The organism is Providencia sp. PROV255 (assembly GCF_028478065.1).
Lineage (GTDB): Bacteria > Pseudomonadota > Gammaproteobacteria > Enterobacterales > Enterobacteriaceae > Providencia > Providencia rettgeri.
In genome coordinates this window covers 1-57,671 of record NZ_JAMPMI010000010.1, presented here as the reverse complement: position 1 = coordinate 57,671, position 57,671 = coordinate 1, and the positions used below count along the sequence as shown (strand labels likewise).

The following is a 57,671-nucleotide window of genomic DNA, read 5'->3' as shown; positions in this document are numbered from 1 at the left end:
AAATTACCGATAGTCAGCACGCAACCATGATGGCACGCCCGGATATTCTGTATACCGCGAATTAGCTCCATAACAGGCTCAATACCGAGGAAATTGCAGGATTATACCTTGTACGACGCATAAGGTTAACCTTAGTTCGCAAAAGGTTTCATTAAACCCTATTTTTTTGATCTCTACACGATTTATTAACCACTATTTTTATGCAATTAGTGGGTTATTACGCTCCTCAAACAGAGCAATTAGATTCGAACATCAAAAACTTTGGGGTAACCAATGGATTATCAATACAACAAATTTGTTCCAAGGTCTCTAAAAATATTATATTTTTATGTTTTATACTTCAATGGTTATAACCTCGTGGTCAAAAAGAACAAAAAACAACCATAACATGCTTGGTTTTCATACTACCCACTGATTGATAAACTAAAAAATATTTTTCGCCTTAATTCTTTTTAAATTTCTGCCATCAATTACGCATTTTTTCACGCTAAGATCTGTATTCTTCTTATATTTGCTGATAGAATCTTGCACCATTCACAGCGCATGAGCATCGAAGTACACGATGTTTATTTGCACAAATCCATTGACAAATGAAGGGCGAAAGGGCATATTCCTCGACCTTTGAATTGTCCTCAATAGAATACATTTGGGAGTTGGACCTTGGCTAATATCAAATCAGCTAAGAAACGTGCCGTTCAGTCAGAGAAACGTCGCCAGCATAACGCTAGCCGTCGCTCTATGGTACGTACTTTTATCAAGAAAGTTTACCTTGCTATCGCTGCAGGCGATAAAGAAGCTGCTCAGAAAGCATTCAATGACATGCAACCTATTGTTGATCGCCATGCTACTAAAGGCCTGATCCACAAAAATAAAGCAGCACGTCATAAAGCTAACTTAGTTGCTCAAATCAAAGCAATGTAATTTTGCTTCTTGATTAGCTTAAAAAACCGGCTTATGCCGGTTTTTTATTTGTCGTTATTTTTTATCTAAGCTATCAAGCGGAACTGAAAATAAATCTGAAAAATCTTTATTACACACTCGCTGTACTGCTGGGTGCTGTATCATTCTCTCTGCAAAAATAACGTAATATTCTTCTTTTACGCTCTCTAAACGGCCTAACTCTACAATGTCTTCGCCACCTAGAAGATCAGGTGTATACTGCGATGGAGCTACAAAAATCGCGTTATAATGCATACCAAATGCTTTCATAAGCGCCGCATCATCAAACTCACCTAACACTTCAACTTGCAGATTTTTATTTCGTATCCAAGCTAAGATATGCCTACCTAACAAATATCGCCGCCCAGGAATTAATAAACGACGTTCCTCTAAACATTCAGGGAATGGCTTTTTAGGGATTGGCTGACGACAAAAGAAACTCATATTACACTCGCCCAATTTCACCGAAAATAAGCCTTCTTGCTGCGATGAGTCAACTGGGCAGTCAGACAAAATCATGTCCAATTTATGTTGGCTGAGCTGTTCTAATAGCAATTCATGTGTTGATTCAAAACAACGCAAATGAATTTGTTCATGCTCTACAACTGTAGTTTCTAATATTTTACTAACTAACTGTTTTGATAGGGTATCCGCAACCCCGACGTCAAACAGTAAATTAGATTCGCGGCTGTAATTAACGATATCTAGCATTTCTTGGCTAAGCATGAACATTTTATCTGCATAGCGAAAAATTAATTGCCCAAGCTCAGATGGCACCAAACCTCGCCCCTGCCTTTTGAATAATTTTCCACCTAATCGTTCTTCCAATGCTTTTATTTGCCCTGTAATTGTCTGAGGAGTCAGGTAAAGCGCTTCTGCTGCTCCGACGACAGAGCCTTCTTTACATACATGCCAGAAGTAGTAAAGATGGTTAAAATTAAGATGTGAAACCCGCATATCGATTCCTTTTGTACCGTCACTAGCTAGAAAAACCACTATTGACCATACACATTTACCCGCAGCTCATATTTCTCAGAGCCTTTAAAATGAATACCGTAGTGTATTTATAAACACACTACGGTATATCATAGATTATTAGTTCGGAAATTCTTACTAATAATTTGCAAAATTAAATATTGAGCTGGTACTAAGTTAGTCTTTTTGTTTCGGTAACACGACTCTTAACATAAAGTAACCTAAAAATGCAGCTAACGTAGAACCAAGCAAAATACCTAGACGTGAATAGGTACTATACACCTCATCAAGCCCATCAAATGCGAGGCCGGTTATAAAAATAGACATAGTAAAACCGATCCCACACAATACAGAAACGGCAAAAACCTGTTTTAAGTTAATCGACTCAGGCAACTTTGCAAACCCAAGTTTTACCGAAACCCAACTAAATAGAAAAATTCCGATAGGCTTACCAAAAATTAGCCCTGCAGCGACACCTAATGGCAGTGGGCTTAATAAACCTTCTAATGTTACACCTTGAAGCTGTACACCCGAATTAGCAAACGCAAAAATAGGTAGAATTAAGTAAACAACCCATGGGTGTAAGACGTGTTCCAATTCTTCTGAAGGCTTGGTCTGGTTAGTACCATGTAAAGGAATCAAGAAGCCAACAATGACCCCTGCTAGTGTGGCATGAACCCCAGATTTCAAAATACACACCCATAATATTAACCCAATAACTAAGTAAGCCGCTGTATTCTCTACTCTACGCCAATTCATCATACAGAGAATGGCGATGCACAATGCTGAAAGCCCCAATGCAACCAAAGAAACAGAACTTGTGTAGAAAAAAGCAATAATTACGATAACACCAAGGTCATCAATAATAGCCAATGCTAATAAGAATACCTTAAGTTCTGTTGGAACCCGCTTACCTAATAAAGCCATCACCCCCAAAGCAAACGCAATATCTGTCGCTGCAGGTATCGCCCAACCTTGCTGAGTAACTGCATCTCCCCCATTAAATAACAGGTAAATTAGTGCAGGGGCAATCATTCCCCCTAATGCTGCAATTGCTGGAAATATCGCTTTATCACGCCCGGCAAGAGATCCCTCTAATAATTCACGTTTTACTTCAAGGCCGACCACCAAAAAGAAAATCGCCATTAAGAAGTCATTAATCCATAATATCAGAGGTTTATCTAAACCAAACTCTGATATTTTAATTGATACAGGAATATCTAAAAATTGCTGATAAGCCCCTTGTAATGGCGAATTAGCCATCATTAAAGCGACTATGGCAGCAATAATCAGGAGTAAGCCCCCTGCTGCTTCTAACCTTAGAAATTTACGAATAATTGCTGTCATATAGTTAACCCCAATATATTTTTGAATGTTAATACTATGCTAATCATCAATTCGCAAAAAGTCGTTTATTCATCAGAAATAAATCGGAATTATCGAGTAATTTAAGTTAAGCATCACAGAGAATGATAAAGAAACGTTAATTTTACTATAGACAACTTTTATAAAAACAAATAACAAATTTTGTTAAAAATGGACTTTATAATTTCAATTTCTTATTACAGTATCCAACCTACATTTTTCAACCACCACAGAATAATTATATATCTTCTTTTCTCGATACCTTTCGTGAAGATTTTAAATGTGGGAAACTGCTTGCAAGATATTTGCAAAGCGCTTCGCAAATAAAATGCGATTAGATTGCCAATAAAAAACTCAAGATTACAATTTACTAATGACAACTCACGTACTATTTGCCGTGCTTTTTGCTGCTTTTTGCCATGCAAGCTGGAACGCCATTGTTAAATTTGGCAATGACCGCTTTTTCGGTCTAGTCATGATTTCTGTTTTTTCTGGCATCTTAACGCTACCAGCAATATCCTGGTTAGGCCTACCATCACCAGAAGCTATCCATTGGTTAGCTTTATCGGTATTATTTCATATTGGCTATACCTATTTTTTAAGCCAGGCTTATACACATGGTGATTTAAGCCAGATATACCCCATATCACGTGGGTCTGCGCCATTAATGACTGCACTACTCGGCGCTTTGCTATTTAGTGAGCTAATTCCATTAATGGGCCTTATTGGTGTTTTATTTATCATTAGTGGCGTAGTGCTCATTGCCTTTGCAGGAAAAAAATTCACCTTAAATATCAAAGGAAAAGCACTGGCTTTTGCCATATCAACTGCCTTTTTTACTGCCTGTTATACCTTATCTGATGGCTATGGTGCTAGAGCAAGTGAAGACCCTGTAGTGTATACACTTTGGTTATTTCTATTGAATGGGATTGTGTTAGCTGTATCTGGCTTTATCAAATATCGTGGTACCCTAATTGTTGGAATTCAACAATACTGGCGCTCTGGGTTACTAGGTGGGTTAATGCAACTGATTAGCTATGGTATTGCCATATGGGCGATGAGCCAAGCACCCATTGTCATGGTCGCTGCAATTAGAGAAACTAGTGTACTATTCGCTATGTTCCTATCTATTGCTTTTCTTAAAGAGAAATTCAACGTCATGCGAGTCGTTGCCTGTGTTGTTATTGTTTTTGGTGTTTTATTAGCAAAATTAAGTCATTAATAAAATTATTATTATTTAAATGTTCGGTTACCAAGCAATCAATTTTGTTTTATTAAAAATAGTATTATTTTTTTTATTTACCTATAGTTTTTATATTTTCTCACCAGATATGAGGCCAAAATGTCGCTTTTAAAATCTTTACTGGCTATTTCCATTATTAGTGCTTCTTTTTCTAGCTTTGCTGCTACACCCGCTGACATCATAATTGTAGATGGCACCATCTTAACTATGGATGCTCAAAAACAGGTTATTGACCATGGTACGGTTGTCATCAAAGGCAATAAAATTATTGCCGTTGGTGGCCCTGAGCTTACTCAACATTATCAAGCACCTAATGTACTGAATGTTGATGGTGATATTGTCATGCCAGGTCTAATTAACACGCATACACATGCATCTATGACCGTATTTCGTTCTTTAGCCGATGATGTACCAGACCGTTTACACCGTTATATTTTCCCATTAGAAAATAAAATGGTCTCCCGTGAAATGGTACGAGTTGGGGCAAACCTTGCTAATGTTGAAATGATTAAAGGGGGTGTCACAACATACGTTGATATGTATTATTTTGAAGATGAAGTGGCTAAAACCGTTGATAAAATTGGCTTAAGAGCTGTCCTTGGTGAATCTGTTATTCAATTTCCTGTCGCTGATGCAAAAAATGCAGATGAAGGCATCAATTATGCCGTAAACTTTATTAATCAATACAAAGATCACCCACGTATCACTCCTGCTTTTGCTCCCCATGCCCCTTATACCAACACAACAGAGCATTTACAAAAAATAGCAAAATTATCTCAAGAACTTGATGTTCCCGTGATGATCCATCTAGCGGAAACAGATCGTGAGCAAGAAGAAATCGCCAAACGCACTGGTGGCAAAAGCCCGGTACAATATATGGCAGACATAGGTGCACTGAACAATAAAGTAATAGCTGCCCATGCCATTATGGTTGATGAAAAAGATATAGATTTGCTCAAACAATATGATGTCGGTGTTGCACATAATATCAGTGCGAATACTAAGTCCGCTAAGGGTGTTGCCCCTGTGACAACCATGCTTGAAAAAGGGATCCGTGTTGGCTTGGGAACTGATGGACCAATGTCGAGTAATACGTTGACGACGTTAAATGAATTGAATTTAGTGGGTAAGATTCACAAACTAGCAAATAAAGATAGAGCAGCGATGCCACCAATCACTGTTGTTGATATGGCAACAATGGGCTCTGCTCGTGTATTACACATGGAAGATAAACTGGGCTCTCTCGAACCAGGGAAATTAGCTGATATTATTGTTATTGATACTAAATCACCTAATATGGTTCCTATGTATAGCCCATATGCTGCGCTGGTATATGGGGCTAATGGAGCCAATGTTCGTCATACCATAGTTGATGGCAACGTATTGATGAAAGACCGTAAAATACTGACTGCGGATGAAAATTCAATCATCAAAGAAGCTCAAGATTTTGCCAATAAAGTCCGAGAAACTGTGGTTGCTAGCGGTGAAGTTGTAAAATAAGATAAAAAAAATGGCTGACTTGGCAATATGCTCAGTCAGCCATTCTAACTTTACCAACTATTAACTAATTATTTATTAGTTAAATCATCAAAGAATTTCTTCACACCATCTAAAAAGCTTTTAGAGCGCGGGCTGTTCTTCTCACCGCTCTTTCCACCTAATGATTCACCAAATTCTTTGAGTAACTCTTTTTGTTTCTCATTGAGTTTAACAGGGGTTTCAACAACGATGTGGCACATTAAATCACCTTGCAGGCCACCACGTACCGATTTCACACCTTTTCCTTTCATACGGAAAATTTTACCGGTTTGAGTTTCTGCTGGGATTTTCAGTTTTACACGCCCATCAAGGGTTGGCACTTCAATTTCGCCACCCAGTGCTGCATCAGCAAAGTTAATCGGCACCTCACAGTGCAGGTTATTACCATCACGCTCAAAAATATTATGAGGCAATACATGAACCTGAACAAATAAGTCTCCTGCTGGTGCTCCGTTTTCTCCGGCTTCACCTTCCCCTGACAAACGAACACGGTCACCCGTATCTACGCCAGCTGGAATTTTAACTGACAGTGTTTTATATCTTTCAACACGGCCATGACCATGACATTTGTTGCATGGATCTTTGATAACTTTACCGCGACCATGGCAAGTTGGACAAGGCTGCTGTACAGAGAAAAAGCCTTGGCGCATATGGACTTGGCCCATACCGTGACAGGTTGAGCACGTATCCGCACTGGTTCCCGGTTTCGCACCATTACCATGACAAACGTCACAGGTTTCTAAGGTCGGAATACGGATTTCTTTGGTCACTCCACGGACAGCCTCTTCAAGAGTCAGTTCCATGTTGTACTGTAGGTCAGAACCACGGCTTGGGCGCTGCTGTCTGCGGCCACCTCCAAAAATATCACCGAAGACGTCACCAAAGATATCACTAAAGTCAGCGCCACCACCAAAGCCGCCGCCTCCGCCCATTCCGCCTTGCTCAAACGCTGCATGACCATATTGGTCATAAGCGGCGCGTTTTTGCTCGTCAGAAAGAACTTCGTAAGCTTCTTTAATTTCTTTAAATTTACCTTCTGATTCTTTATCCCCCTGATTACGGTCGGGGTGATGCTTCATCGCTAAGCGCTTATAAGCTCGCTTAATATCTTTATCTGAAGCATTTCTTTCGAGGCCTAGCACCTCATAAAAATCTCTTTTCGCCATTCTATTTACCCTTAACATGCGGAACGGGCGTAGAGTTCCCTCGACGCCCGTATCCGGTATCAGTAACCATTAACTAGCATTTGCTACAGCTACTGCGCCCGCTAAGGGCATTATTTTTTATCTTTGTCGTTAACTTCTTCGAATTCAGCATCAACAACGTCATCATCTTTCTTCGCTTCTGCGCCAGCAGCACCACCCGCTTGCGCTTGAGCTTGTTGCTGTGCGATTTCCAGAAGTTTTGCAGATGCAGTGACTAAAGCTTGGATTTTCGCTTCAATATCCGCTTTATCTTCACCTTTTGCTGCCGCTTCTAATTCAGAAGTTGCTTTTTCAATATTCGCTTTATCTTCAGCTGGTAATTTATCACCGGCTTCTTCAATTTGTTTACGAGTACCGTGAACTAATTGGTCAGCTTGGTTACGAACCTGAACTAACTCTTCAAATTTACGGTCAGCTTCAGCGTTTGCTTCTGCGTCACGTACCATTTTTTCGATTTCCTCGTCATTCAGACCTGAAGAAGCCTTAATGGTGATGTTTTGCTCACGTCCGCTATTTTTATCTTTCGCAGAAACATGCAAGATACCATCAGCATCGATATCAAAAGTCACTTCAATTTGTGGCATACCGCGTGGGGCAGGTTGAATACCATCTAAGTTAAACTGACCCAGTGATTTGTTGTCACTTGCACGTTTACGCTCACCTTGCAGAACATGGATAGTTACCGCTGCTTGGTTATCTTCCGCTGTTGAGAATACTTGGCTATGTTTCGTTGGGATAGTGGTGTTCTTCGAGATTAACGAAGTCATCACACCACCCATGGTTTCGATACCTAAAGACAGAGGAGTTACGTCAAGTAACAGAACGTCTTTAACATCACCCGCTAAAACACCACCTTGTACTGCCGCACCCATTGCAACTGCTTCGTCAGGGTTCACGTCTTTACGTGGTTCTTTACCAAAGAAATCAGCAACAACTTTTTGAACCATTGGCATACGTGTTTGGCCACCAACTAAAATAACGTCGTTGATTTCGCTCACGCTTAAGCCCGCGTCTTGCAGAGCAACTTTAACTGGCTCCATAGAACGCTTAACTAAATCTTCTACCAGTGACTCTAATTTCGCACGAGTCACTTTAATATTCATATGTTTAGGACCTGTTGCATCCGCTGTAATGTACGGCAGGTTAACGTCTGTTTGTTGTGCAGAAGACAGCTCAATTTTTGCTTTTTCTGCAGCTTCTTTCAGACGTTGCATCGCTAACGGGTCGTTACGTAGGTCAACACCTTGTTCTTTCTTAAACTCTTCAACTAAGTAGTTGATTAAACGAGTATCGAAGTCTTCACCACCTAAGTGAGTATCACCATTGGTTGCCAAAACTTCATAGGTTTTTTCGCCATCAACTTCATCAATTTCGATGATTGATAAGTCAAATGTACCACCACCTAAGTCATAAACCGCAATAGTACGGTTACCCACTTCTCTATCTAAACCATATGCTAATGCCGCAGCTGTTGGTTCGTTAATGATACGTTTTACTTCTAAACCAGCGATACGACCAGCATCTTTAGTCGCTTGACGCTGAGCATCGTTAAAGTAAGCAGGTACAGTAATAACTGCTTCTGTTACAGGCTCACCTAAATAGTCTTCAGCTGTTTTCTTCATTTTTTTCAGAACTTCAGCTGAAACTTGTGGCGGAGCCATTTTTTGGCCTTTCACATCTAACCAAGCATCGCCGTTATCAGCCGAAATGATTTTATATGGCATGATAGAAACGTCGCGCTGAACTTCTTCGTCTTGGAAACGACGACCAATCAAACGTTTGATTGCAAATAAAGTATTTTCTGGGTTAGTCACAGCCTGACGTTTTGCTGGCTGACCTACTAAAATTTCACCATCTTGAGTGTACGCAATGATGGAAGGAGTCGTTCTATCACCTTCGCTGTTCTCCAGAACACGAGCTGTAGTACCATCCATAATTGCAACGCATGAGTTAGTTGTACCCAAGTCGATACCAATGATTTTACCCATCTAAAACGCCTCCAAAGGAATTCTTTTCACTATGATTTCGATATCAATCTATATGAGGCTCAATATTTCATTTTCAAGGGAGTTTTCACTCTGAGCCTAAATTATTTTTCAATACGCAATAATTTGGATTGATATCAGTTGATGCTTTTAAGATGGGGTCACAAATTCATTCATCAAGGGGGAGAATCAAAAAAATTTGCATTTATTGCAAAAAAACCTGTCTTGTGATCATGGTTTAAACAATCAAAACTGCGTATGATGCGCCGCCGCTGTCACTTTGGCAAAACTTTCTGTTTTTTATCTATTTGAATTTTATATATTTTACCAGAGGTTATATGCAGTCTAGCTCTCTTGCAAATCCAGGCCCACTTGGTTTACTAGGCTTTGGTATGACAACCATCCTGCTAAACATTCATAACGCAGGTTTTTTCCCTCTTTCATCCGTTATTTTAAGTATGGGCATTTTTTATGGTGGTATTGCTCAATTTATTGCGGGCCTGATTGAATACAAAAAAGGCAATACATTCGGTGCAACCGCATTTACTTCTTACGGGATGTTTTGGATTGCATTAGTTGGTCTATTATTTTTACCTTCAATGGGATTAGCTGAAGCAACTTCACCTGAGTTTTTAGGTGTTTTCCTCGCTATTTGGGGAATTTTTACCTTTTTTATGTTCTTGGGAACATTCAAAGCTAATTTTGTTTTGCAATTTGTCTTTGGTAGCTTAACTGTATTATTCGCTTTATTAGCGATTGGTAATATTACGGGAAATGCGGCATTACTAAAATTTGCAGGTTTTGAAGGAATTATCTGTGGTGCTAGCGCATTTTATTTAGCGGTTGCGGAAATCTTAAATGAGCAATATGGCAAAACTGTATTACCGATTGGTCAACGTGGTTAAGTTTGACTAACGCATGTGATTTTATGCATTAAATATTATTAATCAGGTGAGTCAATGCTCACCTGATTATATTGAAATACTACTCAGAACGAATTGCTGATTTAGGTCTAAATGCCTTCACAACCGTAGGGTCTATTTCCACATATGGGCCATCAAGCAATTGAATACAATAAGGAACACTGGCGAAAATACCAGAAACGACTACATTCCCTTCTTTGTCCTTTAAGCCTTCCAGAGTTTCCGCAATTGCTTTAGGCTGCCCTGGTAAATTTAAAATCAGAGCCTGATTGCGTATTACTCCAACTTGGCGTGATAATATCGCAGTAGGCACGAACTTTAGGCTAATTTGGCGCATTTGTTCGCCAAACCCCGGCATCTCACGGTCTGCAATCGCGAGGGTTGCGTCAGGTGTAACATCGCGACGAGCGGGGCCTGTGCCCCCGGTAGTTAGGACTAAATGGCAAGCAAATTCATCCACCAGCTCACATAATGTTTGCTCTATCATGATTTGCTCATCAGGGATCAGGCGAGTTTCGATGCGAAAAGGTGTTGTCAGCGTTTTTGCTAACCACTCTTCTAGTGCAGGAATACCTTTGTCTTCATAAATACCGCTCGAAGCACGATCAGAAACAGAAACCAGACCTATGCGCAATTCATCCATACAAACCTCAAAGAAATTATTCAATCAAAAACTGTTCACTTAAGAATAAACAGGAGCGATATCATATCATGATGAACGACTGCATACAGTGTCGAGGTGTTTTTATCTTCAAATTGAGAACTAACTCAATGAAAAATGGATATAAAAAAACCCAACCAACCGGCTGGGTTTTAAAGAAAAAACGAAATAAATTACAGTAAATCTGCAATCATTTTTTCCAGTTTCTCTTGGTCTACTGCAAACTTACGAATACCATCAGACAGTTTATCAACCGCCATTGGATCTTGATTGTGCTGCCAGTAGAACTCTGCTTCCGTCAACTTAGCGCCTGGCTCTTGAGTTTTACCTGAATCTGTCAGTTTACGTACTAATTCACCTTGTGATTCTGACAGCTCTTTCAATAATCCTGGAGAGATAGTTAAGCGGTCACAACCGGCTAATTCAATGATTTCACCCACATTACGGAAGCTTGCGCCCATTACCACAGTTTTATAACCGTGAGCTTTGTAGTAGTTGTAGATTTCAGTAACAGAAACCACACCTGGATCTTCATGTGGCGCGAATTCTTTCTTATCTGTATTCGCTTTGTACCAGTCAAGAATACGACCCACAAATGGAGAGATCAGGTATACACCCGCTTCCGCACAAGCACGTGCTTGAGCAAAAGAGAATAATAAAGTCAGGTTACAGTTAATGCCTTCTTTTTCCAGTTTCTCTGCAGCACGGATACCCTGCCAAGTCGAAGCCAGTTTAATCAGAATACGGTCATTACTGATGCCTGCATCGTTGTACATTTTGATTAAGTGACGCGCTTTAGCAATACAAGCTTCTTCATCATAAGAAAGGCGCGCATCAACTTCAGTAGAAATACGACCCGGAACTAATTTCAGAATTTCCAGACCGATATTAACAGCCAGCTTGTCACAAGCATCAACAATTTGTTGCTCGCGATTATTGCTTTGCTTACGTGCCCATTCTACCGCTTCATCAATTAATTTACGGTACTCAGGAATTTGTGCAGCATTTAAGATCAGCGATGGATTTGTGGTCGCGTCTTGTGGCTTGTAAAGCTTCATTGCTTCGATGTCGCCAGTATCAGCAACAACAGTTGTCAGACTACGTAATGAGGTTAGTTTATCGGTCATTTCTTTAATCTCGTTGTTATACCCGTCATATTCCAAGTTGTAGCGGTGTTGGCTACCTACAATTCTTGCGACTCTTGTGGTGTAGGCTAACAAACTGCAACTTGAATTACTTTGCGTATTATAAAGGAATTGTGGCTATCGCCGCACCGTCTACAGATAATATCATGCATCCATATTGCTGCAAGCAAGTAAATCTAGTCAAAAGCAACTATTTGATTGGCAATCGATTTCGCTAGCCAATTAGAAACTGAATCCTTTTAGCAAGTTATATCGTGCTGTTATTGTAATAAAGAATAATATTGGTTTGGCTTATCGTATCAATTAGCCAATTAGGCAGAATTTTTGCTAAAGTAAGTAGTATCATTCTTTATTAAGGGTCAAGTCATGCTTATTACAATTTCACCTGCAAAAACATTAGACTACGAAAGCCCACTTGCAACACAGCAATTTACTCAGCCTGAGTTACTCTCTGAGTCTCAAAAATTAATTAATGTCTGTCGTAAGTTAACCCCCGCGGATATCGCCAGTTTAATGAAAATTAGTGACAAACTTGCAGGGCTCAATGCCGCTCGTTTTGCAGAATGGCATGCGGACTTTACCCCAGAAAATGCACGCCAAGCGATCCTCGCCTTCAAAGGTGATGTATATACGGGTATGCAAGCAGAAACGTTTTCTCAAAACGATTTTGAGTTTGCTCAATCCCATTTACGTATATTATCAGGCCTTTATGGTGTTTTAAGACCGCTAGATTTAATGCAGCCTTATCGCTTAGAAATGGGAATTCGTTTAAAAAATACCCGTGGAAAAGATTTATATGAGTTTTGGGGAGACATTATCACCAAGCAATTAAATCATGCATTAGCCGAGCAAAAAGACCCAATATTAGTCAATCTTGCCTCAGATGAATATTTCAAATCAGTGAATACAAAAAAACTGGATGGCCAAATTATCAAGCCTATTTTCTTGGATGAAAAAAATGGTAAATATAAAGTTATCAGTTTTTATGCAAAAAAAGCTCGAGGTTTAATGAGCCGTTTTATTATCCAAAATAAATTAACGAAAACAGACCAACTGGCTGATTTTAATTTAGAAGGCTATCAGTTCGATGAAAGCCAATCTAAAGGTAACGAGTTGATATTTACTCGCCCAGAGCAAGCTTAATGCACAAAACGTGGGGACTGGCGCACAGCAGATACCCACGTATTTCAAAATACTTCATTCTTTTTTCGGGCTCAATCACAATTTACTCATAAACCTTCTTGCTAAGCACGAATTAGCATTGATTCCTCAGCCTACTTTTTAGCTTTATGACAGTATAAATTGAGTTTTACCCACTATTTTGGAGGTGAAGTATGCCTTATGTCGCATCATCAAAACGCTATACTGAAATGGAATATCGTTTATGTGGCCGTAGCGGATTACGCTTACCACTGATTTCATTAGGGTTATGGCACAACTTTGGCGATAACAAACCCTTTGATAATTGCCAAGCCATGCTTCGCCACGCTTTTGACCTTGGGATCACCCATTTCGATCTTGCGAATAATTATGGGCCACCGCCAGGATCTGCCGAAAGTACATTTGGCAGGATCATGCAACAGGATTTTCTGCCTTATCGTGATGAAATGATCATTTCATCGAAAGCCGGTTTCACTATGTGGGATGGCCCTTATGGCGACTGGGGAAGTAAAAAATATTTGGTTGCAAGCCTAAATCAAAGTTTGAAACGCATGGGTTTAGATTATGTAGATATCTTTTATCATCATCGACCTGACCCCAATACTCCATTAGAAGAAACTATGGGAGCACTAGATCTCATTGTTCGCCAAGGAAAAGCTCTGTATGTGGGAATTTCTAATTACCCAACAAATTTAGCTAAAGAAGCCATTAATATTCTCAATGAATTAGGAACCCCTTGCCTGATTCACCAACCTAGATATTCCATGCTAGAACGCACTCCTGAAGAAGATTTACTTGATTTACTGGAAGAAGAAGGTGTCGGCTCTATCGCATACTCTCCGTTAGCAGGTGGAATTTTAACCGATCGCTATCTTAATGGTATTCCTGCGGATTCACGCGCTGCGGGTAATCCTTCTTTACCGCCAGAAAGACTCACATCCAACGTTTTATCAAAGGTTAAACAGCTGAACGAGCTGGCGGTAAAAAGAGGACAGAAGCTAAACCAAATGGCCTTAGCATGGTTACTGAGACATGATAGGATCACTTCAGTGCTCATCGGAGCAAGCCGTATCAGCCAAATTGATGATGCGATGGGGATCCTAAAAAATCGTAATTTTACGCAAGAAGAGCTCAAAGCTATCGAATTAATATTAGAAAGCTAATGAAATACACAAGTTGCAGGAAATCCTGCAACTTACTGAAATACAGCTTAATTAACGATATTCCCCATTTGCTTTAAACTGCACCACAGAATAAGGCTGAGTACGGCCATCTGGCTGCTCCATACCTAGGCTACCAATTGGCATGCCCGGAACAGAAATTCCCACCACATCTGCCGGTAAAGCATCAATCGCATCAAGGCTACTCACAGGAACATGCCCAACAATCACTTTGCCTTTGTATTTCGCTATGTGGCAGCTGCGTAAGTTATAAGGGACCTTCAATTCATCATTGAGTTGATTTAATTCATCATAACTAATTTCGTTCACTTCAACGTTATATCCCGCTTTTTTAACCCCTTCTCCCCACAATTCACAGCAACCGCAATTTGCATCTTTATACAATTGCACGCTCTGGCTTTGAGAAAATGCCGAAAATGACAGTAATAACATTCCACTCAACATTAATTTTTTCATTTTTAATTTACCTTCAAAATAGTCATGGTGAATATTCATCATTATTTATTATGACGTAACTGGCAGATTAATTTATAAGCTGCAGGAATAATAAATAGGGATAATAACGGTGCGGTGATCATGCCGCCAATCATCGGCGCCGCAATACGGCTCATCACTTCCGAACCAACGCCTGTTCCAAGTAATATGGGTAATAAGCCCGCTAAAATTACAGCAACCGTCATGGCTTTAGGACGAACTCGTAAAACAGCGCCTTCATATAATGCACGGTCTAAATCTTGATCTGATAAGCTGCTTATTCCTTGCTGTTTTTCTTTATCTTCGATTGCATGGCGTAAATAAATCAACATTACCACACCAAATTCAGCGGCTACACCTGCTAATGCAATAAATCCAGTTCCTGTCGCAACCGATAAATTAAAGTTCATCCAGTAAAGGAACCAAATAGCCCCAACCAAAGCAAAAGGTAAGCTTAATAAAATCAGCAAAGCTTCACTAAATCGTCTGAATGCTAAATAAAGCAAGACAAAAATAATCATGATGGTAGCGGGAACCATTAACATTAACTTTTGATTAGCCCTTTCAAGTAATTCGAATTGCCCCGTAAAGGAATAGCTAAGACCCGGCTTCATTTGGATGTTATCTTTTATTGCTGCATCAATATCTTTAATAACAGAGACCATATCGCGATCGCGCGCATCAATATAAATCCAACTAGTCGGTCTTGCATTCTCAGTTTTCAACATTGGAGCGCCCATATTCACGAATACATCCGCAACATCACTAAGCACAATTTGCTGTTTACTCGGCGTTAAAATTGGCAACAATTTCATCGCAGATACACTATTTCGGTAATCTTGAGGATATCTTATGCTAATTGGATAACGCTCAATCCCTTCAACCGTTTCCCCAACCATTTCCCCGCCAGTCGCCATTGAAATATAAACTTGTACGTCACTGATGCTCATACCAAAACGAGCTGCTTTTTCTCTATCAATTTTGACATCAATATAGCGCCCACCAACCAATCGCTCGGCTAAAACAGAAACAACTCCAGGCACCGATTTGGTGACTTTTTCAATTTCTTGGGCTAATGCATCAATTTCTTCGAGATCTCTGCCGGATACTTTGATACCTATAGGGCTTTTGACTCCCGTAGATAACATATCAATACGATTGCGAATAGGAGGAACCCATAAGTTCGCAACTCCAGGTAAACGCACCGTTTCATCAAGCTCATCAATAATTTTTTCGAGAGTCATACCTTCTCGCCACTGTGTTTGCGGCTTCAAACGTATCGTTGTTTCAATCATTTCCATCAGGGCTGAATCCGTAGCTGTTTCAGCTTTACCGACTTTTCCAAATACCGTATCCACCTCAGGAATAGTTTTGATTAACTTATCTGTATTTTGTAGTAAAAATGCTGCTTGTGCAGGAGAAACCCCCGGTAACGTTGAGGGCATATAAAGTAAGTCACCTTCATTAATCGCAGGAAGAAATTCACCACCTAAATGTTTTAATGGCCATATCACGGTAAATAAAGATAAGAAACCAATTAACAAAGTTGTTTTTGGCCATGCCAATACCTTAGTTAAAATAGGGCTGTAGAGTGAAATCAACCAACGATTCAGTGGGTTTTTATTTTCATTTGGAATATTACCGCGGATCCAATACCCCATTAGAATTGGAATAACAATTAATGCTAACGCTGCAGCCCCCGCCATGGCATAGGTTTTTGTAAATGCGAGTGGACCGAATAAACGGCCTTCTTGCCCTTCTAACGTAAAGATAGGAATAAAAGACAATGTGATAATTAATAAGCTGATAAATAATGCGGGTCCAACCTCAACAGCCGAGTCCGTAATAACTTTCCAACGCTGGGCATTATCAATGACTTTACCTTCATTTTCATGCTGCCACTTTTCTAATTTTTTATGTGCATTTTCTATCATAACAATGGCAGCATCCACCATGGCTCCGATCGCAATTGCAATACCCCCTAATGACATAATATTTGCATTTATTCCTTGGTAGCGCATGACGATAAAGGCAATAAATAATCCAAGAGGCAAGGAAATAATAGCCACGAGAGCAGAACGGAAATGCCATAAAAAAACAGCACACACTAATGCGACAACAATAAATTCTTCCAGTAACTTATAACTTAAATTATCAATCGCGTTATCAATAAGAATACTTCTATCATAAGTCGTGATAATTTCGATGCCTTCCGGCAAGCTAGCACTTAAATCTTCAAGCTTCTGTTTTACATCATGAATCACATTACGTGCATTTTCACCTGAACGAAGCAAGATAATACCACCCACGACCTCGCCTTCTCCATTTAGCTCTGCAACCCCACGGCGCATTTCGGGCCCTTCTTGTATTCGAGCCACATCTTGTAAGTAAATGGGGACGCCATTTTCCGAGGTTTTTAGGTAGATTTTATTAAAGTCATCAATAGATTGAAGGTAGCCACTTGCTCTAACCATATATTCAGCTTCAGCAATTTCAATCGATGACCCACCCGCTTCTTGGTTAGCCATTTCAACTGCCTGTTTTATTTCAGGTAATGTCACTGAAAATTGGCTAAGTTTGAGTGGGTCAACTAAGATTTGGTAAGATTTAACCACACCGCCAACGGTTGCAACTTCTGAAACATTTGGCAACGCCTTCAATTCATATTTCAAAAACCAATCTTGTAATGAACGCAGTTCCGCTAAATTATGCTTTCCCGTTTTATCCACTAAAGCATATTCAAAAACCCAACCAACACCTGTCGCATCAGGTCCAATGGATGCCACTGCACCTTTAGGTAATTGGTTTTGGACTTGGTTTAAATATTCTAAAACTCGTGAACGAGCCCAGTATAAATCTGTATTATCTTCAAAAATAACATAAACATATGAGTCGCCAAAGGCAGAAAAACCACGCACCGTTTTTGCTCCCGGCACAGATAACATTGTGGTTGTTATCGGGTATGTGACTTGGTTTTCGACCAATTGTGGCGCTTGCCCTGGGTAAGTGGTTTTGATGATCACTTGTACATCAGATAAGTCAGGTAATGCATCAACAGGAGTACTGCGAATGCTCCAAATACCCGCAATAACTAAAAATACGACCCCCATTAGCACTAAAAACCGGTTAGCAACTGAGCGTCTTATAATCCATTCCAACATACTCTACTCCTGAGATTTATGTGATGAATGATTAGATGACGCCGATGGTTCGGGAAGCGCTTCCATCTTGGCTAATGCCCCGGCAATATTCGCTTCAGAATCAATTAGGAAAATCCCCTGAGTCACTATATGCTCGCCCACTTGTAAGCCTTCAGATATTGCCGTCATTTTTTGGGATTCACTCAGCACTCGCACCCTTTTCGGAATAAATTCACCATTCTCACCAACAGCAATAACATGCTGTTTTTTCCCTGAATCCACAATGGCTTGTGATGGGATCAACAAACTTTCCTTACCTTCTGCAACTAGATTTAAATATGCAGTCATACCCGGTTTTAATAAATGGTTAGGATCCGCAATTTCTGTACGAATATTAATTGTACGACTTGCTTGATCTGCACTGGGTAATATCAACCAGTTTTTTACATTAAATAACTGCGAAGGGTAGGCAGGAATAGAAACTGTAAATTGTGTTTGTTGATTAAGTAATTCAGCAACTGACTGAGGAACAGATGCATTAATCCACAATGGATCTGTTCCTTGAATTTGTGCAATAACGACTTCTTTGGATACGTTCATCCCTAAGCGCAAATTAAGTGCAGTAATTACCCCAGAAATAGGGGCTTGAACGGTAAAACGTGTTTGCACTTTTCCTGTTTTAATAAACTGGGAAAGCGCACCTTCTGGCATACCATTTAAACGTAAACGCTCAATGACGCTATTAAGATCTTGTTGGCTCGCATTCATTTGCTTAAGTGCGAGATATTCGCTTTGTGCTTCAACCCATGCTGGGATCGTTAGCTCCGCAATAGGAACGCCTTTTTGGATCCTCTCACCGACTGTGAATGGATAAACTTTTTCAACAAAACCATTTTCTCGTGCTTGTACGATCGCAAATTGGTGATCATTAAACACAATTTCAGCTGGAAATGTTAAGTCATAGTTTAATTTTCCCCACTTTACATCCACCGTTTTAAGCCCTAAATTTTGTGTCTGTGTTGGGTTAATTGTTATTCCTTTGCTATCCGCTGAAGCCAAGTTTTCATCCGCATATTTAGGAACAAGGTCCATGTCCATAAATGGGGATTTTCCTGGTTGATCAAATTTAGTATTGGGATACATTGGGTCATACCAATACAATACGGTGCGTTCTTGTTTTTCAACTGATTGGCTATTATTTTCTACAACGAAAAAATAACGATAAAATAAAATTGAAATAACGCTCGATAAAATAATTACCAATAGCAATTTGGTCAGGTTAACTAATGACATAACATCTCTCTACCTATTTAGTTTATCTTTTCGATGGATTTCAACATTGAAAGATTACCTTGTTGTACAAAGGAAAATTTTAATTCATCATTTTCTTGTAAACCGTTGATCATATTTTCATTTTCATAAGTAAAACGCATAGTCATTGGTGGCCAGCCAATACTTTCAATTTCTTTATGGTTAATCGTTAATTTCTTGTTCTCTTTATCAATCGAAATGAGCTTTCCTTCCGTATTGATTGTCGGTTCTGCGACTTTTTCTGGATAAATAGAGTGGTTATGTTCAGCGCCGCTTGCATAGCCAGTTGCTGCTAACATCGCCATTGAAATTGCAAAAAATACCGTATTTAATTTTTTCATTGTTACCCTCATGATTTTATTAATCCGCCACCTAGTGCAGAGAATAAATTTATTTCATTCTTCTGCTGTTCTATTTTCAACATCAATAAATTTTGCTGTTCGGTAAATAAGCTACGCTGTGCTTCAAGAACATCGAGATAGCTCAAGCCACCATATCGATAACTAGCTTGTTTCTGTATTAAGACGTTTTGCAGCGTGTTGACATATTGCTCTTGGGATATAAGTTGTTTTTCTAAACTCGATTTGATCACTAGGGCATCTTTCACTTCACGAAACGCCACCTGAATGCTTTTTTCATAATTAGCAATCGCTTTATTTTTTCTAATATTTGCCAACTCTAAATTTCGGCTATTTGATCCTCCAGTAAAAATAGGTAACGTGATTTTAGGAATAAAATTCCAGATACCATTTGAAGAATCAAATAGCCCAGTTAAAGACTCGTTATTATTTGCGATACCCGTATTAAAGGAAATTGAAGGAAAAAAAGCAGCTCTCGCTACACCAATATTGGCATTCTCAGAAACAATATTTTGTTCCGCTGCCATAATATCTGGGCGTTTTAATAATATTTCAGAGGGAATATTTGAAGGTGTTGTAATCAAGGGATAATTCGGTTCGTAGTGCCCTAACTCTGAGTTTATCTTTGTTACATAATCATTCGTCAAAAAATTCAGTAAATTTTCATTTTTTGCAATTTCACTTTTAATTTTTTCGATATTAATAGAAATAGACTGAACTTGTCCTTTAGCTTGTTCTAAGTCTGATAGCCCCGCTTTTCCTGCCGCCACTTTTTGTATTACTATCGATTGACTATTGAGGTAGCTTTGTTTCGTCTCTTGTGCAATTAATAATAGTTTTTGGTTATACACCACATCTAAATACGCTTCTGCTACCGTTTTGATTGTTATAATTTGTGTCGCACGGTTCATCTCTTGAGAAGCGATAAATTTTGCTTTATCTGCATCAGATAAATTTTTAATACGTCCAAAAAAATCCAGTTCATAGCTGATATCAATACCCGCACTATATTTCTTATTGAACGATGTGCCAGACTCTAATGATTGGCTGTAGTCAGCACTCATTGATGAATTAACTCGAGGATATTTTTCAGCTTCCGCTAACCCAAAACGCACACGAGCTTCTTCTACATCTAACGCAGCAAGATATAAATCACTGTTTTTCTCAAGCGCAATTTCTATCGCTCTTTTCATTTGTGGATCTTGAATAAATTTGTCCCAACTAGGAATCGATAATTCTATTTGAGCCTGCTTTACTGCATCAGGAATATTGCTACTGAATTGATGAGGTACATTAAGATTAGGACGTTGATATTCAGGGGCTAACGAAACACAACCCATCAAAATTAAGGCATAAGCTATAATTAATATTTTTGGGGAATACATGGTATAGCCATGCCTCTAGTGATTAAAATTGAGGCTATAGTAAAAAAGAACAACTGTTAGATTCATGACATGAAAATGACAAATTTGTCATTTTACATTTCGTTACTGTAGTGCTTAGAATGGCAGTATTGTTTACCTGTCTGCTAGGTCTAAGATGAAATTACTTATTGTTGAAGATGAACATAAAACGAGAGAATACTTATCTAAAGGCTTAAGTGAGTCCGGGTTTATTGTTGATGCAATCGAAAATGGCATTACAGGCCTGCATATGGCCACAACTGAAGACTATGATTTAATTATTCTTGATGTGATGTTGCCGGATATTAACGGCTGGGAGATTGCAAAAAAATTACGCAGTGTAGGAAAAAATACACCAATACTCATGCTTACTGCTTTAGGTAATGTTGAACATCGAGTCAAAGGGTTAGAGTTAGGTGCTGACGATTATCTCGTTAAACCATTTGATTTTTCTGAGCTACTTGCCCGAGTGAGAACTTTATTGCGCAGAGGCAATAACAGCATCCAAAAAACACAATTTACCATCGCTAATTTGCATGTTGATCTGATCAAACGGCGCGTTACCCGTGAAAATGATAAAATTATACTCACCAGTAAAGAGTTTTCTTTATTGGAATTTTTTATTCTTCACCAAGGTGAAGTTCTTTCTCGTTCTCTAATAGCCTCAAAAGTTTGGGATATGAATTTTGATAGTGATACCAATGTCATTGATGTTGCAGTCAAAAGACTGAGAGCTAAAATAGATCAAGGCTATGAACCTAAATTGATTCATACCATCAGAGGAATGGGCTATTTACTTGAGATCCCTGAAAATGATTAAGTTATTTCGATCTCCTGTCTCTATTTCAATTCGTCTTATTGTTTTAATCAGTATTACCCTCTCCCTCGCTTTATTATTATTTAGCTCGATCATGATCAATTCAGTTATGTTACATTTCAAACAGCAAGATGAATATACATTGAGCCAAATAAATCTCACTATTCGCAGTTTATTAAGTGAAAAAACTAACTCACAAGATGAACAATTTTCACGTATCAGAACTATTTTGAATGAACACCAAGATTTGGTTGTCTACCTCATAGATCAAAATGGGAATGTCCTGACTTCCTCAAATGCAACTGTAGACCTCATTTCTCGCCTAAAAAATTATGACTCGACTAAAGATAATGCAGATCAATATCTTGAAAGTTATCGATTAGCCGAAAGTAAAATTAAGGTATATCGCTCCAATGATATACAGCAATACCGCCTAGTAACGGCTCTTTCTCTTAATTTTCATCATAATTATCTTAGCTCTCTCATATATAACCTGATAATCAGTGCGATTTTACTGTGTTTATTTACTATTGCAGTTGTTTATTTTTTAGTTATCAAAGGCCTCAAGCCACTTAAAGAAGTTAGCGATGAAATAAAGAATGTAACCTCTGAAAATTTAAGTGTTCGTTTAGACCCTGACTCTGTGCCTAATGAATTAAAGCAATTAACTAAATCATTTAATCAGATGTTAGTAAAGATTGAAGATGTTTTTGTAAGGCAAACGAATTTCTCTGCAGATATTGCCCATGAAATGCGTACGCCAATTACTAATTTAATGACTGAAACTCAAATATCTCTGAGTAAAAACCGCAGTAAAGAAGAGTTAGTTGAGGTGTTATATTCTAATTTGGAAGAATATAACCGTCTATCACGAATGATATCTGACATGCTTTTTCTTGCTCAAGCAGATGATAATAGGCTTATTCCAGAGAAAAAAATGATTAATATTAAAACTGAAATAGAGCTTATATTTGATTATTTTGAATATCTCGCAGAAGAGAATGAAATAAAACTCAAGCTGATTGGTGAAACAACCTCTATTATGGCCGATAAAGACATGTTAAGGAGAGCGATTACTAACTTAATCTCAAATGCTATCCGCTATACCCCAAAAGGCGATTCTATCAGTATTAATATTTCAAATGTAAAAGAGGGAATTGAATTAATCATCAGCAACCCTGGTATAAAAATACCAGAAGAACATTTAGCTAAACTTTTTGATAGGTTTTATCGCGTGGATAAATCAAGACAACGAAAAAATGAAGGAAGCGGTATCGGATTAGCTATCGTCAAATCGATTGTATCAGCACATAAAGGCAGGATCACTGTAACATCAGATGATTTTTCAACACGTTTCACTGTATTTTTACCTATAAAATAAAATTAAAAATTTCTTTATAAATGGCAATTTTGTCATTTTGTTGTCAGTATTCAGACAGAAATAAAGCCTTATTATAGTTATAAGATAAATTATTTAACTTAATAAGGATTCACAATGAAAAAAATTATTTTTGCTTTAGCGATTTCTGCTGTAACAACACATGTAACAGCAGCTCAAACAGAAAAAGAAATTCATTATAATGCAGCAACTGCTCTCAGTTTCACTGAAAATAATACCTCTTATTCCAATCTAAAATCGATTAATAACCATTTGAAGCAAGCGGGTATTTCTGGCAAGAATATAATTAACTCACCTCAGTCATTTCTTCAATTAGATGAACATACTCAAGCTGCTACTGCATTGAATTTTATTCAAAATAACACATCTCCAGTAATACTGAATATGATCAGCCGCCATCAAAAGCAATCACCTAACTATAAAAAACCGATAGTAAAAACGGCTAAATTATTTTCCGATATGAATGAAAGTGAGAAGGCTATTACTATGCTAAGTTTCAATAAAAATAACTCTTCGGCACCAATTCAAAATGAAATTATGAAAATATCAAAAGATAACAAATAATTAGTTTTAAATAAAATTATTTAGTTCAATTAAATAAAACAAAAGTCTATTTTAATCGGAAAATCATTATAGTAAGTTTAAAGCTTATTATAATGATTTACCCTATTACATTTTTTATTACCTAAATAAATAAATCCTTTATTGATTATTCGAATCTGTGAATTACAATTCACTTGCAGTACACATTCATTTAAACTTTCCAATGAGGATTTATTATGTACAAAGCATCTATTATTATCGCATCATTATTATTTTCAACACTAGCATCTGCAACTTCCTTAGAGTCTCAATTATCATCAAAAAATATAATGACTTTTTCTGCCGAATATTCACTACATAATGGTGGAAACGGTGGTAATGGTGGTAATGGTGGCAACGGTGGTCATGGTGGCAATGGTGGTAACGGCGGCAATGGCGGACATGGTCATTAATTTATCTCAATATTAAATTTCTCCCCCTTCTTTTTGGAGGGGGAAAGGAGAAATACATGAATCATAAGGTTTGCATTTCATTAAGTCTGTTATTAATTAGCTCTTATTCCATCTCAAGTTATTCTCATTCCTTATTTAATACTACATCTAACTGTTCGTTAAAAAATGAACTTATTATTAATGACGTTAATAATAAAATATGTTCGATATTAAATGGTCAATATTATTATTCTAAGATCCTTAGCTTTGCAAGCCATGGGCAAAACGGAAATCATGGCCAAAATGGAAGTCATGGTCAAGGTGGATTAGGTGGTCAGGCCGGGCAAGGTGGTGATGGTCAAAATGGTGGAAATGGCGGAACAGGTTCAAATAACGGCAACGGTAGTAACGGTGGAAATGCAGAAGCTGGCAGTAATGGTAACGGTGGAAATGGTGGCCATGGTAGTGTTACCGGTGGTGACGGTGGCCATGGGGGAAATGGTGATGGAACCGGCAATGGTGGTAATGGCGGCAATGGCACAATGAATGGGAATGGAGGAAACGGGGGGAATGGGGGAAGTAATGGTGGGAATGGCGGCAATGGTGGAAATGGTTCTGGAGGTGGAAATGGCGGCAATGGTGGCAATGGCAGCCAAGGCGGTAAAGGGGGACGCGGTGGTTCAGATGGTGGTAGAGATGGCCTCGACGGCATCAGTACACTCTAATAGGCAAATTCATTAGCTGTGAATAAGTGATGTGGCAATATGAAACCATATAATTACCTTAACAATAAATGGTCTTATCATTAAAAACGGAAGCTTCTGCTTCCGTTTTTCGTATCCACATATTCTTTATTGCTTAGGTGCTAATTTCATTAAAAATGTGCGTAATTGGGTAAAGTCAGATGGTAAAAAGTGTGAAAGTAGCGGTAGCTCTGCACGCTCAGCTAACTCTTTTGGTAAAGGTATGGCCTTATTAAGGATCTCTTCAACACTTTCCTTAAACTTAGCTGGATGTGCCGTACCTAAAAACAGCCCGTATTCGCCTTCTTGCAACTGGTCACGCAGCACACGATAAGCAACCGCAGCATGTGGCTCAGATAAATATCCTTTTTTATCTAATTCACGTACTGTTTCTTTAGTCACTTCATCACTCACAACCCCATGGCCTAATTCATCAAGGGACCAACCTTTACGGCGGAATAACTCCTCAATACGAGGCCAGTTGTTCGGCTGACTAACATCCATGGCATTCGATAATGTAGCCACAGTTTGCTTTGGTTTCCATTGTCCATCAACAAGGTAACGCGGCACAGTATCATTTACGTTAGTCGCTGCAATAAAGCGTTTGACAGGTAAGCCCATTGCTTTGGCTAATAAACCTGCCGTAAGATCCCCAAAGTTCCCACTCGGAACCGAGATCACTAGTTGATCGCGTTTTTCTGCTGGGATCTGCGCGACCGCTTCAAAGTAATAGCAGATCTGAGCAAGTAAACGACTGATATTGATCGAGTTCGCTGAATTTAAGTACAGCGCCTTTTTCAACTCTTCGTCATCAAATGACTGTTTTACTAATGCCTGACACGCATCGAAGTCATCTTTAATCGCAACCGTATGAATATTTTCACCCAGTGTACAAAAGAGTTTTTCTTGCAGCGGGCTGATTTTCCCTTCTGGATAGAGAATAACAACTTGCACGTTATTAAGACGATAGAATGCGTGAGCGACTGCCGCTCCGGTATCCCCTGAAGTTGCCGTCAAAATGGTCACAGGTTGCTCACCAGCGACTTGACCTAACGCCTGAGCCATAAAGCGGCCACCGAAGTCTTTAAATGCGAGCGTTGGCCCATGATATAGCTCCAACGTTGCAACATCATCTTCAACTTTAGAAACTGGCGCAGGAAAAGCAAATGCGGCTTTAACTCTCGCTGCTAGCTCTTCTGATGGAATTTCATCACCAATAAAAGCACTTAAAATACGGCTGCTACGTGTGACAAAATCTAATTTTAATAATTCGTCGATTTCAGCCGCACTAAATTCAGGCAGATCTTGGGGAAAGAATAAGCCTTGTTGCTTCCCTAACCCTTGCTTAACCGCTTGCGCAAAACTTACTTGTTCATTGTTATCTTTTAAATTATACAGTTTCATTATTTACCCTATTGTCCTTGCCCCGGCCAGATCCAAACGGCAGATATGCACAAAGCCTTCATCATTCTGAATATAATGTTGTTGCAAGTAGCTCGCCATATTTTCAGCGATATGTTTCTCATCGCAAATAGCAAATAGTGTTGGCCCAGAGCCAGAGATACCACACGCCAATGCACCTATTTCTTTTGCGTTCTGGCGCGCTGCCGCAAAACCCGGTAATAGTTGTGTACGATAAGGCTCAGCAACAACATCTTGGATCATCGTTGCTGCAAGTAACGGCTGGTTTGTATGACATGCATGAATGAACCCTGATAAGTATCGACCATGGTTTACAATGTCGTGACGTGGGTAGCTATCAGGCAGGATCGCACGTGCTTCCGCTGTTGATACTTTAATTCCTGGATAGGCCATAACCCAATACCAATTTTCAAATGCAGGTACAGGCTGTGAAATAATACCATTTTGCTCGATAATCAGTTGTAAACCACCTAAAAAACACGGTGCGACATTATCATAATGCACACTACCAGAAATACGCCCTTCCAGTTCCCCCATCATGCCAAGCAGTTGGGTATCATCAAATGGTTTCTCTGCAAATTCGTTTAGCGCCATCAATGCGGCGACAACAGAGCAGGCACTAGAACCGAGCCCTGAACCAATTGGCATATTTTTTTCAAGCGTCATCGCAACATTTAATGGCTGACCAAGACGCTCACAAAACAGCTGCCAACATTGGTAAACAATATTGTGCTCATTCTTTTTCGGAAGTTTAGCAACGAATTTGCCTTTATTCGTCAACGAAAAGGTGTCTGCCGCTTCAACTGTTACACAATCACCTAATAGTGAACCGTCTGCAGGCGAAACTGCTGCCCCTAGGACATCAAACCCGACGCTCACATTACCAATTGAAGCCGGTGCATAAACTTTAATCACTTATTAAACTCCCAATTTCCATGAAAGGGTACGCAGCATATCCGCAAATACACCAGCCGCAGTAACATCATTACCTGCGCCATAACCTCTTAATACTAAAGGAATTGGTTGGTAATAGCGTGTATAGAAAGCTAGTGCGTTTTCGCCATTTTTAACTTTGAAGAGAGGGTCATTACCATCTACGGCAACAATCTTAACCTGACAGCGTCCTTCTTCAATCAATCCAACATAGCGTAACACTTTTTGTTCTGCTTCTGCGGCTTTTATACGTTGCGCAAATTGTTCATCCAATTGTGGTAGGCGTGCCATAAATTCAGGCACTGCGCCACTACTGTCAAAATCCGTTGGTAAAACAGGTTCAATTTCAATATCTTGTAACTCTAAGTCATAACCTGCTTCACGGGCTAAAATTAACAATTTACGCGCCACATCCATACCCGATAAATCATCACGAGGGTCTGGCTCCGTAAAACCTTTTTCTTTAGCGAGTGTTGTGGCTTCGGATAAAGACATGCCTTCGTCTAACTTACCAAAGATGAATGATAAAGAACCGGATAAAATTCCGCTGAAATGAACCAGTTCATCCCCTGCATTCAATAAATTTTGCAGGTTCTCAATAACCGGCAAGCCCGCGCCTACGTTAGTGTCATAGAGGAATTTACGTTTCGATGTTTCACTTGCCGCACGTAACTGATGGTAGTAATCCATCGACAAAGTATTGGCTTTTTTATTTGGTGTGACCACATTAAAACCATCTTTCAAGAAATTGACATACTGCTCTGCAATTTCCTGATTTGATGTGCAGTCAATAATGACAGGGTTCAAGAAATGGTATTCACGCTCTAAGCGAATTAAACGGCTTAAACTAAATGGCTCTTTCGCTTCCGCTAGCTCCGCTTTCCAGTTATCTAAATCAATCCCTTGCATATCCGTTAACATTGCCCGTGAATTAGCAATACCACATACACGCAAATCAATATGCTTTTGTTTTAACCATTGTTGCTGGCGGTGAATTTGCTCAATTAATGCATTACCAACGCCACCAACACCAATGATAAAGGCCTCGATAACTTGTTCCGCATTAAATAGCATTTGGTGACATAAGCGTACCGCTGTTGTGGCTGACTCATTGGCAATAACGGCGGAAATAGAGCGTTCGGAAGACCCCTGTGCGATAGCGACAATGTTTATGTTACCGCGAGTTAAAGCGGAGAAGAAACGCGCGGAAATGCCTTTCAACGTGCGCATGCCGTCACCCACAACTGAAATAATCGCCAATTGTTCCATTACATCCAGAGGATCAAGTACGCCATCTTTCAGCTCTAAGTAAAACTCTTCTTCTAGTGCGGCACGTGCTCTCACTAATTCATTTTGCGGGACACAAAAGCTAATACTGTACTCTGATGAAGACTGCGTGATCAGGACGACCGAGATCCCTTTACGAGACATGACTGAGAAAATGCGTGCAGCCATACCCACCATTCCCTTCATACCGGGGCCAGATACGTTAATCATCGCCATGTTATTCAGGTTGGTGATCCCTTTCACTGGTGTGCTATCGTCAGTTTGACCATCACCAATTAAAGTCCCCGGAGCGCTTAAGTTAGTGGTATTTTTTATCAGGCAAGGGATTTGGAATTGAGCAATTGGGGCGATGGTACGAGGATGGAGAACTTTGGCACCAAAGTAGGATAACTCCATGGCCTCCTGATATGACATACCTTTCAACAAGCGTGCATCGGGTACTAAACGCGGGTCACAAGTATAAACCCCATCTACATCAGTCCAGATTTCACAACAATCAGCCCGTAAGCATGCCGCTAAAACTGCAGCTGAATAATCAGACCCATTACGACCTAATACCACTAATTCACCTTTGTCATTACCTGCAGTGAAGCCCGCCATTAAGACAAAATGATCTTTCGGTATATTTAAATCAGCAATGCGTTTTGTTGACTCATTTATATCAACGGTAGACTCAAGGTAATGGCCTTTCGCGAGTAAGCTCTCTACAGGGTTAATTACTGTCACATTATGGCCGCGTGCTTTTAGCACCGACTCCATAATGGCGATAGAGAGTTTCTCGCCACGGCAGATAATGGCTGCGTTAATGCTGTCAGGACATTGTCCGAGAAGAGTAATACCATGCAGTACTTGTTTGATTTGTGCGAATTCTTGCTCTGTCAATTTTTTTAAACGGTCATATTCAAAACCGGGTTGTTTTTCTTTTAATCCTTTTAAAAGGTTAGCAAAAATCATTTCAGCATCATTAACATGCGTGATGACATCTTGTCCTGCAACCGTTTTTTCAATCATAGCAACCAGATGGTTAGTGATTTTTGCTGGCGCGGATAACACCAAAGCCACTTGTCCATCTGCTAGTTTACTTTCAGCGATGTCAGCAACATTCAGTACTCGTTCGTCATTTGCAACCGAAGTACCGCCAAATTTAAGCACACGCATGGTATTTCTCTCCTGAATTAACACCAAAAAAAAGCCCGCATCGGTTAAGTATGCGGGCTTTTTCATTTTTATTTTTTGGATGCGTCAGCCCGCCCCGTTTCCTGTGGTTACGGTGGTGGTGGTAATAATAATAGTCAGGCTGATATTACGCATAGATTCTGTCTGTCTCTTAGATTCTTTTAAGTTTCTCCCTATACGGTTAAAGCAATTGGTATATTTTGTCAAATTTATTTGCAAAACATCCCTTTTAAAACTCTTTTTTTATTTGATAAATTATCTATCAGCGCGAAAAACACATTCACAAAAAGATACCTATCACACCAATGATGGTATTAAAAACCAAAAAAACTTAAATTTTAAGTTAAATAATTTTTTACCTAGCCAGAAATGAAATTGCCTATTAAATAGGCAAAACAGATAGCCTTTAGCGATTTCTTGTGAAGAAAATCAAAATGAAAATATGAACAACAATGACCCACTTAATCAATGCATTTAGCAGCTATATTTCTTATCATTTGCCCCATGTTCATCAATACATAGGCACCATTACACAAGTCAGTATTGATACTTAATTTTATGATTTTTTCATTCGTTTAAATTACAAACAAATGCTATGAAATTGTTAAAAAATAGTCACAGCAAAATAAAATAAGTATTTCTCCTAATTAAATGAAACAAAAAATCACAAACTAAATATTTACACCCCGTTATCTCTAGCAAGATAAATTTTTCACCTTTTTCTGTAGCAAAATAACATTTCGAAATTGGAGGTAAGTCACAAATTAAACATTATTTATAATGGTATATTTAACTCATTGAAGACTATATTCATTGATACCAAGCCGAAGCATACCCTATGCATCAACTACTCCCCTTTTTTAGACGCTATCTGATTCCTAAACACCGCATTAATTTATATAATTATCTGCCTAACAATTTTTGTTAACGTGCTACAATTGATTTTGATATGTATCAACAAAAGTTAGTTTTTTAGGTGGTAAATGCAGTATTAGCTGTTATATTGCTGTTAACAGTACAATATTGGGAAAGTGCTTACATTTTGACTTGCAGTTAAAGTCTTTTGCCTAAAATGGCAACATAATGTCACTGTTGAATTTCAAAACAAATTTATACTCATAAACGTTTTTTCCAGAGAACAATATCAATAACCACCTAACTGGAAACGGCTTGTGAGTTCAGTATTTTTATTTTAATACTTTAGGTAGCAACTATGCAGACCCCACACATTTTGATTGTTGAAGATGAAATTGTCACACGCAATACGCTTAAAAGCATCTTTGAAGCGGAAGGCTATGTGGTTCATGAGGCAACTGATGGCGAAGAGATGAATAACGTTCTCTCTGAGCACGACATCAATTTAGTCATCATGGATATTAATTTACCAGGAAAAAACGGTTTATTACTTGCTCGTGAGCTTCGTGAACAAGAAAGCATTGCGTTAATGTTCCTAACAGGACGTGATAACGAAGTCGATAAAATCCTTGGCCTTGAAATTGGTGCTGATGACTATATCACTAAACCATTTAACCCACGCGAACTGACTATTCGTGCACGCAATTTACTGTCCCGTACAATGAATTTAGCGGGTGGTACGGAAGAGCGTCGTTTAGTGGAAAGCTATAAGTTTAATGGTTGGGAATTAGACATCAACAGCCGTTCATTAGTCAGCCCTGCCGGTGAGCACTACAAATTACCCCGTAGTGAATTCCGTGCGATGCTGCATTTCTGTGAAAACCCAGGAAAAATTCAGACTCGTGCAGACCTGCTGAAAAAAATGACTGGCCGTGAATTAAAACCACACGACAGAACTGTTGACGTAACGATCCGTCGTATTCGTAAACATTTTGAATCGACACCTGACACACCAGAAATTATCGCTACTATCCACGGTGAAGGCTATCGTTTCTGTGGTGATTTAGACGAATAATTAGAAAGCTAATTATTTACTGGTTATCGAAATCCGTTGTCTTTCTGGCAACGGATTTTTTATTTGCGAGTGATTTTTATTGCGAGTATAGCGGCTCAACTATTTTGTGATCACCAAGGCATAATCGGTACTGCGCTCAGCGCATTCTTTGGAGAACCATCGATCATCTTATCTGAATAAGTCAAATAAATTAATGCATTACGCTTAGGATCATAAAAGCGTACAACTTGCAATTTCTTGAAAACTAAAGATGTTCGTTTTTGAAAAACAACCTGCCCTTTCGTTGGTTTGCGTTTGACACGGTCATTTAACTCAATCGGCCCAACTTGCTGGCATGAAATTGCAGCATCAGAAGTATCTTCTGCTAAACCTAAGCCACCTTTGATTCCCCCTGTTTTTGAACGGCTTAAATAACAAGTCACATTCTCAACATCGGGGTCATCAAATGCTTCAACGACAATTTTATGGTCAGGGCCGAAAATTTTAAAAACAGTATCGACTGAACCAATTTCTTCAGCAAATGTGATGCCCGGCAACACTGATAATAATGCTGCAAGTACGATATTTTTTAATCTGGAACGACGCATACTGAATTCCCTATTCAACTAAAAATCGGTAAAACTTCGTAGTAAAACGAGACTTATTATTCACTTTCTTAACTAATTATCAAATACAACTCATTTACTATAAACGAAAAAGATAACTTGATATAGAATAGCAATTCATTGATAGATTATATCTGTTCTATAAGTCGCATTGGCTGGGGATATACATGGATCAAACTAATATTATTCGCGACTTGCTTCGCTGGATAGATGACAACCTAGACAAACCACTCTCACTGGATAATGTTGCAGCAAAAGCTGGCTACTCTAAATGGCATTTACAACGAATGTTCAAAGAGGTGACTGACCAAGCGATTGGTGCTTATATTCGAGCCAGAAGGCTTTCTCGTGCAGCTGTGGCATTGCGGCTAACAAGCCGACCAATTCTTGATATTGCGTTACAGTATCGTTTTGATTCGCAACAAACTTTTACTCGAGCCTTTAAAAAGCAATTTAACCTAACCCCTGCTTTTTACCGCCGAAGTGAAGAATGGTGTGCAGCAGGAATTTGCCCACCGATTATTTTAGATAATCACACGAATATTGAACATGAATTCTTGCAAATGCCAGCGCAAGAGCTGGTTGGCTTGGAACAAAGTTGTTCTTATGCGTTAGAAGAGTGGTCAACGGCCTGTTCGCAAATGCGCCAGACATTTTGGCACTACTATTTGGATAATACGACGACTATTGCGTCAGAAGTTTTTGGCTTGCACCATGCCATTCATAATCCAGAAAAAGAAGATGAACAAACGGTGTTTTATACCACTGCGGTAAGACCCGAAGATGCAAGTTTTAACACTGACCAATACACAAGTTTAACGTTGCCAAGTGGTCATTATGTTAAATTTTCGTTCAACGGCACACCAACTCGAGATGCATTACAAGAGTTTTTATACCAAATTTATGGTGTATATCTGCCTAAGCTGAATTTAACGCGTCGTCCTGGTTATGACATCGAACATTATCGATTAAAAAATATCGATTTACGTCATATCACCCCAGAAAATGATGACCCAAAAACACATATCGATACCTTTGATTATTATGTCCCAATCAAAACAGGTTCGACCGCAACACCTTAAAGTAGAGGAGTTTCAGTTTGTTGAAACTCCTTTTTCTAAATCGTTAACCTTGCTGTTCATCGAGAGCAGGCTGCGACAAGTGTGTCACCTCACCAGCTGTTTCAACTATCCAACCATTCGCCAACCATGGGCTGTTTTGGTAATCAACACGAGATAGTGAACAATTACGTAAACGTAAGCGGCGTTCTGAATAGGCAGGAACCCCCATAATACGGCTAATTAACGTACTTAACGCAATGCCGTGACTAACAATCAGTGGGCGACTCCCTTCAGGCAAATCTAAACAACTATTTAGTGCTGCAAACATGCGTGTATACAGCTCCTCCATCGATTCACCCTCTGGAATTCGTCCTCCACGTGTGCCATCAATTAAGCTTTTACGCCACTGTTCTTCCTCTGGCGTTAACGACTCTATTGCTCTTTGCTCAAGAACGCCCATATTTAGTTCACGTAGACGCGGTTCTGTGGTAATTTCACACCCGCATACACTTGCAATTATTTGTGCAGTTTCCAGTGTGCGTCCCATATCACTAGTGATAATATGGGTAATGCCTTCTGACTTTATCCTCTCAGCCACCTGCCTTGCTTGCAGTCGTCCAGTGGCGGTCAGAGGGCTATCGGATTGTCCCTGGATGCGACGAGCTAAATTCCATTCAGTTTCGCCATGGCGAACAAGATAAACCTGTAACATAGATGTGTTCCGTTATTACTTTTCGAAGTATGTGTTCAAAGGAAAATAATTAATGTACCAAGTTATAGCTGCAACGACTAATCCTGCCAAAATTAAAGCGATCCATCTTGCTTTCGATGCTGTTTTTGGGGCTGGCAGTTATCAAATTGAAGATATTAATGTCGATAGCAGCGTTCCACAGCAACCTATCGGTAATAATGAAACCCGTACTGGGGCTAGACAGCGCGTCATGGCCTCTCGGCAAGTTCGCCCTGAAGCGGATTTTTGGGTTGGTATTGAAGCGGGTATCGAAGACGATATGACATTTGCTTGGATAGTGATTGAGCATAAGCAAATACGCGGTGAGTCTCGCTCTGCCAGTATTATGATCCCAGAAAAAATTCTGGCGGGTATTCGTGAAGGCCGTGAACTCGGTGATGAAATGGCCTTTTTAACAGGCATCGATAATATCAAACAACAAGGTGGTGCCATTGGTTTTTTCACTGACGGGGTATTAACTCGCACCAGTGTTTACCAACAAGCCTTGATATTGGCCTTGGTTCCCATTAAGCATGAAATTTATAAAGAGCTAAACCAAGTAGAAGATTAATTATACTTAAAATAATTAAAATTGCATGTGCGATTAAACACCACTCTTTTCACACTAAAGTATGGGAAACCATACTTTTTTTGTGCCTATTTATTTGAAATATGACCAATACCAATACACTAAATAGTTCGAATTGTAGGTAGGCGGCAAGTGGCGCTAAGCCCTAGGAGCATACACAAGTATGTGACTAGGGTTAGCAAACGCAGCCACCCCTACAATTTGAAATATGACGCGTATTTATATTCTAAATAATTCGTGCTGTGACTAGGCGACCAACGAGGATAGCTCGGGGAGCATACACAAGTATGTGACCCGAGTAGCTGAGAACAGTCAACAACGTCACAGTACGAAGTATGACGAATATTTTAGAGGAGTTGTTGCTCCAACCACTCCTTCACAGGAATAGGCGCTGACTTCAAACTATTTGACCCGCGCGTAATAGTCGCAATTCCCACGCCTAGCTCATTTTTCAGTTCTCTTTGGCTCATTTCGCCGCGCATCAGTTCTTGCACAATTTTAACGCGAGTCGCTAACGCTGTACGCTCATCTGGCGTGAGTAATAACTGAAGAACTGGCAGATGAATATCTTGTTCAAATGCCAATTGTAATAAATTCACAAAGCGCAGCCAGTCAGCGTTCTCATCGGCTGTTAGAGCCGGATCTTGGTGTTGATTTGCTGTCATCGTTTATCCACCCATACTATTTAACTAGTACAAATAATAACACACTCTTATTAGAAATCATCAACCAAACGCTTTTCAAGCTTCAATAATACAAAAAATAACCAAATTTCATTTAGTTAGCTAATAACGCTTTAGATAGTTTGAATAATATCTAATCGACCGATGTGGAAAGTTAGAAATAAACATTTCCCATACCCACCAACACGCTAAAGCATTCGTGCTGTAGCAAGGCGGCAAAAGAGCTAGGCCCTAGGAGCAGACATAAGTATGTGACTAGGGCTAGCGAGTGCAGCCAACACCGCTACAGTGCGAAGGATGACGCGAATTAGTATTTCATATTCCACTCATTAGAAAGCAACACCTTACTATTTTTCTGCCCCATAAAGTGCCGATAGAATAAGTCATATGACAACACGTTTTTCACATAGCCGCGAGTTTCTGAGAACGGAATACTTTCCACAAAGGCGACCGCATCAATACGCCCACCACTATTACCTAACCAACGAGTCACACGAGATGGGCCTGCATTATAAGCCGCACTGGCTAAAATGCGGTTATTACCAAACTGCTGATAAACATCTTCCAAATATGCTGTTCCCAGCTCAATATTGGTCGTAGGATTAGTTAATTGACTAGCATTTACGTAGTTAATACCTTGTTTTTGCGCGGTATGTTTTGCTGTTGCTGGCATCAATTGCATCAAACCTGTCGCTCCGACAGGTGAGCGAGCTTGTGGATTCCACGCACTTTCTTGGCGAGCGATTGCCATTGCATAGCTCTTTTGAATATCTTTCGATTTGGTATATAAATTGAATTCTTTATCCCACGCTAATGGGAAACGTTCTTCTAGGTGATCCCAAAGTTTAGCAGTGATAGTCGCCTGCACGCTGAGATCCGCCCACTTATTATCAAACGCATAACGCGCTAATTGCTCTTGCTGGTTGGCAGGTAGCGATGCCACTAAACTCACCCATTCAGAACGAGCAAGGTTGTCTAGCTCCCAATACATTAACTCTCTAACTCGCTGAACTTCTGGGAGTTGACTGACGCTTGAGTCTGGTTTAACAGCCGTTTTAACGTATACAGGGTAATCTACTTCTAAAACTTGTGCTGCAACCATTGGGTAGAAACCGCGTTTTTCAGTTAATTGGCGAAGTAACGTCTCACCTTCTGCTTTTTTACCTGCATCAATTAACGTGATGGCCTGCCAATATTGCCACTCTTCTTTATTTTTCACTTCCGCTGGCAAGCGATTTAACCATGAAGCGACACCTTTCTTATCGCCAGCCCCTAATGCCAAACGAACACGACGCTCTCTCAATGAAGATGAATTGCTTTCTTGAATGGTCTCATCACGCCATTGAGCCTGTTCAGGGGTCACATCTCCCATATATTGCCAAGCAATACTGTCTTTAAGTAATTGCTTTTCTGCCATGTTCATTTTTTGTGCAGAACTTATGCTATTAAGTACCGTACGAGCCGCATCAGGGGATTGACGTGCATAACGACTAAAAGCCGCGATGGTAGCTTGGCGAGTAAAATCCGTTGGCGTCATCGTTTTGGCGAATGTCACAACTGAGGCTGGGTCATTTTGTAATTTCACTAACGCATCACCAATCGTTTTATAACTTGCTGGTAAACGTTTAGCTAAATAACTCGCAATCGAAGTATTACCCTCTTTTATGGCTAAATTAATGCGCTCAAGAGTCATTTCAGGGGTTAAATAACCCTCTTTTTCCCATTCATTAAATAACTTATCACAAGCACTCGGCATTGAACGGCCATTTAACCAGGCTTTTTCTGCCCCTTGCCATGCAACTTGTTTATTTCCCACAGCCCAATTAGCAAAATAAAAATTACATTGTGCTTCTGCAGGTTTTGGGGCTTCAGGGCTAAACTCCAGCAATGATTTCCACTCTTGACGACGGGCTAACTCATTCACAAATCGAGTTTTTAAGTTTTTAGCAACGGGTAGCGTCGGGTAAGTATTAATAAACTCCTGAACTTGGCGAGGTGATACAATATCTAAGTCTTGAGTTAGCTCACGATAAGCGAGATAAGGGTAAAGTGGATAATCATGCAAGGTCGGCAGCAAGCGCTCGACTTCATCCATTTTATTGGCATCCCATGCAACCTTAATTGCTTGATAACGCTCCCGCTGTGCCTGTAAGGAATCCGCCCATACTGTGCTGGAAACCAGCAACATTGTTACAGGTACTGCCGATAACCAACCTTTCATATTCACTCGCTCCATCGCTAAACTAAAGTCAAAATACAGGAAAACCTTAACCTATATATACCCCAAATAATTCGAGTTGCAGGTAGGCGACAAGCGAAGATAGACGGGGGAGCATAGATAAACTATGTAACTCGGCTAGCCTAGTGCTGTCACTTACACCTCAACGAAAAGCGCTGCAACTTGAAGGATTACGGGTATATTAAACATATATCAATACTATGAATGCTACCGAAAGTTTTTATTTAGTAACAGCGGAGAGTTCTTGAATTTTTCGACTTTACAGTCTTTTACTTTATATTTATTAGGTTTTTACTCTCGAGTTAACGCAGATAGCCTAGACCATCACATACGCAATCAGGTATAGTTCATACCAAAATATTTATTGTTGTTTATCCAATCGCAGTAGGTCATGTATTCCTACTGCATAGAAACAGAAAATTAAAATTCCCTTTATAAATCAAAAGGTAAATAAATTGGCTCAATACGTTTATAGTATGTATCGGGTTGGAAAAATTGTTCCACCGAAACGTCATATTTTAAAAAATATCTCTCTGAGCTTCTTTCCGGGGGCTAAGATCGGTGTTTTAGGTCTTAATGGTGCAGGTAAATCAACATTACTGCGTATTATGGCAGGTATTGATACCGATATCGAAGGCGAAGCACGTCCACAACCTGGTTTGAAAATCGGCTATCTTCCGCAAGAACCTAAGTTAAATCTTGAACATACTGTCCGTGAAGCCGTTGAAGAAGCGGTTAGCGAAGTCAAAAATGCATTAACTCGTTTAGATGAAGTTTATGCAGCTTACGCGGAAGAAGGTGCAGATTTCGATAAACTCGCGAAAGAGCAAGGCGAGTTAGAAGCGATTATTTCCGCACAAGATGGCCATAATTTAGATAACCAATTAGAGCGTGCGGCGGATGCACTGCGCCTACCCGCTTGGGATGCTAAAATCGAAAACCTCTCTGGGGGTGAACGCCGTCGTGTGGCAATTTGCCGCTTACTACTCGAAAAACCCGATATGCTACTGCTCGATGAGCCAACCAACCACTTAGATGCTGAGTCTGTTGCTTGGTTAGAGCGTTTCTTACACGATTACGAAGGGACTGTTGTGGCTATCACGCATGACCGTTACTTCTTAGATAACGTTGCGGGTTGGATCCTCGAACTTGACCGTGGTGAAGGTATTCCTTGGGAAGGTAACTACTCTTCTTGGCTTGAGCAAAAAGATGAGCGTTTGGCGCAAGAAGCCTCTACAGAAGCCGCTCGCCGTAAGTCTATCGAAAAAGAACTTGAGTGGATCCGCCAAAATCCAAAAGGCCGTCAAGCTAAAGGTAAAGCGCGTTTGGCTCGCTTTGAAGAACTCAATAGCGTTGAATATCAAAAACGTAACGAAACTAGCGAACTGTTTATTCCACCTGGACCGCGTTTAGGGGATAAAGTTATCGAGGTTGAAAACCTAAGTAAATCTTATGGTGACCGCGTTCTGATTGATAACCTGAATTTCTCAATCCCGAAAGGGGCAATAGTCGGGATTATCGGCCCTAACGGTGCGGGTAAATCCACCCTGTTCCGTATGATTTCAGGCCAAGAGCAACCGGATTCCGGCTCAATCACGTTAGGTGATACCGTAAAAATTGCCTCTGTTGACCAGTTCCGTGATGCGATGGATGACAGCAAAACTGTCTGGGAAGAAATTTCTAACGGCCAAGATATCATGCGTATTGGTAACTTTGAAATTCCAAGCCGTGCCTATGTGGGTCGTTTTAACTTTAAAGGCGTGGACCAAGGTAAACGTGTTGGTGAGTTATCAGGTGGTGAACGCGGCCGTTTACACTTAGCTAAATTACTGCAAGTGGGCGGTAACGTCCTGTTACTCGATGAACCAACCAACGACCTCGACGTTGAAACTTTACGTGCGCTGGAAAACGCCCTGTTAGAGTTCCCAGGCTGTGCCATGGTTATTTCCCATGACCGTTGGTTCCTTGACCGTATTGCAACCCATATTATTGATTACCAAGACGAAGGTAATATTACGTTCTTCGAAGGTAACTTCTCTGAATATGAAGATTACAAAAAACGGACGTTAGGCGCGGAAGCGTTGCAGCCACATCGTATGAAGTATAAGCGTATGACCAAATAATCCCTGTCATAATTTAGAATTATAGCGGTGTTGGCTGCGCTCGTGAGCCCTAGTCACATACTGGTGTGTGCTCCTAGGGACTCACTCTCTTGCCGCCTACCTATAATTCAAATTATTTAAGGGATCGATATCATATAGATAGAATAAAAAACGGCATCATTCGATGCCGTTTTTTATTGGGTGACTTTATTTATAAGTCATCCAACATCAGTAACTGCTGAACAAGGGTGACACACTCTAAGAAGCGTGTGTCATAATCTGAGGATTCTACACGCACAAATTCAATATTGTTTTTCTTCAGCATTTCAATGAGTAAGCCTTGGAACGCTTTCCGGTCTTTATCACTCCCCAAGCTTCTTAAACCATCAGCTACCCAAGGAGTGTTATTCTCTAAAACTATGACTAAATCGAATCGGTATTCGTCTATCAATGCCTGAACAAATGGATGCTCTTTGCCTTCATAGCGCAAACAAAAGGCTTGAGTCGTGACAAAGTCGGTATCAATAAATGCGACTTTATTAGCATATTTTACTGCAAAATCAATATATTGAGCGTGTCCTAAGGCGATTTTGTCGTAGTCAGAATATTGCAATGCCATCTCATCACCACCTAAGTGGCTAAACACATAGTCACGGCCATATTCCCATGCGCTGGATGTATTGAAAATATTCGCTAACTTATTGACTAACGTAGACTTACCACTCGATTCACCGCCTAAAATCGCCACTTTACGCACAAAGAAGGGTTTAACTTCCGTTGGGATATATTCCCAATAACGAAACGGCGCCTGACGAATTTGGTTACCGCTAATATTCATAAACGTACGTTCAGGGTCAATCAAAATGGTTTCGATACCTAAATATTTTTTATAGCGCGGAGCGTCATTCGCTTCCCCTGAATAAATAAAACTTGGGTTAATATTATGCTTTTTCAAAAAGCCTTTCATTCCATCACTCCACACTTCCCAACCGTGTGGATACGGCTCTATGCCATTTTCATCAAATGAGTGAATATGAATATTTTTTTGATATTTAAAGGTTTGTAATAACCACCGTAAACGGTCGCTTACTGTGGGCTGTTGAGACATAGAACTGTTAATAAACAAGTCCTTATCACGGGGTTCATCGTGGCAGAGAATGACATGAAGCTCATCCACTTGGCTGCACGCCCGTTGAATCAAATAAATATGCCCAGTATGTAATGGATAAAATTTGCCGAACACCACACCAATCGTTTTTTGCTGGTTGGGGTATTCAAGACCTAAAAAGCGATGAAGAGCCGCAATTTTTTGTGCGCTAGGGCTTTTAATTTTGTCGTTAATCAACTGGCTGAGATAGCCTTTGGTCATATCTGTCGCATCCGCAACTTGCTGGAGCGTGTAACCCGCTCGTTTAATTGCGTTTTTAAGATAGTCAAATTCAGCCATGTATTTTCCTTTTACCCTAAATTAAAAGCTTATAATTCATCCAAAATACTTAATGCGTCTGCTAATTTCTTCACGCCATACACTTTCATGTCCGGAGGTGATTTTTTGGGCATATTCGCATGAGGGACAATAGCGCGTTTAAAACCATGTTTTGCTGCTTCAGAGATACGTTCTTGCCCACTTGGAACTGGACGAATTTCCCCTGCCAGCCCAACTTCACCAAATACCACAAGGTCTCTAGGTAACGGACGATCACGAAAACTAGAAACAAGGGACAGCAATAGTGCTAAGTCAGCACTGGTTTCGGTGACTTTAACGCCCCCCACGACGTTAACAAAAACGTCTTGGTCTGACATTTGCAAACCACCGTGGCGGTGTAATACGGCCAATAAAATGGCTAAACGGTTTTGTTCAAGCCCGACCGCAACACGCCGTGGATTCGACATCATAGAATGGTCGACAAGCGCTTGGATTTCCACCAGCAGCGGTCTTGTCCCCTCCCAAACTACCATTACCGAACTACCTGATGTGATTTCATCACCACGGCTTAAGAAGATTGCTGAGGGGTTACTGACTTCTTTAAGCCCTTGTTCTGTCATGGCAAACACACCTAATTCATTGACTGCTCCGAAACGGTTCTTATGACTACGCAAAGTACGGAAGCGGTTATCCGCATCGCCATCTAGCATAATAGAGCAATCAATACAGTGTTCGAGGACTTTAGGGCCTGCCAATGAGCCATCTTTGGTGACGTGACCGACCATAATGATGGCCACACCACGGGTTTTCGCAAAACGGGTAAGATAAGCCGCGGTTTCCCTAACTTGTGCCACACTGCCCGGGGAAGATTGGATATCCGCCATATGCATCACTTGGATAGAGTCAATCACCATCAATTTGGGCTGCTCTTGCTCCGCAGTTAAGCAAATTTGCTCAATACTGGTTTCTGACAGCATATTGAGTGAGTCGGTCGGTAGCCCTAAGCGGTGCGCTCGCATCGCCACTTGTTGAAGAGACTCTTCTCCTGTGACATACAGAGTTTTCATTTCACGGGACAACAAACACATGGTTTGCAACAATAAGGTACTTTTACCCGCTCCGGGGTTCCCCCCAATGAGGATGGCACTCCCAGGTACGACTCCGCCACCGAGCACGCGGTCAAACTCTTTAAATCCTGTAGTAAAACGAGGCAGTTCTTCGAGGCTGATTTCAGATAATTTCTGAACCTTACTGACCCCAGCCGCATTTCCTGCATAGCCCGTTAAGCGGTCAGTACGCGATGAAGAGCTTGTTGAGGCCAGACGCACTTCCGTAATGGTATTCCATGCATGGCACGCACTACATTGCCCTTGCCAACGCGGATAATCTGCCCCGCAATCATTACAGACAAACGCCCTTTTAACCCCTTTTGCCACAGCAAACTCCTCTTAAAATTCAATTTTGTTCTTATTTCTTATTTTTATAACATTTCAACCCTATACGCTAAATAGTTCGATATTGTAGGTAGGCGGCAAGCTTAGTTATCCCTAGGAGCATACATCAGTATGTGACTAGGGTGATTAAGTGCAGCCAACACTGCCACAGCACAAACCATAAAATATCGATATCAATATTCAAAATAGTTCGGGTTGTGGCTAGGCGGCAAAAGAGGATGTCTTGGGGAGCATACACAAGTATGTGACCCAAGCAGCCGAGTGCAGCCAACACCGCCACAGCACGAAATATGAAGAATATTTAGCGTTCTTCGTGTTTGAGGCCCCCGCTCAACACACACATCACCCCCATCAGATCTGCATGACGAATAGCGACCTTCGCCCTTGCGTACACCTTTGGTTTCGCATGATACGCAATACCCAGCCCCGCTTTACGGATCATCTTCAGGTCATTTGCCCCATCACCAATCGCCACCGTTTGTTCAATGGGAATTTCCAGTTTTTCAGCCAATTTAACCAAGGTTTGCGCTTTATATTTCGCATCTACAATTGGGCCTTTAACTTTGCCCGTTAACTTGCCATTTTTGACTTCAAGTTGATTAGCAACCGCCGCCACAAGTTTCAATCGCTGTTGCAAGTTATTAGCAAAGAAAGTAAAACCACCGGATGCTATCGCAATGTGCCAATTCATTGCTTGTAACTTACGTACGAGATTCGTTAAGCCTGGCATTAAAGGCAATGTTTCCATCACTTGATCAAGAATAGCGGCATCAGCGCCTTCAAGTAAGCTGACTCTTGCTCGTAAACTTTCGGTAAAATCGAGTTCCCCTAACATGGCTCGCTCGGTCACTTCTGCAACCTGCTCTCCCACCCCTGCTAAGCGAGCAATTTCATCGATACATTCAATCTGAATGGCTGTCGAGTCCATATCCATCAGTAATAGGCCAGGTGAACGCAAACGTGGTATTTGCCCTAATGGCACCACATCTAATAAACATTCGTCAGCAAGTTTTTTAATTCGCGGTGTAATACTCCCGGCAATTCTGACCACTTGGTAGTCATCAATACGCCACGAGGAGACAATTACGATAGCGATCCCTAATCGCTGTTGGAAATTACTGATCCGCGCTTTATCTAAGCCACGGCCATATAGTAACCACCCACTGTCACCTGCACGATAATCCAATGGCATCACTTCTTCACCACTTAACGACAATGGCAACCCCGGCCATTTTTGGATTTCGTCGGGTAGATAACAATAGGTCAAACTCGTTGACATGAAAATTAGCTCCTGTAATCGAAAAAACTTTTTTATAATGATAAGTTGCGAGCAGCCGAACGAAGCCACTATACTCAATTTTAAGGCTTTGTGACCTTATGTGTTTACTGCTAAAACTGAAGATAATCCCATACTACCTGAAGTATAACGACATTTTTATACTCAAAATAAGTCGAGAGCACCAATAAAGCAATGAAACTTACCTTTAGGCTCCACAAAACAGTGATTATCGTTATCTGCATTGCGCTGGTAACCTTACTGATGCATGGTATTTCTTATTTAGGAAATAGCCAAAACCAAGGCAGAATTGAGCAATTTAAACAATTGACCTATGTTCTTGCTGAACAAGTCGCCTTCAGCTTATCTGATTATATTGTTCCAGGCAGTAAAGATTTTAACTTAGAGCGCATTAATGCCAATTTAAATAACGTGGTGAAAGATAGGTATATTTTAGATGCCAGTATCTATACCGCTAGCGGCACATTGGTCACTCAAGTTGGTGAACCTACCACGGTAAAAGAACGTCTCGCGATAGATGACAGCTCATCACTACAAAACTTTCAATACCAGCTTGTTGTTCCCATTCAAGGAACAAAAGAGCCAAAAGGCTATTTACGCTTGACGATTGATACAGAGCTCCTTTCAGCCGAAATTCAACAAGCAGATAACAGTACCAATGTATTACGAATTTTTATTCTACTCTCCTTGTGTATTGGTTTCGTTTTAGCAAATACATTACTGCGTTTAAAGAAAAAGAAAGGTCACAAACAAGCCCCTCCGTTAGTCATTAATACAGAGGAAAATCAAGATGATAATGGAGATGACAACAGTAATGAAGATGGCAAGCAAGAGAACAAAGGAACGCCAGCTACTAAACCAGCACGTTTGAAACGAAAGAAAGAACCTCGACCTTATCGCCCTAAACGGCCTGCCTCAAAAAATAAGCCAAATTCATCTGATAAATAGCCCTAAAAAGGGCTATTGAGTTAAATTTAAATAGAAGTTGTGTCGAACACGATTGGCGCAATAAACTCGACCCGACCATCGACTAGCAATGTTTCTGGCGGGGTAGGAAAAGGCGCAGCACGTGAAATTGTCGCCAACGCTTCTTTATCCAATATTTTCGTACCGGATGAATTCAATAAACTGGCGGCAATCACTTGACCCCGACTATCCAAAACTACTTTTATATGAGAAACCCCTGTTGAGCGGTAACGCAGTGCAGCACGCGGATAGCGTTTGGTTTTAGCTATCCGCTGATGAACCTCACTTTGCCAACCTTGGTGCCCACTCACTGCCGCAGACGCATTACTGGAAAAATTCGCACTGCTACTGGATTCGCTCCCTGATGCAGGGGCGGAAGTGACCGTCGACTCCTGGGTGGTAACAGGTGCTTCGTCGATGACTTTTTTCTCTTGTGGAATTTTCTTTTTCGGTGGTCGTTTTTTCTCACTGACTTTCGTCAATGTGCCATTATCTACAATCGCAGTTTCAGGTAATTTATCCACCTTTTCAATGACTTCAGGTAATGATTCCTCACGTGTCGTCATTTGTTGTTTAGGGGCATGATTGATTTCAGGCTCAGCCTGCTGTTCAAGCTGATAAACACCCAGCTGCAACGAGATTGCTGGTGGTAATACCCCGGTCTTAGGAATTGAAGAGGTAAACCATCCAATAAAAATGATTGCCAGTGTTCCATGGAAAAGACAACTTAAAACCAAACCGCCTAGTGGACGGAAAATCGGGCGCTCTAACTGACCCGTCATACTGCTCATATTCTGCCTCACGACTTTATTTTTTGCAGATTATAGGCATAATACAAACAAAAATGATATTCATTATTATTAGTAAAAACACAATTATTAAAATAAATTATTGATTTAAATAATAAAGTAATCTGAGCAGATTATTAATCAGCACAACTGTGCTCTTTTATGACATTAACACCAGTAAAATGACTATTGATAAATCTCTTGCCCGTAAAATTAGCGGTGCGTATCAGTCAACATATAGCCAACTTGTGCGCTTTTTCCGCAATCGGCTAGATAACAGCAACGATGCTGATGATTTATCACAGGATGTGTTTACACTATGGCTAAACCGTAAAGAACAAACGCCTGTAAAAGAGAGCCGCGCTTATCTGTTTAAAATTGCGAATCATGTTTTGATTGACCATTGGCGACGAAACCAACGCCAAACTAAATCAGAGACATCCATTGATGACATTACTCATGAGCCACATTTTGAACAGAGCCAAGCTGATCCCAGTGAAATCTTGGAACATCAGCAACGGATCCAACGGCTGAGCGAAGCACTTGAAACGTTACCCCCCCGTCGACGAGAAGCATTTTTGCTGTATCGTTTTGATGGCTTATCTCAAAGCGAGATTGCTGAGCGAATGGAAATTTCAATCAGTATGGTGGAAAAACATATTGCAGCAGCACTTGTTCACTGTAAAAAACACCTTGATAATCAGGGCAATAATTCGTAATGACACACGACTCTTTGCAAACATCAGATGATGAAAGCCGCATTGATGAAGAAGCCGCGCTGTGGTTTACCCGCATGCATAGCCAACGCATTAGTGCTCTTGAAACTGAGCAATTCAAACAATGGGTTGCAGCATCACCTGAACATGCAAAAGCGTATGATGCCATTGCTGAGCTATGGCGCGATTTTGATGATATGCCGCGCCCTGCTAGCACAATACTTCCGAAGGAAAAACGCCCTTTTTTTCGCTTATGGCGCCCTTTGGGCAACACTTTAGCGGCATTTTTTATTGCAGCTATTTTGTTTTTGCCTTACAGCCACTTGCCTGCGATGTTACTCAATAATATGACTTTAGTAGCAACGGATACGCCTAAAGAAGTCACATTACCCGATGGTTCTCAGCTGTTTCTTAACCGCAATACCCGTATTCATGTCGCCTATGAAACTCCAGTGCGTAATCTGTACCTAGAACAGGGAAATGTTTACTTTAAAGTCAAATCCAACCCTTATCGGCCTTTTATTGTTCAAGCTGATAACCGGCGTATTCAAGTGGTAGGAACCAAATTTGAAGTTAACAAAGTGGCTCAGCAAGTTGCTGTGAATGTCAGCCAAGGCATTGTCAGCTTTGAAGATGCCGCAAGCAAACAACCCGTTTTCCTACTTGCTGGTGACAGTGCGGTCAGTCAATCGCCGAACAGCCCAATCGCTCGCCAACACATCAACCCGCTAGATGTGGCTCGTTGGCGTTTTGGTGAATTTGTTTTTGTTGATAAACCACTTTCAGAAGTCCTCGACGAACTTAAAAACTATTCATCGATAAATATCGAGCTTTCTCCCGCTCAATTAGCGAAGAGTAAAATCTCAGGTCGCATCAATACCCATCAGCCAGAACAGTTTTTTCAAGCCCTTCCTTCATTACTTCCGGTACAAGTCGTCTATCGAGATAAAAATAACGTATTGATTATTCAAAATAAAAAAAATAAATAAAAAATATTTTTATTTGCAGGTGAGGATAATTCTCATTTCACCCTCTTCTTAACTAGTCATCATTTTGCTGACCTATTTTCGCACACTTTTTGTGCAGCTTAAGAATAAGGGATAACCATGTCTATTCAGTTTACTCAAAGCCGATTAAGGCCGCTCGCCCTTGCTATTGCAGTGAGTAGCGCCATTGTTTGTCAAACTGCCTTCGCGCAAGAAATTAATTTTTCATTACCAGAACAATCACTGGCTGCCTCAGTGGCTGAAATTAGCCGCCAAGGTCAAATTCAATTGATTTATGATAAAGGTCAGTTAAATGGCTTACGAGCACCTGCCTTGTCTGGTAACTACTCCGCACAAACCGCATTACAAAAAATACTCATCGGTAGCGGCTTAGAGTTAGTCAATGAAAATGGTGTTTTCGTTATTCGTCAGCAAAATTTAAGCCAAGGCACATTGGTATTACCGGAAACTCAAGTCTCTGGCGTTGTTCAGAATCACCCCGCAACAGATGTTATGTCAGCACCGCAATATGTGACGTCTGAAGAGATTAGCCAGAAAAATACCGGTGATGGCAATATCACCGATTTAATGAAAACTAACCCTGCTGTCCAATTTGCTAACAATGACAGCAACTCGATGAACCAAGGAGAAATCAAGCCTTCCCGCATCTCAATCCACGGCTCAAGCAGCTATCAAAATGCTTATCGCCTTGATGGTGTTAGTTTTAATAATGATTTTGACCCCGCAGACAGTGGTCTCGGTGAAACAGCGACCCGTCTGAGCAGTAGCGACCAAGGGATCTACATCGATAGCCGTCTGATCGACAGCATGACAGTGTATGACAATAACATTCCTGTCGAATTTGGTGGGTTTACAGGGGGAACCGTTGAAGTCAATAGCCGTCGCTGGCAAGGGGAAAATAGCGCCCATGCCTATTACCGCTTAACTCGCTCCGGTTGGAACAACTTGTTCCATGACTCCACACAAGGTATTGATACCACAAAAAATGATACCGCCAACCCTGCTCGCTTTCAAAACCGCTACGATAAAAATGACTTTGGTGGCTGGTTTGAATTAGGGGTGAGTGAAAATTCAGGGCTCGTATTCTCGGCCTCACGTCGTAGTTCGACTATCCCGATGACGCTCGCCAATGATGGCGCCGCAATGATCAATGGTGATGGTGAATTGGAAATGACGGATGGTCTAACTGGAAAAAAAGATCAAAAAAGGATTTCTGATAACTACTTTTTGAAATATACCATTGATCTCTCTGATAAAAGCTCCTTAGATCTTTCTGCAAACTATGCTGATTATGATAGCCGCTTATTTACTTCCACTATCATGAATTCAGGCTATGACAGTACACATAAAGGTTTAGGTTTTACAGGCGTTTTCAAACACCAATTTGAAGTTGGTCAGTTAGAGCTAACAGCAAGTACTCAGCAACTAAAAGATGAACGGGTCAATGACCAAAATTATTATGTCGAAGTTCTTGCAATGGACTCTGACTATAACTGGGATAACCGGAAATACCTACGTAGTGGTGGACAAGGTGATTTAATCTCTGAACAAAATAGCCAAACAGCAAAAGCAGTTATGAGATTCACCTCAATGGAAGATGGGTTAGGTATTACGCATAAACCGACTATTGGTAGTGAGCTCAGCTATACTAAAGGGACATATAAACGAGATAGTGATTTTTATCGTTATAACTATTCAGGCGTCATTGACAAAAATGATTATTGGAATGGCCAACTTACCAATGTCACTCGGTTCCAAGCAGGTAAGCACTCTGCAGATTACACTAACTACGCATTATTTCTTGATGACAACTTACAATATGGCAAATTAACACTACGTCCAGGTATTCGTTTAGATCGTGATGACTTTGTGAGTCGCACAAATATTGCCCCTCGACTTTCTGGTTCATATGACATTTTTGGCGACAACTCAACGTTATTGATCGCTGGTGCTAACCGTTATTATGGCCGTTCAATGCTAACCTATGCCTTATATGGTGCACAAAATGCAGGTATGCAAAACTGTAATTGGGGCTGTTCATTAGATCCAAATTTAAACGATTGGGATAACCAAAAAGATTACGAAGGCATAGATTCACTAAAAACGCCATATAATGATGAGCTTACTGTTGCTCTGCAACAAGAAATCCTTTCAACCACATGGCGTCTACAATACGTACACCGTGAAGGGTATGACGAAGTCAGAACTCGTACCAAATATGACACTCGTGATGCCGATAAACGTAGCATTCGGATGTACGACAATGGCGGCCGTAGCTCACACGACACCGTAACCCTTTCAGTTAATAACAGCCAACCTTGGGAGTGGGCAGATGCTTCCCATGTAATGACAGCATCACTTACATGGCAGCAAAGTGAAAGTAATACCCCGAAAGATTCAGGTTATAACTCATTTGACCCAGCCAATAAAGTCAATCTAAACAAAGTTTGGTATGACGGCAAAATTATTGATGCATCAAAATTGCCTTCAACCAGCTTTAACTCTCCGTTCAAATTTAACTTAGAACTGACCAGTGTTTGGGATGATTATGACCTAACTTGGTACAACCGCCTACAATGGTGGGGAGCTCGAGACCAAGCAGTTCGCTACGATAACGCCTACGCAGTCGACCCTGAATATGGACAAGTTCGTAAGTACACCAAGCAGCATTTCTCCAGTAAATATACGTGGGATACTCGCCTAGGCTGGAAACCTGAATTCGCTCACGGTTTTGGCTTCTCAGTCGAAGTGAACAATATCCTTAACAATAAAAATGTTGCTGACCGCTTTGTCTTTGAAGACCGAGTATTGAAGTCCTACGACCCGGGCCGTCAGTTCTGGTTACAAGTCAATTACGACCTGTAATCCACCAGCAATGTGAGCAATTTAAAAAATATAAGCCATTAAAATAAAACAACAAATGAACAAAACGTCATGAAGACACTGAAACAATTTTTCTATTTAGTAAAACCTTTTTGGGGGCAGCGTGCTGCCCTTTTGTGCTGGATACTGCTGTTTGCCTCACTCGGGCTCACGTTGTCCTCAGTTTGGTTCAACGTCAAAATGAACATGTGGAATGGGGATTTTTATAACGCCCTACAAAAACTCGACGGCCAAGCGCTGTATGGCTTATTGCAATACTTTGTGATTTTAGTCAGCGGGCTAATTTTTGTCGTTGTTATGGGTAATTACCTAAAACAAATGCTGATTATCCGCTGGCGCAAAGGCATGACGGAGCAAGTACTTAGCCGTTGGTTATCCCCAAATAGCAAACATTACCTATTAAGGCTGACATCACAAGAGCCAGATAACCCAGACCAACGTATTGCCGAAGATATTCGTTTACTGATTGAATCGACATTAAATTTAGTGGTGACATTCCTCCACTCAATGTTAACTCTGATTTCATTTGCGACCATCCTTTGGACACTTTCCGGTAGCCTGTCGTTTAACTTTGCCGATAGCGACTGGACCATTCCTGGGTATATGTTCTGGGCTTGTATTATTTATACCCTCATTGGTATTGCACTTACCCAATGGATTGGTTTCCCACTTCGCCGTTTGCATATGGATAAACAACGCCGCGAAGCGGATTACCGTAGCTCATTAATTAATTGCCGCCAACACGGTGATGCCATCGCAGGGCAGCGTGGTGAAACTCAAGATAGAAAAGAACTGATGGGGCGCTTTGGTGAAATTATTAGCAACTGGAACCGCTTGATCCGTTGTGAGCGGAACCTCTCTTTCTACACAGTGGGTTACCAACAAGTTACCGCCTTAGCGCCTGTATTACTCGCATTACCTAAATTCCTTGCGGGTGAAATCATGTTGGGTGGCTTAATGCAATTGCGCCAAGCCTTTACCAGTGTTGCCACTTCACTCGGCTGGTTTATTTTTGCCTATAAAGAAATCGCCGCATGGCAAGCCACAGTCTCCCGTTTATACAACTTTGTGGTTTTATTGGAAAACGATAACAAAGCGGTGGTTACTATCGACGAAAAATCGCCACCTCTGATCGCTAAATTATCCGTTTCTACCGCAGACAACCGCTGCTTAATTAATTCCGTGAATATAACCGCCAAACAAGGCGAATTAACCTTGATTCGTGGCCGTTCTGGTGTTGGTAAGTCCACCTTATTACGCACGCTAAGTGGGCATTGGCCTTTCTTCAACGGCACTATCAGCCGAACAGAAAAAGTTATGTGGATCCCACAACGCCTCTATTTACCAATTAGTCGGCTTGATAGCTTATTGGCTTATCCCAAAGCGACATCCCAATTTAGTCAGCAAGATTTTCAATATGCATTGATGTTAGTCGGGTTAGAAAAGCTGCATCACCAACTCGCACTCGAAACTGATTGGAACAACCGCCTATCTGGTGGAGAACAGCAGCGCATTATGTTTGCGCGTTTATTGCTCAACCGACCAAAACTACTGTTATTGGATGAAACCACCTCTGCCCTTGATGAAAACAGCGCATTAGAACTCCTCGCTCTATTGAAAGCTGAGTTACATGACAGTGCCATTATTTTGGTTAGCCATCAGAGCTTCGTTGCTCAATTTGCGGAACAACAAATATTGCTCGTTGAACCTGCGAGTGAAAAATCCTTAAATACAGGAACACCTGAATATGCTTCGTAAAATTACCTTCGCCACACTGGTAAGCATTCTGCTCGGTGGCTGCGCAGGCAGCACATCTGTGAGTCAAAATGCAACCTCGCTGTTGCCCGTACGCGGTGACCTGCAACACTATCAACTCGAAAATGGACTGCAAGTTTACCTTCTACAACGCAATCAACCTGGAGTTGAACTGCGTTTGTTGGTCAGTAGCGGTTCATTGCAAGAAAATGAACAGCAACTTGGTCTCGCGCACTTTACTGAACATATGGCGTTTAAAGGCACCAAACATTTTCCGGGAACCACGGGGTTCAAACAGCTTGAACACCAAGGGCTTAAACTCGGTAGCCATGTTAATGCGATCACCAGTTTAAATTCCACACTATATAAATTATCACTCCCTGAAGCCACGACAGCACAAGTCGCCACGGGCTTACAAGTGATGGCTGATTGGGCATCAAATATGACATTTGACCAAGACGCCTTTGAAAAAGAGCGTCCTGTCATTGTTGAAGAGTGGCGTTTACGCCAAGGAATGGGCTATCGCATCAACGATAGTTTAGAAAAATTACGCTACCACGGTAGCCGATATGTCGATCGCAACCCGATTGGTTCATTAGATGTGGTACGCAATGCCCCGATTGAGCAAGCGAAAAGCTATTACCAAACATGGTATCAACCTCAGCGAATGTCACTATTAATTATTGGTGATTTCAATAGTTCATCAGTACGCAATCAGGTTGATAATTTATTTGCGCTCCCTAAACCCGAAAAAGTGGCAGAAGATAACCCGCAATGGAAACAATTTGCCCACTCAACCAATATGTTAGTGCAAGGCGTGTTTGATAAAGAGCAAGGGGCGCGTTATGTGCAATTTGCCTTACAAAAGGATGTTAGCGCACCGCTAAATACGCGCTTAGGGCAGTCCGAAGATTTACTCGATAACCTCTGGTTAGCCATTTTAAACCAGCGTTTCTCCGTCATGGTGGATAACGGCATTTTGCCATCCATTAGTATCAATGAACAAGGAGCAATGTTAGATAACCAGCGCTTACAACAGTTGATGATCATCCACCCTAAAGGCAATGATTACCAAGGTGCGACTGAGATTTTATTTACAGAGCTACAACGCCTTGCTACTGAGCCGGTTACCCAAGAAGAACTGGATTCTGCAAAGCAAGCCATGCTGAAAAAATTTAGCCAGCAAGCCGCTTCAGAACAACGTTATAGCAATGAATATTTAGCGGGGCAACTCACTACGGCACTTGAATACGACATGCCGATGTGGAATAAGCGCCAGCAGTTAGATAACAGCTACCAATTGATAAAGTCTGTCAAACCGCAGGATTTACAACAACATGTCGCTAAATTCCTACAAACCGCCTCCCCGCGTTTAGCATTAATTGGACCGGATACAGATGCCGCGACAATGGATAAGTCCGCATTTAATCAACAATGGCTTAAAATACGCCAAAGTACACCCGGGCCATTTACGCTGCGCTCCAAAGCGATTCAACTACAGCTACCTCAAGTTCCCAAAGGGGATATTGTTGAGCAATCTAAGCTACCGGTTGAAAAAACAGAGCGTTGGACATTAAGCAATGGTATTCAGGTAATTGTTAAAACAGATAAAAATCTGAAAGATGACATTCAATTTAACTTGCAATTACCGGGTGGCCGCTCGTTAGAAACACAACAAACGGCAGGTTTAACCGATTGGGCATTGAAACTTCCTGAAAGCAGCGGTTATGGGAATTACAGCGCTCGTGATCTGGCTTTACTGGCAAAACAAAACCAAATTAGCGTTCGCCCATACAGTGAATTACTCACGCATGGTTTTCGGGGAAAAACCCCTGTCGATAACCTCGAAACGGCTCTACAACTACTCAACTTGAAGCTAACAGCGCCTCAATTTAGTGGCGAAAAGTTAGAGCAACAAAAACAATCTTTTGCTTTAAACTTATCCAAAACTCCCGTAGAGCGCACGTTCCTTGATAATATCAATAAAGAAAGCTATACCCATGGTGAACTTTTAGTGATCAATCCACAGGGTAGCTGGCAACAATTTACTGCTCAACAGTTGCAGCAAGCCAACCGCCAATTACTCACGTCAACAGCAGATATGACACTGGTCATTACAGGTGCAATGAATAGCCGTGAGCTAAAACCGCTGTTAGAGCAATGGGTTGCATCACTGCCGCAAAGTAATCAAAAACTGGTATCTCGTGACCAAGGGATCATACCAAAAATGGCCAGCTTTAATAAAACATATCCCATCAGTAGCAGTGATAAAAGCATGGTCAGCATTCAATTCGCCTCACCCGCCGTATGGAGCCAACAAGATAGCTTAGCAATTCAACTTATTGATACCATTGTGAGCCAACGTCTGCGCGGCGAATTACGTGAAAAAGCCAGCGGGATCTATGTATTAGGTTTTTCACAGATGTTAGCGAAAAAACCGCAACCTTATTACCTCTCTCGCTTGAATTTCACCACATCACCTGAGCGCGCTGAAGAAATGACGCAAATCGCCCAAAAAACGATTGGGCAAATTCGTCAAACAGGTGTGAGTGAAAAAGAGTTAACTGAAGCAAAAAATATTTGGCTCACTGAAAATTCACAAGTGACGGATAGCTCAAGCTATTGGACCGAAGCTTTGGCACAGATTGCTGCAGATGATGGGCAATATCAGCGTTTAAATCAAGAACAAGATATTATTCGGCAACTCACGGTTGAGGATATTAACCGCTTGGCTCGTCAGTATTTAGGGCAGAATTCAAAAGTGTTTATGATGACGCCTTAATTTTCTAATAAATAAAAGAATGGCTATCAAACAGCTGTTAGCCATTCTTTCTAAGATTGACGTTTTTAATATAACTCTCTCATTCCAATCTATTTAAAATAAATTATTATATATCCTTAAAATTTTAAATTTCATATCAATAAAGAAATTTAAAATTCTGTGCTTAACACTTGGATTTTCTATCTCATGAATGATCTTATTAATTTTTTTCTCATCATTACTTCCAACAGGAAAGTTTATGCCATACTTCAAATAACCTATGGCCGATGAGTAAACTTCTGAGATTTCATCTCTTTTCATTTTTCGCAATAAAGATTTAACTTCAACTAAATTTATTTCAGATAAATATCTTCTCTCAACAGCCTCATTAATGATTTTCTTTAATTCCATAGGAGTTGTTAATTTTCTTTCATCGTTCAAGCGAATTTCATTTAGAATATTATCAACCTCTAGATTTCTCAAATCGGTCGTTGATGTAGCCTTATCATGAGTATGGTGCTCAGTTCTATTAAGTTCGCATTTTAGTCGTTCAATAAAAACACGACTTATCCATTTAGGGTCTTTTTCATTGGATGAGATGTTTTTAAGCACATTTTCAATCGTTTCCTTAACGATATAGCTCCCTTGATTTTTATTTAATTTATCAATGTGTTTTAAGCATTCTTGAGTCTCATCTTCCTCTACTTCTTTTTCTGATAAATACAACTTCACATACTGCTTCACCTCTTTGATAGATGAATTAGTTGCAAGGGCTATTTTCAACTGTAACTCTACATCTATATTGATTGGGTCTGTTTCTTCTATATCCTGATTGTTTAACTTTTTATCCACCACTTCAATATTGTTATTAACTTTTTCCTCTGATTTTTTTTCAATAGTCCTAGGTGTTAATTTTTTCACTACTTCAACTCGTGATGTTTTAATATTGTCGTCTATATATTTAGCCTCCATGGTAATAGGATTATTATTTACTTTACGAATATCATTCGGAAAATATTTTCTAAGTTTACATTTAATTTTATCAGAACCTATACTTGTTAAAGATAATCTTCCTTCATTCAGCAACTTTAAACTTTCTTCTGAATTAGCTTGTATTAACCTTTTTATTTCATTAACAATTAAGTTTTTTGACTTTTTACTAATATTATCTTTATTTCCTTTTTTTTGAATCATCATAGCCAATGTGTCACCGCTGGCTATATTTGTATCATTTTTTCTGAGTGTAATCCCCATAATTTTTCCTCTTTTCTTAATAGATAACTACATTCAAAAATAATATATAAATAGATAAATATTCGATATCAGATAGCGCTACTCCTATACATAGGTGGCATATTTAAATAACACATTGATATCTAGCATAATCTAATTGACACAACGATAATTAAGTGGAATTAATACCCTTATATATAATAAATAACGATAAAGAGATTCTATATGAATAACGTAACCATCCGCAGAGCAACATTGGACGATGTGCCTGCAATAACTAAAATGCACGCTGATTATTCGGCGTATGCCAACACCTTACAACTGCCATACCCAACAGAAAAAACATGGGAAGCGCGCATTGGCACGAATGATCTACTCGTCACACAGTTTGTGGCCACTATTGATGATGTCGTTGTCGGGTTACTCGTTATTCATCAACCAAGCCAAATACGTCGCCGCCATGTGGCTACCTTCGGGATTACCGTTAGTGAAGCCCACCAAGGCAAAGGTATTGGCTCACAACTGATGCAAGTGATGGTGGATTACTGTGACAACTGGCTGAATGTCCATCGCATAGAACTAGAAGTATTCGCCGCAAATGGCAGTGGCGTCGGGCTGTATGAAAAGTTTGGTTTTGAACTAGAAGGCCGCATGAAAGATTATGCATTTCGTGATGGGCAATATGTTGATGCGGTGATGATGAGTAGGATCAAAAAATAGCGATAAAAAAATGCCACACAATAGGTGGCATTTTAGCGCATCATGAAAACGTCTAACGACTATTTGTCGCCTAACAGCACGGAGTCCAGTGCAATTTCAATCATCTCATTAAACGTGGTTTGACGTTCTTCTGACGTTGTTTGTTCGCCAGTTTTGATGTGGTCAGAAACGGTACAAATCGTTAATGCACGTGCACCAAACTCAGCGGCAACACCATAAATACCCGCAGCTTCCATTTCAACACCTAGGATGCCGTATTTTTCCATCACTTTGAACATATCAGGATCTGGTGAGTAAAATAGGTCTGCTGAGAACAAGTTACCCACACGCACATTCACGTTTCTTGCTTTTGCCGCTTCAACCGCATTATGGACTAAGTCATAGTCTGCAATCGCTGCAAAATCATTTTCTTTAAAACGTTGACGGTTAACACGTGAATCAGTACAAGCGCCCATACCAATCACAACATCACGCAATTTGACGTCATCCATTACTGCGCCACATGAACCCACACGAATAATCACTTTTACACCAAAGTCAGTGATCAGTTCTTTCGCGTAAATGGAACATGAAGGGATCCCCATACCGTGACCCATAACAGAAATTTTACGACCTTTATAAGTCCCTGTAAAACCTAACATGCCACGCACATTATTGACTTGGCGAACATCCTGAAGGAAGGTTTCAGCGATGTATTTTGCACGTAATGGGTCGCCTGGCATCAGAACGACATCAGCGAAATCACCCATTTCTGCATTAATATGTGGAGTTGCCATGATTATTTCCCTTTAAATGATTAAATTTTTTTAAATGAATAAGGTGGTTCCCCACCTTATTCTTAAAAAAGATGACGGCAAAGCCTTGCCCATTACCTTTAACTGCGCACAATTACCCTAAATAATTTGAGTTGTCGCTAGGCGGCAAAGAAAATCATCCCTATGAGCATACATAAGTATGTGATTAGGA

The 57,671-nt window shown here is 40.4% G+C and carries 48 protein-coding genes and 1 other annotated feature (1 of these 49 running past the window's edge); of the genes, 22 read left to right on the top strand and 26 right to left on the bottom strand.

The window, feature by feature from the left end; all coding sequences use genetic code 11:
- A protein-coding gene (gene ribF / locus PR725_RS11840; RefSeq protein ID WP_109911859.1) for a bifunctional riboflavin kinase/FAD synthetase crosses the window boundary here: on the bottom strand, positions 1 to 71 show its beginning. 868 nt of this gene lie to the left of the window's left edge; the window shows 71 of its 939 coding nt (coding positions 1–71); its start codon is at positions 69 to 71; its stop codon lies off the left edge, out of view.
- Positions 72 to 660: 589 nt separating this feature from the next.
- Between ribF and rpsT the strand changes: the two genes are divergently transcribed.
- The gene (gene rpsT, locus PR725_RS11835; RefSeq protein WP_004914688.1) at positions 661 to 921 is read left to right on the top strand and encodes a 30S ribosomal protein S20; all 261 of its coding nucleotides are present in this window, start codon (positions 661 to 663) and stop codon (positions 919 to 921) included.
- A gap of 54 nt (positions 922 to 975) precedes the next feature.
- Here the strand turns inward: rpsT and nhaR are convergent, their stop codons facing one another.
- Both nhaR and nhaA read right to left on the bottom strand, forming a co-directional pair.
- Positions 976 to 1,896 carry a transcriptional activator NhaR gene (gene nhaR / locus PR725_RS11830; protein WP_004914690.1) on the bottom strand — a complete coding sequence of 307 codons (921 nt, stop codon included), beginning with the start codon at positions 1,894 to 1,896 and terminating at the stop codon, positions 976 to 978.
- Between the two features lie 195 nt (positions 1,897 to 2,091).
- Positions 2,092 to 3,261 carry a Na+/H+ antiporter NhaA gene (gene nhaA, locus PR725_RS11825; protein ID WP_004914692.1) on the bottom strand — a complete coding sequence of 390 codons (1,170 nt, stop codon included), beginning with the start codon at positions 3,259 to 3,261 and terminating at the stop codon, positions 2,092 to 2,094.
- A 391-nt stretch (positions 3,262 to 3,652) separates the two neighbouring features.
- On the opposite strand from nhaA, the gene PR725_RS11820 reads away from it, so the two are divergent.
- Together PR725_RS11820 and PR725_RS11815 are read left to right on the top strand one after the other, a co-directional pair.
- Complete coding sequence (locus tag PR725_RS11820; protein ID WP_110731400.1) at positions 3,653 to 4,501, top strand: EamA family transporter; 849 nt, start codon at positions 3,653 to 3,655, stop codon at positions 4,499 to 4,501.
- 120 nt (positions 4,502 to 4,621) lie between these two features.
- Entirely contained in the window at positions 4,622 to 6,022 is a 1,401-nt protein-coding gene (locus PR725_RS11815) for an amidohydrolase (RefSeq protein ID WP_004914697.1), read from the top strand.
- 68 nt (positions 6,023 to 6,090) lie between these two features.
- Here PR725_RS11815 and dnaJ read toward each other — a convergent pair whose 3' ends face one another.
- Entirely contained in the window at positions 6,091 to 7,227 is a 1,137-nt protein-coding gene (gene dnaJ / locus PR725_RS11810) for a molecular chaperone DnaJ (protein WP_109911858.1), read from the bottom strand.
- Positions 7,228 to 7,337: 110 nt separating this feature from the next.
- Entirely contained in the window at positions 7,338 to 9,254 is a 1,917-nt protein-coding gene (gene dnaK / locus PR725_RS11805; protein WP_109911857.1) for a molecular chaperone DnaK, read from the bottom strand.
- Positions 9,255 to 9,589: 335 nt separating this feature from the next.
- Here dnaK and satP point away from each other — a divergent pair, with 335 nt between their 5' ends.
- Positions 9,590 to 10,156, top strand: a complete 567-nt coding sequence (satP, locus tag PR725_RS11800; protein ID WP_004905651.1) for an acetate uptake transporter — start codon at positions 9,590 to 9,592, stop codon at positions 10,154 to 10,156.
- Positions 10,157 to 10,235: 79 nt separating this feature from the next.
- Here satP and mog read toward each other — a convergent pair whose 3' ends face one another.
- Positions 10,236 to 10,817: a molybdopterin adenylyltransferase gene (gene mog / locus PR725_RS11795; protein ID WP_272569132.1), complete on the bottom strand. Its 582-nt coding sequence runs from the start codon at positions 10,815 to 10,817 to the stop codon at positions 10,236 to 10,238.
- A 191-nt stretch (positions 10,818 to 11,008) separates the two neighbouring features.
- Complete coding sequence (gene tal / locus PR725_RS11790) at positions 11,009 to 11,962, bottom strand: transaldolase (protein WP_004914703.1); 954 nt, start codon at positions 11,960 to 11,962, stop codon at positions 11,009 to 11,011.
- A 384-nt stretch (positions 11,963 to 12,346) separates the two neighbouring features.
- Here tal and yaaA point away from each other — a divergent pair, with 384 nt between their 5' ends.
- Complete coding sequence (yaaA, locus tag PR725_RS11785; protein WP_109911856.1) at positions 12,347 to 13,123, top strand: peroxide stress protein YaaA; 777 nt, start codon at positions 12,347 to 12,349, stop codon at positions 13,121 to 13,123.
- Between the two features lie 191 nt (positions 13,124 to 13,314).
- Positions 13,315 to 14,304, top strand: coding sequence for an aldo/keto reductase (locus PR725_RS11780; protein ID WP_004914707.1), 990 nt, complete (start codon positions 13,315 to 13,317; stop codon positions 14,302 to 14,304).
- 51 nt (positions 14,305 to 14,355) lie between these two features.
- On the opposite strand, the gene PR725_RS11775 is transcribed toward PR725_RS11780, so the two are convergent.
- From PR725_RS11775 to PR725_RS11755, 5 genes are read right to left on the bottom strand one after another with little or no spacing between them, the layout of a single operon-like run.
- The gene (locus PR725_RS11775) at positions 14,356 to 14,778 is read right to left on the bottom strand and encodes a DUF411 domain-containing protein (RefSeq protein ID WP_042851912.1); all 423 of its coding nucleotides are present in this window, start codon (positions 14,776 to 14,778) and stop codon (positions 14,356 to 14,358) included.
- Positions 14,779 to 14,819: 41 nt separating this feature from the next.
- Entirely contained in the window at positions 14,820 to 17,957 is a 3,138-nt protein-coding gene (locus PR725_RS11770) for an efflux RND transporter permease subunit (RefSeq protein WP_272569127.1), read from the bottom strand.
- Between the two features lie 3 nt (positions 17,958 to 17,960).
- The gene (locus PR725_RS11765; protein ID WP_272569125.1) at positions 17,961 to 19,229 is read right to left on the bottom strand and encodes an efflux RND transporter periplasmic adaptor subunit; all 1,269 of its coding nucleotides are present in this window, start codon (positions 19,227 to 19,229) and stop codon (positions 17,961 to 17,963) included.
- 17 nt (positions 19,230 to 19,246) lie between these two features.
- Complete coding sequence (locus PR725_RS11760; protein ID WP_227024219.1) at positions 19,247 to 19,588, bottom strand: copper-binding protein; 342 nt, start codon at positions 19,586 to 19,588, stop codon at positions 19,247 to 19,249.
- Positions 19,589 to 19,596: 8 nt separating this feature from the next.
- Positions 19,597 to 20,991: an efflux transporter outer membrane subunit gene (locus PR725_RS11755; RefSeq protein ID WP_210850748.1), complete on the bottom strand. Its 1,395-nt coding sequence runs from the start codon at positions 20,989 to 20,991 to the stop codon at positions 19,597 to 19,599.
- Positions 20,992 to 21,145: 154 nt separating this feature from the next.
- Here PR725_RS11755 and PR725_RS11750 point away from each other — a divergent pair, with 154 nt between their 5' ends.
- The 5 genes from PR725_RS11750 (at position 21,146) to PR725_RS11730 (ending at position 24,924) form a co-directional block, all read left to right on the top strand.
- The gene (locus tag PR725_RS11750) at positions 21,146 to 21,829 is read left to right on the top strand and encodes a heavy metal response regulator transcription factor (protein ID WP_109911851.1); all 684 of its coding nucleotides are present in this window, start codon (positions 21,146 to 21,148) and stop codon (positions 21,827 to 21,829) included.
- Complete coding sequence (locus tag PR725_RS11745; RefSeq protein WP_004914721.1) at positions 21,822 to 23,207, top strand: Cu(+)/Ag(+) sensor histidine kinase; 1,386 nt, start codon at positions 21,822 to 21,824, stop codon at positions 23,205 to 23,207. Before PR725_RS11750 ends, PR725_RS11745 begins: the two co-directional genes overlap by 8 nt.
- A 114-nt stretch (positions 23,208 to 23,321) precedes the next feature.
- Entirely contained in the window at positions 23,322 to 23,789 is a 468-nt protein-coding gene (locus PR725_RS11740; RefSeq protein ID WP_272569119.1) for a hypothetical protein, read from the top strand.
- 215 nt (positions 23,790 to 24,004) lie between these two features.
- The gene (locus PR725_RS11735) at positions 24,005 to 24,220 is read left to right on the top strand and encodes a hypothetical protein (protein ID WP_004914725.1); all 216 of its coding nucleotides are present in this window, start codon (positions 24,005 to 24,007) and stop codon (positions 24,218 to 24,220) included.
- Between the two features lie 56 nt (positions 24,221 to 24,276).
- On the top strand, positions 24,277 to 24,924 hold the full coding sequence (locus PR725_RS11730; protein ID WP_004914728.1) for a hypothetical protein: 648 nt from the start codon (positions 24,277 to 24,279) through the stop codon (positions 24,922 to 24,924).
- A 126-nt stretch (positions 24,925 to 25,050) separates the two neighbouring features.
- Here the strand turns inward: PR725_RS11730 and thrC are convergent, their stop codons facing one another.
- The 4 genes from thrC to thrL form a co-directional block, all read right to left on the bottom strand.
- Positions 25,051 to 26,346 (bottom strand): threonine synthase, encoded by a 1,296-nt coding sequence (gene thrC / locus PR725_RS11725; protein ID WP_109911849.1) that lies wholly within the window; start codon positions 26,344 to 26,346, stop codon positions 25,051 to 25,053.
- A 3-nt stretch (positions 26,347 to 26,349) separates the two neighbouring features.
- On the bottom strand, positions 26,350 to 27,279 hold the full coding sequence (gene thrB / locus PR725_RS11720) for a homoserine kinase (protein WP_109911848.1): 930 nt from the start codon (positions 27,277 to 27,279) through the stop codon (positions 26,350 to 26,352).
- A gap of 3 nt (positions 27,280 to 27,282) precedes the next feature.
- Entirely contained in the window at positions 27,283 to 29,742 is a 2,460-nt protein-coding gene (gene thrA, locus PR725_RS11715) for a bifunctional aspartate kinase/homoserine dehydrogenase I (protein ID WP_109911987.1), read from the bottom strand.
- Between the two features lie 24 nt (positions 29,743 to 29,766).
- Positions 29,767 to 29,888, bottom strand: a sequence feature (Thr leader region).
- The gene (thrL, locus tag PR725_RS21870) at positions 29,827 to 29,895 is read right to left on the bottom strand and encodes a thr operon leader peptide (RefSeq protein ID WP_071548816.1); all 69 of its coding nucleotides are present in this window, start codon (positions 29,893 to 29,895) and stop codon (positions 29,827 to 29,829) included. Its footprint overlaps the feature before it by 62 nt.
- A 1,078-nt stretch (positions 29,896 to 30,973) precedes the next feature.
- On the opposite strand from thrL, the gene arcA reads away from it, so the two are divergent.
- Positions 30,974 to 31,690 carry a two-component system response regulator ArcA gene (gene arcA, locus PR725_RS11710; RefSeq protein WP_004905684.1) on the top strand — a complete coding sequence of 239 codons (717 nt, stop codon included), beginning with the start codon at positions 30,974 to 30,976 and terminating at the stop codon, positions 31,688 to 31,690.
- Positions 31,691 to 31,800: 110 nt separating this feature from the next.
- Here arcA and creA read toward each other — a convergent pair whose 3' ends face one another.
- The gene (gene creA / locus PR725_RS11705; RefSeq protein ID WP_004914737.1) at positions 31,801 to 32,277 is read right to left on the bottom strand and encodes a protein CreA; all 477 of its coding nucleotides are present in this window, start codon (positions 32,275 to 32,277) and stop codon (positions 31,801 to 31,803) included.
- Between the two features lie 185 nt (positions 32,278 to 32,462).
- Here creA and robA point away from each other — a divergent pair, with 185 nt between their 5' ends.
- A complete protein-coding gene (gene robA / locus PR725_RS11700) occupies positions 32,463 to 33,377 on the top strand; it encodes an MDR efflux pump AcrAB transcriptional activator RobA (RefSeq protein ID WP_004914738.1) in 915 nt (304 codons plus the stop codon).
- Between the two features lie 43 nt (positions 33,378 to 33,420).
- Here robA and gpmB read toward each other — a convergent pair whose 3' ends face one another.
- The gene (gene gpmB, locus PR725_RS11695) at positions 33,421 to 34,068 is read right to left on the bottom strand and encodes a 2,3-diphosphoglycerate-dependent phosphoglycerate mutase GpmB (RefSeq protein WP_102138956.1); all 648 of its coding nucleotides are present in this window, start codon (positions 34,066 to 34,068) and stop codon (positions 33,421 to 33,423) included.
- Between the two features lie 52 nt (positions 34,069 to 34,120).
- Here gpmB and yjjX point away from each other — a divergent pair, with 52 nt between their 5' ends.
- Entirely contained in the window at positions 34,121 to 34,657 is a 537-nt protein-coding gene (yjjX, locus tag PR725_RS11690; protein ID WP_004914743.1) for an inosine/xanthosine triphosphatase, read from the top strand.
- A 365-nt stretch (positions 34,658 to 35,022) separates the two neighbouring features.
- On the opposite strand, the gene trpR is transcribed toward yjjX, so the two are convergent.
- Both trpR and sltY read right to left on the bottom strand, forming a co-directional pair.
- Positions 35,023 to 35,340: a trp operon repressor gene (trpR, locus tag PR725_RS11685; RefSeq protein WP_004914745.1), complete on the bottom strand. Its 318-nt coding sequence runs from the start codon at positions 35,338 to 35,340 to the stop codon at positions 35,023 to 35,025.
- 325 nt (positions 35,341 to 35,665) lie between these two features.
- Complete coding sequence (gene sltY / locus PR725_RS11680) at positions 35,666 to 37,579, bottom strand: murein transglycosylase (RefSeq protein WP_181937078.1); 1,914 nt, start codon at positions 37,577 to 37,579, stop codon at positions 35,666 to 35,668.
- A gap of 473 nt (positions 37,580 to 38,052) precedes the next feature.
- On the opposite strand from sltY, the gene ettA reads away from it, so the two are divergent.
- The gene (ettA, locus tag PR725_RS11675) at positions 38,053 to 39,720 is read left to right on the top strand and encodes an energy-dependent translational throttle protein EttA (protein WP_004914750.1); all 1,668 of its coding nucleotides are present in this window, start codon (positions 38,053 to 38,055) and stop codon (positions 39,718 to 39,720) included.
- A gap of 190 nt (positions 39,721 to 39,910) precedes the next feature.
- On the opposite strand, the gene nadR is transcribed toward ettA, so the two are convergent.
- From nadR to serB, 3 genes are all read right to left on the bottom strand, one after another.
- Positions 39,911 to 41,146 carry a multifunctional transcriptional regulator/nicotinamide-nucleotide adenylyltransferase/ribosylnicotinamide kinase NadR gene (gene nadR, locus PR725_RS11670; protein ID WP_109911846.1) on the bottom strand — a complete coding sequence of 412 codons (1,236 nt, stop codon included), beginning with the start codon at positions 41,144 to 41,146 and terminating at the stop codon, positions 39,911 to 39,913.
- Positions 41,147 to 41,175: 29 nt separating this feature from the next.
- Positions 41,176 to 42,561: a DNA repair protein RadA gene (radA, locus tag PR725_RS11665; protein WP_004914753.1), complete on the bottom strand. Its 1,386-nt coding sequence runs from the start codon at positions 42,559 to 42,561 to the stop codon at positions 41,176 to 41,178.
- Positions 42,562 to 42,880: 319 nt separating this feature from the next.
- Complete coding sequence (gene serB, locus PR725_RS11660; RefSeq protein ID WP_004914755.1) at positions 42,881 to 43,858, bottom strand: phosphoserine phosphatase; 978 nt, start codon at positions 43,856 to 43,858, stop codon at positions 42,881 to 42,883.
- Positions 43,859 to 44,080: 222 nt separating this feature from the next.
- Between serB and PR725_RS11655 the strand changes: the two genes are divergently transcribed.
- Positions 44,081 to 44,824 (top strand): AhpA/YtjB family protein, encoded by a 744-nt coding sequence (locus PR725_RS11655; protein ID WP_232062763.1) that lies wholly within the window; start codon positions 44,081 to 44,083, stop codon positions 44,822 to 44,824.
- Between the two features lie 26 nt (positions 44,825 to 44,850).
- Here the strand turns inward: PR725_RS11655 and PR725_RS11650 are convergent, their stop codons facing one another.
- The gene (locus PR725_RS11650) at positions 44,851 to 45,633 is read right to left on the bottom strand and encodes an energy transducer TonB (RefSeq protein WP_123382509.1); all 783 of its coding nucleotides are present in this window, start codon (positions 45,631 to 45,633) and stop codon (positions 44,851 to 44,853) included.
- A 179-nt stretch (positions 45,634 to 45,812) separates the two neighbouring features.
- On the opposite strand from PR725_RS11650, the gene PR725_RS11645 reads away from it, so the two are divergent.
- From PR725_RS11645 to PR725_RS11625, 5 genes are all read left to right on the top strand, one after another.
- A complete protein-coding gene (locus PR725_RS11645) occupies positions 45,813 to 46,349 on the top strand; it encodes an RNA polymerase sigma factor (protein ID WP_272569107.1) in 537 nt (178 codons plus the stop codon).
- The gene (locus tag PR725_RS11640) at positions 46,349 to 47,335 is read left to right on the top strand and encodes a FecR family protein (RefSeq protein ID WP_272569105.1); all 987 of its coding nucleotides are present in this window, start codon (positions 46,349 to 46,351) and stop codon (positions 47,333 to 47,335) included. Before PR725_RS11645 ends, PR725_RS11640 begins: the two co-directional genes overlap by 1 nt.
- Positions 47,336 to 47,452: 117 nt before the next feature.
- Positions 47,453 to 50,218, top strand: coding sequence for a secretin and TonB N-terminal domain-containing protein (locus PR725_RS11635; protein ID WP_272569101.1), 2,766 nt, complete (start codon positions 47,453 to 47,455; stop codon positions 50,216 to 50,218).
- Between the two features lie 69 nt (positions 50,219 to 50,287).
- Positions 50,288 to 51,994, top strand: a complete 1,707-nt coding sequence (locus PR725_RS11630) for an ABC transporter ATP-binding protein/permease (RefSeq protein ID WP_196719791.1) — start codon at positions 50,288 to 50,290, stop codon at positions 51,992 to 51,994.
- Positions 51,984 to 54,773 carry a M16 family metallopeptidase gene (locus tag PR725_RS11625; RefSeq protein ID WP_272569099.1) on the top strand — a complete coding sequence of 930 codons (2,790 nt, stop codon included), beginning with the start codon at positions 51,984 to 51,986 and terminating at the stop codon, positions 54,771 to 54,773. The genes PR725_RS11630 and PR725_RS11625 overlap by 11 nt, the downstream gene beginning before the upstream one ends.
- Positions 54,774 to 54,866: 93 nt before the next feature.
- On the opposite strand, the gene PR725_RS11620 is transcribed toward PR725_RS11625, so the two are convergent.
- Positions 54,867 to 56,006 (bottom strand): hypothetical protein, encoded by a 1,140-nt coding sequence (locus tag PR725_RS11620; protein WP_123382514.1) that lies wholly within the window; start codon positions 56,004 to 56,006, stop codon positions 54,867 to 54,869.
- 204 nt (positions 56,007 to 56,210) lie between these two features.
- On the opposite strand from PR725_RS11620, the gene PR725_RS11615 reads away from it, so the two are divergent.
- Positions 56,211 to 56,705 (top strand): GNAT family N-acetyltransferase, encoded by a 495-nt coding sequence (locus tag PR725_RS11615; RefSeq protein WP_248445496.1) that lies wholly within the window; start codon positions 56,211 to 56,213, stop codon positions 56,703 to 56,705.
- A 59-nt stretch (positions 56,706 to 56,764) separates the two neighbouring features.
- Here PR725_RS11615 and deoD read toward each other — a convergent pair whose 3' ends face one another.
- Positions 56,765 to 57,481, bottom strand: a complete 717-nt coding sequence (gene deoD, locus PR725_RS11610; protein WP_004914779.1) for a purine-nucleoside phosphorylase — start codon at positions 57,479 to 57,481, stop codon at positions 56,765 to 56,767.
- Between the last annotated feature and the right edge of the window lie 190 nt (positions 57,482 to 57,671).

Excerpts from the sequence above, each read along its gene's own strand:
- nhaR (WP_004914690.1), bottom strand. The coding sequence starts at position 1,896 with ATGCGGGTTTCACATCTTAATTTTAACCATCTTTACTACTTCTGGCAT.
- PR725_RS11625 (WP_272569099.1), top strand. The coding sequence starts at position 51,984 with ATGCTTCGTAAAATTACCTTCGCCACACTGGTAAGCATTCTGCTCGGT.
- PR725_RS11645 (WP_272569107.1), top strand. The coding sequence starts at position 45,813 with ATGACTATTGATAAATCTCTTGCCCGTAAAATTAGCGGTGCGTATCAG.
- nadR (WP_109911846.1), bottom strand. The coding sequence starts at position 41,146 with ATGGCTGAATTTGACTATCTTAAAAACGCAATTAAACGAGCGGGTTAC.
- PR725_RS11735 (WP_004914725.1), top strand. The coding sequence starts at position 24,005 with ATGTACAAAGCATCTATTATTATCGCATCATTATTATTTTCAACACTA.
- creA (WP_004914737.1), bottom strand. The coding sequence starts at position 32,277 with ATGCGTCGTTCCAGATTAAAAAATATCGTACTTGCAGCATTATTATCA.
- satP (WP_004905651.1), top strand. The coding sequence starts at position 9,590 with ATGCAGTCTAGCTCTCTTGCAAATCCAGGCCCACTTGGTTTACTAGGC.
- PR725_RS11640 (WP_272569105.1), top strand. The coding sequence starts at position 46,349 with ATGACACACGACTCTTTGCAAACATCAGATGATGAAAGCCGCATTGAT.
- PR725_RS11745 (WP_004914721.1), top strand. The coding sequence starts at position 21,822 with ATGATTAAGTTATTTCGATCTCCTGTCTCTATTTCAATTCGTCTTATT.
- PR725_RS11775 (WP_042851912.1), bottom strand. The coding sequence starts at position 14,778 with ATGAAAAAATTAATGTTGAGTGGAATGTTATTACTGTCATTTTCGGCA.
- gpmB (WP_102138956.1), bottom strand. The coding sequence starts at position 34,068 with ATGTTACAGGTTTATCTTGTTCGCCATGGCGAAACTGAATGGAATTTA.
- thrA (WP_109911987.1), bottom strand. The coding sequence starts at position 29,742 with ATGCGTGTGCTTAAATTTGGCGGTACTTCGGTTGCAAATGACGAACGA.
- deoD (WP_004914779.1), bottom strand. The coding sequence starts at position 57,481 with ATGGCAACTCCACATATTAATGCAGAAATGGGTGATTTCGCTGATGTC.
- PR725_RS11750 (WP_109911851.1), top strand. The coding sequence starts at position 21,146 with ATGAAATTACTTATTGTTGAAGATGAACATAAAACGAGAGAATACTTA.
- PR725_RS11615 (WP_248445496.1), top strand. The coding sequence starts at position 56,211 with ATGAATAACGTAACCATCCGCAGAGCAACATTGGACGATGTGCCTGCA.
- yjjX (WP_004914743.1), top strand. The coding sequence starts at position 34,121 with ATGTACCAAGTTATAGCTGCAACGACTAATCCTGCCAAAATTAAAGCG.
- PR725_RS11620 (WP_123382514.1), bottom strand. The coding sequence starts at position 56,006 with ATGGGGATTACACTCAGAAAAAATGATACAAATATAGCCAGCGGTGAC.
- trpR (WP_004914745.1), bottom strand. The coding sequence starts at position 35,340 with ATGACAGCAAATCAACACCAAGATCCGGCTCTAACAGCCGATGAGAAC.
- yaaA (WP_109911856.1), top strand. The coding sequence starts at position 12,347 with ATGCTTATTACAATTTCACCTGCAAAAACATTAGACTACGAAAGCCCA.
- tal (WP_004914703.1), bottom strand. The coding sequence starts at position 11,962 with ATGACCGATAAACTAACCTCATTACGTAGTCTGACAACTGTTGTTGCT.
- PR725_RS11650 (WP_123382509.1), bottom strand. The coding sequence starts at position 45,633 with ATGAGCAGTATGACGGGTCAGTTAGAGCGCCCGATTTTCCGTCCACTA.
- PR725_RS11730 (WP_004914728.1), top strand. The coding sequence starts at position 24,277 with ATGAATCATAAGGTTTGCATTTCATTAAGTCTGTTATTAATTAGCTCT.
- PR725_RS11770 (WP_272569127.1), bottom strand. The coding sequence starts at position 17,957 with ATGTTGGAATGGATTATAAGACGCTCAGTTGCTAACCGGTTTTTAGTG.
- dnaJ (WP_109911858.1), bottom strand. The coding sequence starts at position 7,227 with ATGGCGAAAAGAGATTTTTATGAGGTGCTAGGCCTCGAAAGAAATGCT.
- PR725_RS11820 (WP_110731400.1), top strand. The coding sequence starts at position 3,653 with ATGACAACTCACGTACTATTTGCCGTGCTTTTTGCTGCTTTTTGCCAT.
- PR725_RS11780 (WP_004914707.1), top strand. The coding sequence starts at position 13,315 with ATGCCTTATGTCGCATCATCAAAACGCTATACTGAAATGGAATATCGT.
- PR725_RS11765 (WP_272569125.1), bottom strand. The coding sequence starts at position 19,229 with ATGTCATTAGTTAACCTGACCAAATTGCTATTGGTAATTATTTTATCG.
- serB (WP_004914755.1), bottom strand. The coding sequence starts at position 43,858 with ATGTCAACGAGTTTGACCTATTGTTATCTACCCGACGAAATCCAAAAA.
- PR725_RS11815 (WP_004914697.1), top strand. The coding sequence starts at position 4,622 with ATGTCGCTTTTAAAATCTTTACTGGCTATTTCCATTATTAGTGCTTCT.
- PR725_RS11630 (WP_196719791.1), top strand. The coding sequence starts at position 50,288 with ATGAAGACACTGAAACAATTTTTCTATTTAGTAAAACCTTTTTGGGGG.
- nhaA (WP_004914692.1), bottom strand. The coding sequence starts at position 3,261 with ATGACAGCAATTATTCGTAAATTTCTAAGGTTAGAAGCAGCAGGGGGC.
- mog (WP_272569132.1), bottom strand. The coding sequence starts at position 10,817 with ATGGATGAATTGCGCATAGGTCTGGTTTCTGTTTCTGATCGTGCTTCG.
- dnaK (WP_109911857.1), bottom strand. The coding sequence starts at position 9,254 with ATGGGTAAAATCATTGGTATCGACTTGGGTACAACTAACTCATGCGTT.
- PR725_RS11760 (WP_227024219.1), bottom strand. The coding sequence starts at position 19,588 with ATGAAAAAATTAAATACGGTATTTTTTGCAATTTCAATGGCGATGTTA.
- PR725_RS11740 (WP_272569119.1), top strand. The coding sequence starts at position 23,322 with ATGAAAAAAATTATTTTTGCTTTAGCGATTTCTGCTGTAACAACACAT.
- thrC (WP_109911849.1), bottom strand. The coding sequence starts at position 26,346 with ATGAAACTGTATAATTTAAAAGATAACAATGAACAAGTAAGTTTTGCG.
- PR725_RS11635 (WP_272569101.1), top strand. The coding sequence starts at position 47,453 with ATGTCTATTCAGTTTACTCAAAGCCGATTAAGGCCGCTCGCCCTTGCT.
- robA (WP_004914738.1), top strand. The coding sequence starts at position 32,463 with ATGGATCAAACTAATATTATTCGCGACTTGCTTCGCTGGATAGATGAC.
- arcA (WP_004905684.1), top strand. The coding sequence starts at position 30,974 with ATGCAGACCCCACACATTTTGATTGTTGAAGATGAAATTGTCACACGC.
- PR725_RS11755 (WP_210850748.1), bottom strand. The coding sequence starts at position 20,991 with ATGTATTCCCCAAAAATATTAATTATAGCTTATGCCTTAATTTTGATG.
- sltY (WP_181937078.1), bottom strand. The coding sequence starts at position 37,579 with ATGAAAGGTTGGTTATCGGCAGTACCTGTAACAATGTTGCTGGTTTCC.